The sequence below is a fragment of the Amycolatopsis sp. NPDC049252 genome (assembly GCF_043197175.1).
Taxonomy (GTDB): domain Bacteria; phylum Actinomycetota; class Actinomycetes; order Mycobacteriales; family Pseudonocardiaceae; genus Amycolatopsis.
This window is the reverse complement of sequence record NZ_JBICSQ010000014.1, coordinates 1-56,666: the sequence shown is the minus strand read 5'-3', so window position 1 is coordinate 56,666 and position 56,666 is coordinate 1. Positions and strand designations below refer to the sequence as shown.

General features: G+C 72.3%; 52 protein-coding genes (1 of these 52 running past the window's edge). 24 read left to right on the top strand and 28 right to left on the bottom strand.

All coding sequences use genetic code 11. The features are described 5' to 3' along the window. Positions 1–949, bottom strand: the 5' portion of a protein-coding gene (locus tag ACGFMK_RS18525; RefSeq protein ID WP_392764286.1) for an MFS transporter. It extends 230 nt beyond the left edge of the window; 949 of the gene's 1,179 nt are visible here — the first part of the coding sequence; it begins with the start codon at positions 947–949; its stop codon lies beyond the left edge, outside the window. A gap of 109 nt (positions 950–1,058) precedes the next feature. Between ACGFMK_RS18525 and ACGFMK_RS18520 the strand changes: the two genes are divergently transcribed. Both ACGFMK_RS18520 and ACGFMK_RS18515 read left to right on the top strand, forming a co-directional pair. Then, positions 1,059–1,382, top strand: a complete 324-nt coding sequence (locus ACGFMK_RS18520; protein ID WP_392764283.1) for an ArsR/SmtB family transcription factor — start codon at positions 1,059–1,061, stop codon at positions 1,380–1,382. A gap of 207 nt (positions 1,383–1,589) precedes the next feature. Next, positions 1,590–2,783, top strand: a complete 1,194-nt coding sequence (locus ACGFMK_RS18515; RefSeq protein ID WP_392764280.1) for an MFS transporter — start codon at positions 1,590–1,592, stop codon at positions 2,781–2,783. Positions 2,784–2,788: 5 nt separating this feature from the next. Here ACGFMK_RS18515 and ACGFMK_RS18510 read toward each other — a convergent pair whose 3' ends face one another. Then, entirely contained in the window at positions 2,789–3,112 is a 324-nt protein-coding gene (locus ACGFMK_RS18510; RefSeq protein ID WP_392764277.1) for a DUF3017 domain-containing protein, read from the bottom strand. Beyond that, positions 3,112–3,984, bottom strand: coding sequence for a bifunctional methylenetetrahydrofolate dehydrogenase/methenyltetrahydrofolate cyclohydrolase (locus ACGFMK_RS18505; RefSeq protein ID WP_392764274.1), 873 nt, complete (start codon positions 3,982–3,984; stop codon positions 3,112–3,114). Before ACGFMK_RS18505 ends, ACGFMK_RS18510 begins: the two co-directional genes overlap by 1 nt. 187 nt (positions 3,985–4,171) lie before the next feature. Here ACGFMK_RS18505 and ACGFMK_RS18500 point away from each other — a divergent pair, with 187 nt between their 5' ends. After that, positions 4,172–6,991, top strand: a complete 2,820-nt coding sequence (locus ACGFMK_RS18500; protein WP_392764273.1) for a glycohydrolase toxin TNT-related protein — start codon at positions 4,172–4,174, stop codon at positions 6,989–6,991. Between the two features lie 50 nt (positions 6,992–7,041). On the opposite strand, the gene ACGFMK_RS18495 is transcribed toward ACGFMK_RS18500, so the two are convergent. Together ACGFMK_RS18495 and ACGFMK_RS18490 are read right to left on the bottom strand one after the other, a co-directional pair. Further along, positions 7,042–7,629, bottom strand: a complete 588-nt coding sequence (locus ACGFMK_RS18495) for a pentapeptide repeat-containing protein (protein WP_392764269.1) — start codon at positions 7,627–7,629, stop codon at positions 7,042–7,044. Between the two features lie 44 nt (positions 7,630–7,673). Further along, entirely contained in the window at positions 7,674–8,156 is a 483-nt protein-coding gene (locus ACGFMK_RS18490) for a VOC family protein (protein WP_392764267.1), read from the bottom strand. 76 nt (positions 8,157–8,232) lie between these two features. Here ACGFMK_RS18490 and ACGFMK_RS18485 point away from each other — a divergent pair, with 76 nt between their 5' ends. The 3 genes from ACGFMK_RS18485 to ACGFMK_RS18475 are packed head-to-tail and all read left to right on the top strand — an operon-like array spanning position 8,233 to position 10,220. Continuing rightward, positions 8,233–9,072, top strand: a complete 840-nt coding sequence (locus ACGFMK_RS18485) for a helix-turn-helix domain-containing protein (RefSeq protein WP_392764264.1) — start codon at positions 8,233–8,235, stop codon at positions 9,070–9,072. Continuing rightward, entirely contained in the window at positions 9,038–9,466 is a 429-nt protein-coding gene (locus tag ACGFMK_RS18480) for an acyl-CoA thioesterase (protein ID WP_392764261.1), read from the top strand. Before ACGFMK_RS18485 ends, ACGFMK_RS18480 begins: the two co-directional genes overlap by 35 nt. Positions 9,467–9,497: 31 nt before the next feature. Then, entirely contained in the window at positions 9,498–10,220 is a 723-nt protein-coding gene (locus ACGFMK_RS18475; RefSeq protein WP_392764258.1) for a class I SAM-dependent methyltransferase, read from the top strand. A 1-nt stretch (position 10,221) separates the two neighbouring features. On the opposite strand, the gene ACGFMK_RS18470 is transcribed toward ACGFMK_RS18475, so the two are convergent. The 5 genes from ACGFMK_RS18470 to ACGFMK_RS18450 form a co-directional block, all read right to left on the bottom strand. Next, positions 10,222–13,548, bottom strand: a complete 3,327-nt coding sequence (locus tag ACGFMK_RS18470) for an error-prone DNA polymerase (protein WP_392764255.1) — start codon at positions 13,546–13,548, stop codon at positions 10,222–10,224. Then, positions 13,549–14,529: a hypothetical protein gene (locus ACGFMK_RS18465; RefSeq protein WP_392764252.1), complete on the bottom strand. Its 981-nt coding sequence runs from the start codon at positions 14,527–14,529 to the stop codon at positions 13,549–13,551. It abuts the gene before it with no gap. A gap of 2 nt (positions 14,530–14,531) precedes the next feature. After that, complete coding sequence (locus ACGFMK_RS18460) at positions 14,532–16,088, bottom strand: DNA polymerase Y family protein (RefSeq protein WP_392764548.1); 1,557 nt, start codon at positions 16,086–16,088, stop codon at positions 14,532–14,534. Between the two features lie 466 nt (positions 16,089–16,554). Beyond that, positions 16,555–17,262, bottom strand: coding sequence for a hypothetical protein (locus tag ACGFMK_RS18455; RefSeq protein ID WP_392764249.1), 708 nt, complete (start codon positions 17,260–17,262; stop codon positions 16,555–16,557). Positions 17,263–17,416: 154 nt separating this feature from the next. After that, entirely contained in the window at positions 17,417–17,980 is a 564-nt protein-coding gene (locus tag ACGFMK_RS18450; protein WP_392764246.1) for an HD domain-containing protein, read from the bottom strand. Positions 17,981–18,035: 55 nt separating this feature from the next. On the opposite strand from ACGFMK_RS18450, the gene ACGFMK_RS18445 reads away from it, so the two are divergent. Genes ACGFMK_RS18445 through ACGFMK_RS18435 form a run of 3 tightly spaced genes read left to right on the top strand, consistent with a single transcriptional unit; the run spans position 18,036 to position 19,834 of the window. Continuing rightward, a complete protein-coding gene (locus ACGFMK_RS18445) occupies positions 18,036–18,524 on the top strand; it encodes a GNAT family N-acetyltransferase (RefSeq protein WP_392764244.1) in 489 nt (162 codons plus the stop codon). 45 nt (positions 18,525–18,569) lie between these two features. Next, on the top strand, positions 18,570–19,331 hold the full coding sequence (locus ACGFMK_RS18440) for a hypothetical protein (RefSeq protein ID WP_392764242.1): 762 nt from the start codon (positions 18,570–18,572) through the stop codon (positions 19,329–19,331). Beyond that, complete coding sequence (locus tag ACGFMK_RS18435; protein ID WP_392764240.1) at positions 19,328–19,834, top strand: GNAT family N-acetyltransferase; 507 nt, start codon at positions 19,328–19,330, stop codon at positions 19,832–19,834. Before ACGFMK_RS18440 ends, ACGFMK_RS18435 begins: the two co-directional genes overlap by 4 nt. 3 nt (positions 19,835–19,837) lie before the next feature. Here ACGFMK_RS18435 and ACGFMK_RS18430 read toward each other — a convergent pair whose 3' ends face one another. From ACGFMK_RS18430 to ACGFMK_RS18390, 9 genes are all read right to left on the bottom strand, one after another. Continuing rightward, positions 19,838–20,569: a hypothetical protein gene (locus ACGFMK_RS18430; RefSeq protein ID WP_392764238.1), complete on the bottom strand. Its 732-nt coding sequence runs from the start codon at positions 20,567–20,569 to the stop codon at positions 19,838–19,840. 29 nt (positions 20,570–20,598) lie between these two features. Beyond that, complete coding sequence (gene purH / locus ACGFMK_RS18425; RefSeq protein ID WP_392764235.1) at positions 20,599–22,161, bottom strand: bifunctional phosphoribosylaminoimidazolecarboxamide formyltransferase/IMP cyclohydrolase; 1,563 nt, start codon at positions 22,159–22,161, stop codon at positions 20,599–20,601. Further along, entirely contained in the window at positions 22,151–22,768 is a 618-nt protein-coding gene (gene purN / locus ACGFMK_RS18420) for a phosphoribosylglycinamide formyltransferase (RefSeq protein WP_392764233.1), read from the bottom strand. The genes purH and purN overlap by 11 nt, the downstream gene beginning before the upstream one ends. 79 nt (positions 22,769–22,847) lie before the next feature. Continuing rightward, a complete protein-coding gene (locus ACGFMK_RS18415) occupies positions 22,848–24,341 on the bottom strand; it encodes a DUF6350 family protein (protein ID WP_392764230.1) in 1,494 nt (497 codons plus the stop codon). Between the two features lie 147 nt (positions 24,342–24,488). Beyond that, complete coding sequence (locus ACGFMK_RS18410) at positions 24,489–25,268, bottom strand: DUF5336 domain-containing protein (protein WP_392764227.1); 780 nt, start codon at positions 25,266–25,268, stop codon at positions 24,489–24,491. A 207-nt stretch (positions 25,269–25,475) separates the two neighbouring features. Then, entirely contained in the window at positions 25,476–26,366 is an 891-nt protein-coding gene (sucD, locus tag ACGFMK_RS18405; RefSeq protein WP_323329617.1) for a succinate--CoA ligase subunit alpha, read from the bottom strand. Between the two features lie 2 nt (positions 26,367–26,368). Then, positions 26,369–27,538: an ADP-forming succinate--CoA ligase subunit beta gene (gene sucC / locus ACGFMK_RS18400; RefSeq protein WP_392764224.1), complete on the bottom strand. Its 1,170-nt coding sequence runs from the start codon at positions 27,536–27,538 to the stop codon at positions 26,369–26,371. 118 nt (positions 27,539–27,656) lie between these two features. Beyond that, complete coding sequence (locus ACGFMK_RS18395) at positions 27,657–27,989, bottom strand: hypothetical protein (protein WP_392764222.1); 333 nt, start codon at positions 27,987–27,989, stop codon at positions 27,657–27,659. Between the two features lie 8 nt (positions 27,990–27,997). Further along, complete coding sequence (locus ACGFMK_RS18390) at positions 27,998–29,635, bottom strand: hypothetical protein (protein WP_392764219.1); 1,638 nt, start codon at positions 29,633–29,635, stop codon at positions 27,998–28,000. A gap of 1,524 nt (positions 29,636–31,159) precedes the next feature. Here ACGFMK_RS18390 and ACGFMK_RS18385 point away from each other — a divergent pair. Continuing rightward, complete coding sequence (locus ACGFMK_RS18385; protein WP_392764217.1) at positions 31,160–31,840, top strand: M23 family metallopeptidase; 681 nt, start codon at positions 31,160–31,162, stop codon at positions 31,838–31,840. Positions 31,841–32,532: 692 nt separating this feature from the next. Here the strand turns inward: ACGFMK_RS18385 and pcrA are convergent. After that, on the bottom strand, positions 32,533–34,950 hold the full coding sequence (gene pcrA, locus ACGFMK_RS18380) for a DNA helicase PcrA (RefSeq protein ID WP_392764215.1): 2,418 nt from the start codon (positions 34,948–34,950) through the stop codon (positions 32,533–32,535). 107 nt (positions 34,951–35,057) lie between these two features. On the opposite strand from pcrA, the gene ACGFMK_RS18375 reads away from it, so the two are divergent. The 7 genes from ACGFMK_RS18375 to ACGFMK_RS18345 all read left to right on the top strand — a co-directional run bounded on the left by ACGFMK_RS18375 (position 35,058) and on the right by ACGFMK_RS18345 (position 41,985). Further along, on the top strand, positions 35,058–35,483 hold the full coding sequence (locus ACGFMK_RS18375) for a DUF1707 domain-containing protein (RefSeq protein ID WP_392764212.1): 426 nt from the start codon (positions 35,058–35,060) through the stop codon (positions 35,481–35,483). Positions 35,484–35,645: 162 nt separating this feature from the next. Next, positions 35,646–35,942 carry a chorismate mutase gene (locus tag ACGFMK_RS18370; protein ID WP_392764209.1) on the top strand — a complete coding sequence of 99 codons (297 nt, stop codon included), beginning with the start codon at positions 35,646–35,648 and terminating at the stop codon, positions 35,940–35,942. A gap of 64 nt (positions 35,943–36,006) precedes the next feature. Further along, entirely contained in the window at positions 36,007–36,321 is a 315-nt protein-coding gene (locus ACGFMK_RS18365) for a hypothetical protein (protein WP_392764207.1), read from the top strand. A gap of 334 nt (positions 36,322–36,655) precedes the next feature. Next, the gene (locus ACGFMK_RS18360) at positions 36,656–37,873 is read left to right on the top strand and encodes a hypothetical protein (RefSeq protein ID WP_392764204.1); all 1,218 of its coding nucleotides are present in this window, start codon (positions 36,656–36,658) and stop codon (positions 37,871–37,873) included. Positions 37,874–38,133: 260 nt separating this feature from the next. After that, positions 38,134–39,000 carry a hypothetical protein gene (locus ACGFMK_RS18355; protein WP_392764201.1) on the top strand — a complete coding sequence of 289 codons (867 nt, stop codon included), beginning with the start codon at positions 38,134–38,136 and terminating at the stop codon, positions 38,998–39,000. Between the two features lie 215 nt (positions 39,001–39,215). Next, entirely contained in the window at positions 39,216–40,850 is a 1,635-nt protein-coding gene (locus ACGFMK_RS18350; RefSeq protein ID WP_392764198.1) for a protein kinase, read from the top strand. Positions 40,851–40,863: 13 nt separating this feature from the next. Further along, complete coding sequence (locus ACGFMK_RS18345; RefSeq protein ID WP_392764195.1) at positions 40,864–41,985, top strand: serine/threonine-protein kinase; 1,122 nt, start codon at positions 40,864–40,866, stop codon at positions 41,983–41,985. Here ACGFMK_RS18345 and ACGFMK_RS18340 read toward each other — a convergent pair. Beyond that, positions 41,982–42,884: a LysR family transcriptional regulator gene (locus tag ACGFMK_RS18340; RefSeq protein ID WP_392764192.1), complete on the bottom strand. Its 903-nt coding sequence runs from the start codon at positions 42,882–42,884 to the stop codon at positions 41,982–41,984. The genes ACGFMK_RS18345 and ACGFMK_RS18340 overlap by 4 nt on opposite strands. 103 nt (positions 42,885–42,987) lie before the next feature. Here ACGFMK_RS18340 and ACGFMK_RS18335 point away from each other — a divergent pair, with 103 nt between their 5' ends. After that, complete coding sequence (locus ACGFMK_RS18335) at positions 42,988–43,956, top strand: DMT family transporter (protein WP_392764189.1); 969 nt, start codon at positions 42,988–42,990, stop codon at positions 43,954–43,956. Positions 43,957–43,971: 15 nt separating this feature from the next. Here ACGFMK_RS18335 and ACGFMK_RS18330 read toward each other — a convergent pair whose 3' ends face one another. The 3 genes from ACGFMK_RS18330 to ACGFMK_RS18320 form a co-directional block, all read right to left on the bottom strand. After that, positions 43,972–44,652 carry a response regulator gene (locus tag ACGFMK_RS18330; protein ID WP_392764187.1) on the bottom strand — a complete coding sequence of 227 codons (681 nt, stop codon included), beginning with the start codon at positions 44,650–44,652 and terminating at the stop codon, positions 43,972–43,974. A 7-nt stretch (positions 44,653–44,659) separates the two neighbouring features. Further along, positions 44,660–45,976 (bottom strand): PspC domain-containing protein, encoded by a 1,317-nt coding sequence (locus tag ACGFMK_RS18325; protein WP_392764546.1) that lies wholly within the window; start codon positions 45,974–45,976, stop codon positions 44,660–44,662. Positions 45,977–46,047: 71 nt separating this feature from the next. Next, positions 46,048–46,470 (bottom strand): restriction endonuclease, encoded by a 423-nt coding sequence (locus ACGFMK_RS18320; protein ID WP_392764185.1) that lies wholly within the window; start codon positions 46,468–46,470, stop codon positions 46,048–46,050. A gap of 145 nt (positions 46,471–46,615) precedes the next feature. Here ACGFMK_RS18320 and ACGFMK_RS18315 point away from each other — a divergent pair, with 145 nt between their 5' ends. Next, positions 46,616–47,914, top strand: coding sequence for a PspC domain-containing protein (locus ACGFMK_RS18315; RefSeq protein ID WP_392764182.1), 1,299 nt, complete (start codon positions 46,616–46,618; stop codon positions 47,912–47,914). Next, entirely contained in the window at positions 47,907–48,146 is a 240-nt protein-coding gene (locus ACGFMK_RS18310; protein ID WP_326946076.1) for a hypothetical protein, read from the top strand. The genes ACGFMK_RS18315 and ACGFMK_RS18310 overlap by 8 nt, the downstream gene beginning before the upstream one ends. Positions 48,147–48,210: 64 nt before the next feature. Here the strand turns inward: ACGFMK_RS18310 and guaA are convergent, their stop codons facing one another. After that, entirely contained in the window at positions 48,211–49,767 is a 1,557-nt protein-coding gene (guaA, locus tag ACGFMK_RS18305; protein ID WP_392764180.1) for a glutamine-hydrolyzing GMP synthase, read from the bottom strand. 108 nt (positions 49,768–49,875) lie between these two features. Here guaA and ACGFMK_RS18300 point away from each other — a divergent pair, with 108 nt between their 5' ends. After that, complete coding sequence (locus ACGFMK_RS18300) at positions 49,876–50,427, top strand: DinB family protein (RefSeq protein WP_392764177.1); 552 nt, start codon at positions 49,876–49,878, stop codon at positions 50,425–50,427. Positions 50,428–50,499: 72 nt separating this feature from the next. Beyond that, on the top strand, positions 50,500–50,943 hold the full coding sequence (locus ACGFMK_RS18295) for a hypothetical protein (protein WP_392764174.1): 444 nt from the start codon (positions 50,500–50,502) through the stop codon (positions 50,941–50,943). Here ACGFMK_RS18295 and ACGFMK_RS18290 read toward each other — a convergent pair. Further along, positions 50,930–51,586, bottom strand: coding sequence for a rhomboid family intramembrane serine protease (locus tag ACGFMK_RS18290; RefSeq protein ID WP_392764171.1), 657 nt, complete (start codon positions 51,584–51,586; stop codon positions 50,930–50,932). The two genes, ACGFMK_RS18295 and ACGFMK_RS18290, sit on opposite strands and share 14 nt — an antisense overlap. Before the next feature lie 65 nt (positions 51,587–51,651). Here ACGFMK_RS18290 and ACGFMK_RS18285 point away from each other — a divergent pair, with 65 nt between their 5' ends. Together ACGFMK_RS18285 and ACGFMK_RS18280 are read left to right on the top strand one after the other, a co-directional pair. Then, a complete protein-coding gene (locus ACGFMK_RS18285; protein WP_392764169.1) occupies positions 51,652–52,686 on the top strand; it encodes a zinc-dependent alcohol dehydrogenase family protein in 1,035 nt (344 codons plus the stop codon). 55 nt (positions 52,687–52,741) lie between these two features. Beyond that, complete coding sequence (locus ACGFMK_RS18280) at positions 52,742–54,187, top strand: aldehyde dehydrogenase family protein (RefSeq protein WP_392764167.1); 1,446 nt, start codon at positions 52,742–52,744, stop codon at positions 54,185–54,187. Here the strand turns inward: ACGFMK_RS18280 and ACGFMK_RS18275 are convergent. Together ACGFMK_RS18275 and ACGFMK_RS18270 are read right to left on the bottom strand one after the other, a co-directional pair. Beyond that, a complete protein-coding gene (locus tag ACGFMK_RS18275; protein WP_392764544.1) occupies positions 54,184–55,662 on the bottom strand; it encodes an FAD-dependent oxidoreductase in 1,479 nt (492 codons plus the stop codon). The genes ACGFMK_RS18280 and ACGFMK_RS18275 overlap by 4 nt on opposite strands. 169 nt (positions 55,663–55,831) lie before the next feature. Further along, a complete protein-coding gene (locus tag ACGFMK_RS18270) occupies positions 55,832–56,539 on the bottom strand; it encodes a maleylpyruvate isomerase N-terminal domain-containing protein (protein ID WP_392764164.1) in 708 nt (235 codons plus the stop codon). Between the last annotated feature and the right edge of the window lie 127 nt (positions 56,540–56,666).

Here is a 56,666-nt window from a genome sequence, read left to right as displayed (position 1 = left end):
GGTGCTGCACCGGCGGGCTGAACGACCACGTCGCCACGCCCCACACGAACAGCGTGACGCCGGCCGCGATCGGCGTCGTCGTCGCGATCGGCAGCAGCGCCAGCACGACGGTGATCCCGGCCGTCACGACGAGCAGCGGCGCGCGTGAACCCCAGCGGTCGGCCGCCCGGCCACCGGCGAAGTTGCCGACCGCCCCGCCGACGCCGTAGCAGAAGAGCAGCACCGTGACCGCCGTGCCGTGGACACCCGCGGTCGCGGCCAGCAGCGGGGACACGAACGTGTAGACCATGAACGCGGCGAGGCACCCGAGGACCGTCACGGCCAGCATGACGAGCACGCGCGGGTCGCGGCCGGCGGCGAACCGCTCGGCCAGGCTGACCCGCGGCGGCGCGGCGACCGGCGGCAGCGCCAGCCGCACGGCCAGCGCACTCGCCAGGGAGAACACCGCGACCAGCGCGAACGCCGTCCGGTAGCCGAGGTGCTGCGAGATGAGGCTGCCCAGCGGCACGCCGAAGATGAGCGCGACGGTCAGGCCGCCGAACACCAGCGCGATCGCGCGGCCCCGGCGTTCGGGGCTGGTCAGCTGGGCCGCGACGGCGCTCGCCGCCGGGGTGAACACCGCGGCACCGATCGCGGTCACCACCCGGGCGACCAGGAGCGTGCCGTAGCCGGGCGCGAGCGCGGCGAACAGGTTGCCGGCCGCGGTGACGACGAGCGCGGCGACCAGCAGCGTGCGGCGTTCCCAGGTGCCGGTGACGGCGGCGAACAGCGGCGAGCCGATCGCGTACGCGATGGCGAAGGCGGTCACGAGCTGCGCCGCGGCGGTGGCCGAGACGTGCAGCTCACCGGTCAGCGCGGGCAGCAGCCCGGCGACGATGTAACCGCTGGTCCCGACGCCGAACGCGCCGAAGGCGAGTACCGAGATCCTCGAGGACGAGGGTGCGGACATGGGTGTTGCCCCCAAAACGAGCGGGTGATTGGTTCGACGAACGTCGTAGTTCGATGGCTACCGTACTACGGAGGGGCGACAATTTCGACCGGCGTCGTACTATGGACCCATGGCCAAGTCCGTCACCCTGCTGCCGCTCGTCCACCCGGAGCGGGACGAGATCACCGTCGAGGGCGTGCTCCGCGCCCTCGCCGACCCCGTCCGCCTGGCGATCGTCCGGCAGCTGGCAGCGTCGGATCGCGAGCTCTCGTGCGGCGCGCTGACCGTCTCGGTGACCAAGTCCACAATCACCCACCACCTGGGCATCCTGCGGCAGGCCGGCGTCGTCGCGGGCCGCCAGGAGGGCACCACCCGGTTCAACTCGTTGCGCCGCAAGGATCTTGACGCCCTGTTCCCGGGCCTGCTGGACGGCGTTCTCGCGGCGCCTCGCTGACCCACGCGCCGCGGGTGTGGATCGTCACCCGATATCGGGATGACAACGACCCCCTCCGTCGGTTGGACTGTGGGCAGGGCAGCTCACGGCGCTGGGGCCGGATGGCTGTCTTCCTTTTTGACCACACACTGAACCGATCCAGAAATCAACTCCGGACCGGCCAAGTAATCGATTTCTCACTGAGATTCTGACCCTGAAAGGAGTGCCGTGCCCGTCGCGCTGCTCGCGCTCGCCATCGGAGCCTTCGGCATCGGGACCACCGAGTTCGTCATGATGGGCGTGCTGCCCCAGACGGCCGCCGACTTCGGCGTCGACATCCCGACCGCCGGCTACCTCATCTCCGGATACGCCCTCGGCGTAGTCGTCGGCGCCCCGCTGCTCACGGCAGCCGCCGTCCGGCTGCCGCGCAAGACCATGCTGCTGGCCATGATGGGCCTGTTCACGCTGGGGAACGCCCTCTTCGCGCTCTCTCCGAACCAGGAGTTCGGCGTCGCGTTCCGGTTCCTCGCCGGGCTGCCCCACGGCGCGTTCTTCGGCGCCGGCGCGGTCGTCGCGTCCGGCCTCGTCGGCCCCGGCCAGCGCGCCAAGGCCGTGTCGATGATGTTCCTCGGCCTGACCCTGGCGAACGTCATCGGCGTGCCGCTGGGCACGCTGCTCGGCCAGCAGGTCGGCTGGCGCGCCACCTTCGGCGTCGTCGCCGTGATCGGGCTGGTCGCCGCGGCCGCCATCGCGAAGCTGGTGCCGCACCAGGGCAAGCCCGCCGAAGCGTCGCTGCGCACCGAACTCGGCGCGTTCAAGCGGCCGCAGGTGCACCTGGCGCTGGCGATCGTCACGTTCGGGCTGGGCGGCGTGTTCGCCTGCCTGAGCTACATCACCCCGATGCTGACCGACGTCGCCGGCTACTCGCCCTCGAACGTCACGCTGCTGCTGTCCCTGGCCGGCGTCGGCATGACGATCGGCAACCTGCTCGGCGGCCGGCTGGCCGACAAGGCCCTGATGCCGGGCCTGTACGCGGCGCTGCTCGCGCTGGCGTGCGTGCTGGGCGTGTTCACCATCACCGCGCAGGGCAAGGTCGGCGCCGCGATCACGATCTTCTTCGTCGGCGTCGCGGGCTTCATGATCGGCCCGATGATGCAGGCGCGGATCATGGAGAAGGCCGGCGGCACCCCGTCGCTGGTCTCGGCGGCGGTGCAGTCGGCGTTCAACATCGCCAATTCGATCGGCGCCTACCTGGGCGGCCTGGTCATCGCCGGCGGCCTCGGCCTGCTCGCCCCCAACTGGGTCGGCGCGCTCCTGGCCGTCTTCGGACTGTCGCTGGCGATCGTGTCGGGCACTTTGGACCGTCGCGAAGCCAAGGCCGAGCGCCACGAACGCGAACGCGAACTCGCGATGGCGTCCTAAGCGGACTAGGACGAGCTGAACGGGCCGCCGGTGATCGTCAGGGCCACGAAGAGGATCAAGGCGGCCAGGCCCACGTAGGTGATGATGTCGACGACCTTGCCGCGGATCGCCAGCAGCCCGGCCCTCTCCGTCGACAGCACCGCCCGCAGCACCGCGGCGACGAGGAGCGCGGCGCCGATCAGCGCCGCGCCCTCGCGCCAGTGGTACTGGAAGATCCGCAGGGCGGCGACCGCCGCCACCACCAGGACCGCCGCGAACGGCAGCTGGGTGAACCTCGCCTGCCGTGGCCGGCGGTCCCGCTGGTCCCGCCGGTCTTCGGTCATCGTCATCAGCCCTGAGCGCCTTGAACGCCGCGGATCGAGCGCTCCGCCGCTTCGACGACGTTGCTCACCAGCATCGCCCGGGTCATCGGGCCGACACCGCCGGGGTTCGGCGAGATCCAGCCCGCCACCTCCGCCACGTCCGGGTGAACATCGCCGGTGAGCTTGCCGTCCACGTGGGACACACCGACGTCGAGCACCGCGGCGCCCGGGGCGACCATGTCCGGCGTGATGATCCCCGGCACCCCGGCCGCGGCGACCACGATGTCCGCGCGGCGGACTTCGGCGGCGAGGTCGCGGGTGCCCGTGTGGCACAAGGTGACGGTGGCGTTCTCGCTGCGGCGGGTCAGCAGCAGGCCCAGCGTGCGGCCGACGGTGATGCCGCGGCCGACGACGGTGACGCGCGCGCCGTTCAGCTCGACGCCGTGGCGCTTGAGCAGCTCGACGATCCCGTACGGCGTGCACGGCAGCGCGCCGGGCTCGCCCAGCACGAGCCGGCCGAGGCTGACCGGCGCGAGGCCGTCGGCGTCCTTGTCCGGGTTGACGCGCTCCAGCACGCGGTTCGCGTCGAGGTGCTTCGGCAGCGGCAGCTGGACGAGGTAGCCGTGACAGGCCGGGTCGGCGTTGAGGTCGTCGATGACGGCTTCGAGCTTCTCCTGGGTGATGTCGGCCGGCAGGTCGCGGCGGATCGAGTTGATCCCGATCTTCCCGCTGTCCGCGTGCTTCATCCGCACGTACGAGTGCGAGCCCGGGTCGTCTCCAACCAGGACAGTGCCCAGGCCCGGCGTCACCCCCTTCGCGGCCAGCGCCGCGACGCGCGGCTCGAGCTCCGCGAAAATGGCGTTCTTGGTGGCCTTGCCGTCGAGAATCTTCGCCGTCACGGGGTCCATTCTGGCAAAGGGGCCCCCGCGCGTCGCTTCCAGGCGTACGCGGTCGCAACGCGTAGAGTGATCGCTACTCCCGAGCGGTCCCCGGTGATCTTGCCCGCGATCAAGCTGTGATCTATGGCACGTCGCATCTCCCGAGGTCAGACCGTGTGCCGCCGGGCGGCGGAGCGGCAAAACCCACATGCGGGGTGCACTCGCGCGCGCGAACAGTCAAAATGTCCCCGTGGCACAACCGACGACGCAGTTGAACGCGACGGAGCAGGACACCCTGGTCAAGCAGATCGGGCTGGCTTTGCTGCGCGCCGCCCCCCGCGACTGGCGCAAGGTCAGCGCGGAGTACCGAGCCGTCGGGAGGTACCACGAGCTGACCGGCGAGATCGTCACCGAAGACGGCACGGTGCACGAATGGCTCGCCACCCACGACATCGCGACCCTCTTCGGGCGGTTGCGCGGTGGCATGTACCGCGACGGCCGAGGCACCTGGTTCAACGCGCGGTACCAGCTGGACCACCCGTCCAGCTACAACCTCGAGTACAACCGCGACGAACCCGTGTGGAACCTCGCGCCGCCCCCACAGGCCTATTCGGACGAACTGCGCATGTTCCCCCGCACGGAGGAGAACGTGCCCGAGTGGCTGATCCGGCGGATGTCCGGGCTCGGCCCGGAGCAGCCCGGCCCGCACTTCCGGATCGCCCGGATCTTCGACACGATCGGCCCGGCGGGCCGTCCGGTGATCAACCGGCCGGAGCTCGAGGTCGACGAGCAGGACCGCCTGCTGGAGTACCTGAACCGCGCGCCGCTGGTCGTCACCGAACGCGGTTACGACATCGACCGGCTGGCGCAGGCTCCCGAGGCCACCGTCCCGGTCGCGTTCCACAGCGACGGCCAGTGGATCTGGCCCGCCGCCGTCAACTTCTACCTCGACAAGTACGGCGTCTCGCCGGAGCCGGACCTGGTCGAGCACGTCCGCGCGGTCGGCTTCAAGCTGCCGCCGGTCGACGAGCCGACGCTGCAGGCCGCCGGGGCGTACCTGACCCGGGGCAACCAGCAGCCGCCGCAGCAGCGCCCGGCCGGGCCGCCGCCGCAGGGACCCCCGCCGGGCCCGCCGCCGCAGCAGCAGATGCCGCAGCAGCAGGCACCGCCGCCGGCCCCCGCGGGCCCGCCGCCGGCCGCGATGGCCGCCGCCGCAGCGGCGGCACCGTCCGCCGCGCCGCCGCAGCAGCAGGAGCCGCCGGCGCAGGTCGAGCCGCCGTTGCTGACGCACGGGGCCGAGCCCGAGGCCCCGGCCGAGGAGCACTACGAGGACGAGGCGCACGACGGGCAGCAGGAGTACGCCGAGGACGGCTACGACGACCAGGAGTTCGAGGACCGCTTCGCCGAGGACGACCAGTACCCCGAAGACGGCCACTACGAGCAGGCCGGATCGAACGGCACCGCACCGGAACCCGGCCGGGTGCCGGACCTCGACGAGACCGCGGAGTACGTGCCCGATCAGCCGATCGGGGACGAGCCGGGCCGCGGGGCCTTCCAGCCGCCGCACGACGGCGTGGCGTTCGACGGCGGTCAGCCGGAGCAGGACGACGAGCCGTCGCACGCCGCCTTCCCGCAGGGCCGGCACGAGGACGACGCCGCGTTCCAGCCGGACGAGGAACCAGCCCACGCCGCCTTCGAGCCCACCCAGGACCCCGCCGGGCGGACCGTGTTCCAGCCCGCCGGTCCGCAGCACGACGACGAGCCGTCGCACGCGGCGTTCCAGCCGGACCAGGAGGACGAGCCGGCGCACGCCGCCGCGTTCGACCCGGGCCCGCCGACCATGATCACCCAGCCCGAGGTGCCCGGCGTGCTGCCGGTGCCGGAGCCGCCGGCCGCGCAGGCCGAGCCTGCCCCGCAGGCGGCCCCGCGATCCGGCCGCCGGGCGCTGCGCCGCGAGACCCCCGACCACCCCGTGCTGGCCGGGCTGCAGACCAAGCTGGACGAGCTCGACGTCCCGGAAAGCGGCTACAAGCTGGGCGAACCCGCCGAGCACGGCTGGAGCGTCGAGCAGGTCGAGGACGGCTGGCGCGTCGGCTGGTACGACGGCAAGCTCAGCAACCCCGCGGTCTTCGGCGACGCCGAGGACGCGGCCGCGTTCATGCTCGGCAAGCTGCTGCTCCACCCGGAGGGCCACGTGCCCGCCGAGGAGCCGCCCGCGCCGGAGCCCGAACCGGAACCGGAACCCGAGCCCGAACCGGAACCGGCGCCGCAGCGGGTCGTCGCGACGCTGTCGCCGGAGATCGCGACCGGCTCCTACCCGGTCCGCAAGCCCGAGCCGGTGCCCCCGCAGGAGCAGACGGCGTTCACCAGCGCCGACGAGCTGTTCGGGGACCTCGAAGACGACGAGCCGCCGACCCCGCCCCGGCCGTCCGGCCCGCCCGCACCCGCGCCGGTGCCCGCCGGGCCGCCGCCGGTGGCCCAGCAGCTCGCGCAGCAGCAGGCCGGACCGCCGCCCGCGGCTCCGGCACCGCCGCGACGTGAGCCGCCGCAGGCCGCGCCGACGGTCCTGGCCCCGGTGCCCCAGGGCGCCCCGATGATCCCGCCGGGGACGTCGCCGCAGCGTCCGGAGCCGGCCCGCCCGGCCGTCAACGGCGGCGGTGGTGGCGGCAACCAGCAGTGGCCGATCGGGCCGATGTCCGGTGAGCCGCCGCTGACGCTGTTCCGCGGCAAGGAGCTGCGCGAGCTGCCCGCGGGCAGCGAGCTGGACCGCTTCGGCGGCCCGAACGGCAACCTGACGTACGCCGCGGGCACGCCGTTCGCGGAGCGGTCGCTGGTGCCGGAGTGGATCAACCGGCCGTACCACGTGTACCGCGTGCAGCGGCCGCTGGAGACGCTCGCCGGCGTCGCGATCCCGTGGTTCAACCAGCCCGGCGGCGGGTCGGCGTACCTGCTCCCGGCGTCGATCGAGGAACTGGTCGCCGACGGCGCCCTGCTCGAGCTCGACCCGGGTGAACCGCCGATCGACTGAGACTGTGAAAACCGGCGGCGAGCTGTGTGCTCGCCGCCGGTTTTCTTTGTCTAGCGGACGATCAGGCCGTGCGCGGCGGCGAAGGCGATCGCGGTCTCCATGTCGATCTGCGCGCCCCGGAGGTCGGCCTGCACCAGGGCGTTCGCGTCGAGCCGCGCGCCGCGCAGGTCCGCGCCGTCGAGCTTCGCGGCCTGCAGGCGGGCGCCCGTCAGGTCGCTGCCCCGCAGGTCCGCGCCGGTCAGGTCGGCCTCGGTCAGGTTGGCTTCGCGCAGCCGCAGCCCGGACAGCCCGAGCCGGCGTAGCCGCGCCTTCGCGAGCGACGCCAGCGAGAGGTCGCACTCGGTGAGCGCGATCCCGCCGAAACCGCTGTCGCCGAACGACGAACCCAGCAGCGAGCACGACGACCAGCGGCTGTCGACGAGCACCGTCCGGTCGAACGTGCACGAGCGGAACGCCGACGCCTCGTGCCGCGAGCGCGACAGGTCGGCGCGGCTGAAGTCGCAGTCGTCGAACGTGCAGCCGCGGGTCTGCAGCCCGCTCAGGTCCGCCCCGGTGAAGTCGCAGCCGGTGAACCGGCGCTTTTCCCACCACTGGCCGGACAACCCCGCTTCGCGGTAGTCCTCACCGGTTTCCAGCACGGCCCCAGGGTGTCACACCGCCGTGGCGACGCCGCAACCGTCCACTATGGACGGCGGTTGACCAGGTCCGCGCCCTGGACGTAGTTCATCGCCGCGACGTACTCGGGCAGCTGGGCGCGGCGCATCATCTCCGCTTCGTCCAGGTTCTCCAGCCGGGTCTGGATCCACCAGAGGTTGCCGAACGGGTCGCGCACCCGCCCGACGCGGTCGCCGAAGAACAGCTCCGTCTGCCGCGTCACCTCGATCGCGCCCGCCTCGATCGCCCGCCGCTGCGTCTCTTCGCTGTCCGGCACGTAAAGCCGCAGGTACGCCGGGGTGCCGGCCCAGCCGTCCGGGGAGTCGAAGGCCATCACGACCGCGTCGCCGACGCGGACCTCGGCGTGCCCGATCTTCCCGTCCGCGCCGACGACCCGGCCCAGCTCCTCGGCGTCGAAGGCGCGCTTCAGGAAGTCGAGCAGCCCGGCGGTGTCGTGGCCGATGATCCACGGGGTGACCGTCGTGTAGCCGTCGGGAACGGGGTTGACCATGGTTCCTCCTCTGTTGTCCGTGCGGGCAACGCTAAAGGCGAATTAGGACGGATCCTGACCGCTGCATACTGGCGTCATGGGAGTTCCGCTGCGGCCGCTGGCGGTCACCTCGCGCACGCGGTCGAGCTACCGCGAGTTCGCGCCGCCGCCCGCGCTGGCGGACGTGGTTGCCTGCGGCTGGCACGGGCGCACCGGCTGGGCGCGGCCGCTGCGTGTGCTCCCGGACGGCTGCGCGGACCTGGTCTGGGACGGCGACGCGCTCACGGTGGTCGTCACGGCCGGCGCGTCGCTGCGGCTGTGGGTGCCGGCCTCGGCGTCCCGCGTCGGCGTGCGGCTCCGGTGTGGCGCGGCGAGTGCGGTGCTCGGGACGCCGATGGCGGAGCTGCCCGCGGGCGCGACCCGGCTGAGCGACCTGTGGGGCGCCACCGCCCGACGCGCTTCGGACGTCCTGGCCGCCACCGAGGATCCCTTGGTGCAGCGGGAAGTCCTCGAAGGACTGGTCGCCGCGCGCGGCGCGGCTCCCGACCGGCGGGTGCTGGCCGCGGTCCACGCGCTGGGCGGGCCCGGGACGCGGACGGCCGACGTCGCGGGCGAGCTGGGTGTCAGCGACCGCGCGTTGCGGCGAAACCTGGCGCACGCGGTCGGCGCCGGGCCGAAGCAGGTGCACCGGATCCGGCGGTTCCAGCGGTTCCTGCGGCGGTTGGAGCCCTTGGCTGCCGGGCGGACGTCACTGGCGGCCGTCGCCGCGGACCTCGGGTACGCCGACCAGTCGCACCTCGGGCGCGACTGCCGCCGGCTGTCCGGCTCCTCCCCCGCCGCGCTCGTCCGCGTGGCCGAAAAGTTCCAGACGCCGCCCGCCGCGCGCCGCGAAGATCCGGGGCATGACCTTTCGCGTGACGATCGCGGTGCGCGCTGACGACCTCGACGTCAACGGCCACGTCCGCGGCCCGGCCTACCTCGCCTACGCCGACCACGCGCGCTGGTCGTGCGTCCAGGCCGCCGGGATCGACCCGGCCGAGCTGACCGCGCGCCGGATCGGGCCGGTCAACCTCGAGACGTCCGTGCGGTTCCGCCGTGAACTCCGCGGTGGTGCGGTCGAGGTCGGCTGCGAGTTCCACTGGGGCACGGGGAAGACGTCGCGGGTGACGCAGGAGTTCCGCACCTCCGACGGCACGCTCGTCGCCGAGGTCGAGAGCGTCTCGGGGCTGCTGGACCTGGACCGGCGGCGGCTGGTCGCCGACCCCGGCTCGTACTGGCGTGAGCTGGCCGCGCGTCCGGAGCTGCTCGGCCTGGCACCGAAAACGGGATGAGTTCTTCCGTGGCGGTCACTACGTTGGCGATGTGCCTGATCACGCCTTTGACGACGCCGGCCTCGCCGCGCTGTACGACGCCCTCAACCCGCGGGAGAGCTCCGGCGACTTCGAGTTCTACCTGCCGATGATCATGGCCGCGGAGTCGGTGCTGGACGTCGGCTGCGGCACCGGATCGCTGCTGCACTGGGCACGCGAGTCCGGCCACACCGGACGCTTGGTCGGGCTCGACCCGGCTCCCGGGATGCTCGCGCAGGCCCGCCGTCGTGACGACGTCGAATGGGTGCTCGGCGATTTGTCGACCGCGCGCTGGGACTGCGAGTTCGACTTCGCGGTGATGACCGGGCACGCTTTCCAAGTGCTGCTGACCGACGACGAGCTGCGGACGACGTTCGCGGCGATCCGGCGCGCGCTGAAGCCCGGCGGCCGCTTCGGGTTCGACACGCGCAACCCCGCGCGTCGCGCCTGGGAACGCTGGACGCCGGATCACGTGTGGCAAGTGGGCACGGTGCGTTCGTGGAACGACGCCGGGCCGTTCGAAGACGGCCTTGTCACCTTCAAAACGACCTTCGAGAGCCCGGACTGGGACGCGCCGCAGCACAGCGAGTCCACGCTGCGTTTCCTCGACGTGCCCTCGCTTTCCGCCTTCGTTGAAGAAGCCGGCCTGGTCGTCGACGAGCAGTACGGCTACTGGGACCGCACGCCGGTGACCGAGGCGAGCCCGGAGATCGTCACGATCGTCCGCCGCCCCTGAGTCACTGGAAGTCGCGTGACTTCGCCTTGATCCGCATCGGCAGCGCCTCGACGCGGTCGGCGAGGACGCTGACCACGCCGTCCGCCTTCTCGACCACGCCCCGGATCAGCAACGCCGGGCTGCTGCGCGCGACGCGGTGGTAGCGCTGCCACAGGCCGAGCGTGCAGATCACGTTGACCATCCCCGTTTCGTCCTCGATGTTGAGGAAGGTGATCCCGCCCGCCGTCGCCGGCCGTTGCCGGTGGGTGACCGCGCCGCCGATCAGCACACGCGCGCCGTCGTCGTGGTCGGCCAGGCGGTCGGCCGGCACGACACCGAGCGCGTCGAGGCGCTCGCGGATGAACTCCGTCGGGTAGCTGCCCGGGGACACGCCCGTCGCCCAGACGTCCGCCGCCGCGAGGTCGAGGCCGTCCATCCCGGGCAGCACCGGCGCCTGCGCGCTGATCAGGCCCGGGAGTTTCTCCGCGCGTTCACCGGCGACCGCGCCCGCGGTCCACAGTGCCTGACGGCGGTCGCCGCCGAAACTCTCGAACGCCCCCGCCGTGGCCAGCGCCTCGATCTGGGGTGTGGTCAGCCGGACGCGGCGGGCGACGTCGGCCATGTCGGTGAAGTCGCCCTTCGCCCGTTCGTCGACGATCTTCGTCGCCAGCTCCTCGCCGATCAGCCGGACGGTGCTCAGCCCGGTGCGCACGGCGTGCAGCTTTCCCTTGTCCGGCAACGCTTCGAGCGTCGCGTGCGGCAAGCTGCGGTTGATGTCCGGGCCGTGCACGGTGACACCGTGGCGGCGCGCGTCGGCGACCAGCGACTGCGGTGAGTAGAAGCCCATCGGCTGCGCGCGCAGCAGGCCGGCCAGGAACGCGTCCGGGTGGTAGAGCTTGAAGTAGGCGCTGGAGAACACCAGGTGCGCGAAGCTCAGCGCGTGGCTCTCGGGGAAGCCGAAGTTCGCGAACGCCTTGAGCTTCAAGAAGATCTTCTTCGCGAGCTCTTCCTCGACGCCGTTCACTGCAGCGCCTTCGAGGAACCGCTGCCGCAGCCGGTCCATCTTCTTCTCCGACCGCTTCGACCCCATCGCGTGCCGCAGCTGGTCGGCCTCCGCCGCGGTGAAGTTCGCGACGTCCAGCGCGATCTGCATCATCTGCTCCTGGAACAGCGGCACGCCCTTGGTCTTGCGCAGCGCCTTTTCCAGCAGCGGGTGGTCGTAGGTCCAGGTCTCCTTCTTCTGCTTGCGGCGGATGTACGGGTGCACCGAGCCGCCCTGGATCGGGCCGGGCCGGATCAGCGCCACCTCGACGGCGAGGTCGTAGAACTCGTCGGGTTTCAGCCGCGGCAGCGTCGCGAGCTGCGCGCGGCTCTCCACCTGGAAGACGCCGATCGCGTCGGCGCGGCCCAGCATCTCGTAGATCTTCTGGTCGGTGAGGTCGAGCTCGGCGAGATCGATCTTTTCGCCCTTGTAGTCCTCGACGAGGTCGAGCATGTAGTGCAGCGCCGAGAGCATGCCCAGGCCGAGCAGGTCGAACTTGACGAGGCCGGCGGCGGCGCAGTCCTCCTTCTCCCACTGGATCACGCTGCGGTTCGCCATCCGTGCCCACTCGACCGGCACGACCTGGCTCACCGGCTCCTGGCACATGACCATCCCGCCGGAGTGGATGCCGAGGTGGCGCGGGAAGTCCTCGAGCGCGAACGCGAGCTGCACGACCTCCTCCGGGATGTCGTGGTCGTGGTCCTTTTCCGTGGTGCGCAACGATCCCCAGCGGTCGATCTGCTTGCTCCAGGCGTCCTGCTGCCCGGGTGAGTACCCCAGCGCCCGCGCGGCGTCCCGGACCGCGGAGCGCGCGCGGTAGGTGATCACGTTCGCGACCTGCGCGGTTCTCAGGCGGCCGTGCTTCTCGAAGACGTACTGGATGGCCTCCTCGCGCCGGTCGGACTCGATGTCGAGGTCGATGTCCGGGTAGCCGTCGCGGTCCGGGGCGAGGAAGCGTTCGAAGAGCAGCTCGTGGGCGACGGAGTCGACCTTGGTGATGCCCAGGGCGTAACAGACGGCCGAGTTCGCGGCCGAACCGCGGCCCTGGCAGAGGATCTTGTTCTCGTTGCAGAACCGCACGATGTCCCAGACGATCAGGAAGTACCCGGGGAAGCCGAGGTCTTCGATGATGGCCAGCTCGTGCTCGATCTGTTTTCTCGCTCTTGCTTCGTGGTCCTTGCCGTCGAAGCGTTCTTTCGCGCCCTGTTCGGTGAGTTCGCGCAGGTAGGTCGTCTCGGTGTGGCCCTCGGGGACGTCGAAGGGCGGCAGCTTCGGCGCGATCAGCTTGAGCGGGAACGCGCATTCGATGCCCAGCAACGCCGAGCGCCGCACCGCACCGGGGTAGCGCCGGAACATGACGTCCATTTCGGCGCCCGAGCGGAGGAACGCGGCGCCGTCCGCGGGCAGCCAGCCCTCGAGCTCGTCGATCCCCCGCCGGGCCCGGATCGCGGCGAGCGCGTCGGCCAGCCGGGCCCGCTCGGGCCGGGCGTAGTGCGCGGCGGTGGTGGCGACGGTCGGCAGCCCGAACTCCTTCGCCAGCTCGGCCAGGAGGTCGTTGTGCGTGCTGTCGAGCGGCTGGCGGTGGTCGGTCAGCTCGACGTAGACGTTGTCGTGCCCGAATCTCTCGACGAGGTTCTTGAGGCTTTCCGCGGCGGCCGCCGCGCCGTGCGTGACGAGGGCCGAGCGCACCGCGCCCTTGCGGCAGCCCGTCAGCACCACGCACTGCCCGGCGACCTCCTCGGCGACCGCGCCGAGGTCGTAGACGGGCCGTCCCTTTTCGGCCTTGGGACTCTGGTTGTCGAAGCCGGACAGCTGCCCGGCGGTGATGGCGCGGCAGAGGGCCCGGTAGCCCTGGTCGCCGCGCGCCAGCAGCAGGAGATGCTCGCCTTCGGGGTCGGCGACGCCGTTCTGCGGGTTGCTCAGCCCGAAGCTGAGCTCGGTGCCGAAGACGGTGTTCACGCCGAGTTCCCGTGCGGCTTCGGCAAAGCGCACGACGCCGTACATGCCGTCGTGGTCGGTGAGGGCGATGGCGTCGAGGTTCAGCCGAGCGGCCTCCTCGACGAGTTCTTCGGGGTGGCTGGCGCCGTCGAGGAAGCTGAAGTTGGAGTGGCAGTGCAGCTCGGCGTAGGGCACCCGGACGGCCTCCCCGCCGTCGTCGCTGCCCCGTCCGGGCAGGTCACCGGGCCGCCGGTAGCCCTCGCGGTGACGGCCCCAGGCGGGACTGTCCCCGTGATCCCCGGGCGGCAGGTCCCCGTTCAGCCGCTGGGCGAGGTCCTTCCACGGGACGGGCGGGTTGTTCCACCCCATCTAGTGGCTCCGGTCCTCGTTGTTCTTGGCGGCCTCAAGCGCTTGGCGGCGGCTTCGCTCGATGGCGTCGTCGAGTTCCCGCCACGGGCGCTGCTCGTCGAGGGGGCTCCACCGGGTCGGCTGTTCGTCAGGGTCGTGCGGAGGCCAGCGCGGCTCTTCGGGTTCGGCCACGCGGTCGCGGATCTCGGCACGTGCGGCTTTCCGCCGGTGCCAGTTGGAGGGATGGTTCCAGCGACTCCGCTCCTCGGCCGCACTCCGGCTTTCCGCCTCCCGCGGCTGTACTGGGCTCCAGCTCTCGACCTCGCGCTGGATCTCCGGATCACCCAGCTGCCCCGGCCCGCCCGCCGCCATCCGGCCCTCCGGATCACCCAGCAGCTCCGGGCCACGACCTTCGGCCTCGGTCCGGCTCTCCGGATCAGCAAGCCGGTCTGGCCCGCCAACCGCAGTCCGGCCCTCCGGACCACCCCGCAACTCCGAGCCACAACCTTCGGCCTCGGTCCGGCCTTCCGGATCAGCAAGCCAGTCCAGCCCGCCAACCGCAGCCCGGCCCTCCGAATCACCCCGCAACTCCGAGCCACAACCTTCGGCCTCGGTCCGGCCTTCCGGATCAGCAAGCCGATCCGGCCCATCAACCGCAATCCGGCCCTCCGGATCACCGAGCCGGTCCGGCCCGTCGACCGCAGTCCGGCCCTTCGGATCACCCCGCAGTTCTGGGCCACAATCTTCGACCTCGGTTCGGCCTTCCGGATCAGCGAGCTGCCCCGGTCCATCGACCGCCGTCCGGCCCTCCACCTCGGTCCGGCTCTCCGGGTCGCGCGGCCACCCCAAGCCCCTTCGACCTCTCGTCGCGTTCTGGCGGCGGTTCTCCTCGGACAGGCGGGGCAGCGGGATCACCACGTCGTCGGATTCCGGGCGGGGCCGCGGTGTCCCCGGGTCGGCCAGCAACCAGTCGCGCAGCAGGCGTGCGTAGTCCTCGTCCATGCTCAGTCGTACACTCCCTCAACCGTCCACAAAGGATTTTCGGTGCCGGCGCAGCGCACCAGCACCGCTTCGGGTGGCTCGTCCGGTCCGCCGTCGCTCGCCAGCAGCAGCTGGAGCCGCGCGCGCTGCGGGCCCGGCCGCCGCCGGTCGCCCGCGAGCGGCCACGGACCTGCCCAGCCCACGACGTCCCGCTGCGTCCCACCGGCGACACTCAGCCGCCGCGGAGCCGCGGTCACCCACTCGCGGGCGGTGATCCCGACGGCGCGGCCGTCGGCGTCGAAGACCTGGGCGGGCACCGGCCGGTCGAGGACCGTCGCCGGCGACGGCGCCGGCAGACGTCCCGGCCAGGTGGCGTCGGCCGGCGTCACACCCTCGCGCGGGTCGCCCCACGGCACCAGCCGGATCCGGGCGGCCGGGTCGCGGCCGCCGTCGAGCAGCGGGGTGAGCACGCCTTCGGGCCCGAGCAGGCCCTGGACCCGCACGAACGCCCGCGCGGCGCGTTCGTTGTCCTCCTCCAGGCTCCCTTCGCCGCCCAGTTCGAGCTGCAGCGACCGGCCTTCGACGGTCTCCTCCGGCTCCAGCCGCAGCCGCATCACCCCGGACTTCGGCCGTCGGCCGGGCGCGGCCCGCAGCCAGCCCTCGAACTGCCAGCGGACGCGGTCGGCGACCCCGGCGGGCGTCAGCGGTTCCGCGCACCGCCAGACCCGGCCGAGCTGTTCGCCGTCCTCGGTGACGGCGTAGATGCCGAGCCGGGTGCAGGCCAGGCCGTGGCCGGCGAGGCCGGCGCAGAAGCGCGTGGCGAGGCCTTGGGCGAGGAACGTCGCGACGTCCACCCGCTCGATGACGGGGTCGAACTCCTCGGTGAGCGTCAGCTCCGGCGGCGGGCGGCGGCGCAGCGGCGGACGCTCGGAGCGTCCTCGCGCCAGCCGGTGCGCGAGCAGCCCGTCCGCACCGAACCGGTTGACGACGTCACGTTCCGGCAGCGCGGCGAAGGCGCCGAGGGTGCGCAACCCCAGGCGTCGCAGCAGATCGACCAGCTCCGCACGGTCGTCAAGCTCGGTGATGGGCAGCGGCGCGAGAAACTCGGCAACCCGCCCCGGCTCGACGAACTCACCCCGCCGAGCAGCGAGCGTCGCGGCGAAAAGCCCTTCGGCGACACCGACCTGGCACTCGACCCCCGCGGCGGCCGAAACCTCGTCGACAAGCCGTTCGACGAGAGCGTGTTCCCCACCGAAGTAGGAGGCGGCCCCGGCCACCGGAACGGCGACGAGACCCGGCCGCACAACCTCAACCCCGACAACCAGCGCCTCGACGGCTCGCGCGACGGCCTCGAACAACCGCGCATCACGACCGTCGTCGGCTCCGAAGACGGCCAGCTCCGGACACAGCGACTGGGCCTCGCGCCGCCGCATCCCCCGCCGCACGCCGTCCCGCCGCGCAACGGCATTGCAGGCGACAACCCGGTTGGCACTGAAAACGGCGGCGGCCCGGGTGACGGCAACACCACCGACAGCCGCGGCCGCGACGGCAGGCCAGTCGGGGCACCACAGGACAAGCATCCGGGTGGGGAGGTCGGAGGAGCGGCGTTGGCTGGGGACGGTCATGCGCCCTCCCCCGGCTGAGTCCGGATGGCGCCGATTTGTGGTGTTCCGGCGGCTGACACCACCGGCAGCTGGGCTCGCCCGCCCGCGGTGTGATCAGCGGGTCGACTCGCGTAATTGGAGAGCCGACACACGTGATTAGCGGGTCGACTCGCGTGACTGGGGAGCCGACACACGTGATTAGCGGGTCGACTCGCCGACTTGAACGGGCGGCTCCCGCACCCGGGCAGCGGGTTCGTGTGCTCGGGCGGGCAGCTCGCGTACCTGGACGGACAACTCGCGTACCCAGCCGGACGACACACGCACCTGGACGGACAACTCGCGTATCCAGCCGGACGACACGCGTACCTGGATGGACGACACACGTACCTGGAGAGTCGGACCGTGCACCCAGACGGTCGGGGCGGGGGCGTCCGGGGTGGGGTCATGCCGTCTCCTCGCGGAGCGAGGGTGCCGGGGCGAGGTGAGCGGCGGCGGAGCGGAGCGAGCCGTCGCGAGACGGGAGCCAGAGGTGCGCCGAGACCGGGCGGGCCGCCGCGCCGCGGCCTCGCGCCCGGACCAGCGCCCGGCGTTGGCGGAGGTGGCCGTAGCCGTCCTCCGGGCCTGACCAGGGTTCGAGGCGGCAGGACAGCTCGACGTCCGCGCCCGGCCAGGCGCCGAACGCCAGCAGGACCGCGCCTCGGTGGCGGGCCCGGGCCGACAGGCGGCGGGCTACCGCCGGCTGGATCGTCGACGTCGAGGCGACCACCAGGTCCACTCCGTCGAGCAGTGCCGCGAGCACCGCCGGGAGGTCCGCGCCCGGGCGTGGGACCAGGGCGAGCCGGGTGAGGTCCACGCCGTACTCGGCCGCGGCCGCCAGACCCAGTGAGGGCAGGCCGACCACCGCCGCCCACGACCCGGCGGCGGTGGCTTCGGCCAGCAGGGCGAGCAGCAGGGAACTCGCCCCGTGGACCGCCACCGTGGTTCCGCGCCGGAGCCCGGCAGCGGGCAGCAGCCCGGCCAGCGCCGGGGCGACCGGGAGCACCCTTCCCGTCACCCGCGCCTGGTCCGCCTGGGCCGCGACCCGGCTCGCCGTGCTGACCCCGGGCAGGGCCGCCAGCCGGGCCACCGGCGGCTCCACCACAGCGGTCACCGCACGCACCTCCCCACCAACGAACCGGAGACGACGGCCGCGCCTCTCCCAAAACACGACCGGCAACTCTGGTACGCCGCGGGGAAGGCGGCGGATCCATGTCGAACACCTGTTCGACGTGTTCAGTCAACCGCGAACCGCGAACCCTGTCAAGTCACCCACAAGTGGGGTACGACGCCTGGAAAGCCAGCCGCGCGTCGGCGCCCGCGGCGATCCCGTCGAGCACGTCGTCCAGGGCCATGAAGACCTGCCAGACCGGCTCGCCGCCGACCGCCGCGAGGTGCTCGGTCACCCGTTGCTCCAGGTCCGGGACGCGCTTCGCTTTCCACACCTTGTCCGCCAGGCTGACGAGCAGGTCCTCGAGGGTCACGTCGTCGGCGCCCCAGGAGCCGTGCGTCCGCGCGAACCGCGCCGACGCCTCCTCGACCCCTTGCGACAGCAGCAGTTCGTAGCCGGCCCGCTCGTGCGCCGAGCCCGGTCCGGACAGCTCCTCCGGGTGCCGGATCTTGCCGATGTCGTGCGTGGCCGCGCCGAACAGCACGGCCGGGCGATCGAACTCCGCCCGCGATCCGGCCCAGCCGGTCAGGGTGACGGCGACGTCGTGCACCGCCCGCAGGTGCGCGGCCAGGCGTGGCGGCGCGCCCAGCGACTCCAGCAGCGCCCGGGCCCGCGGCGGGAGCGGGGCCAGGCCGGGGACGTCGAGCGGGCCGGAAGTCACCCCGCCACCTTAATGAAGTTGCCCGCGCACAGTGGACCTCATTACACAGACACCCGTGGAGATCGAAGCAGCACGGCCCGAAGACTGTCCCGAACTGCTGGTCCTGCAGCGCTGCTGCTGGGTGCAGGAGGCGATCCTCAACGACACCCTCGACATCCCCGCGCTGCACGAGACCCTCGCGGACCTGCGGGACTGGACGAAGACGTGGTCGGTCTGGACGCTGCGGGACGGGCACCGGCTGATCGGCGCCGTCCGCGCCCGGCTCGACGGCGACCGCTGGGAGCTCGGCCGGCTGATGGTCGCGCCCGACTTCGCCGGCCGCGGGCTGGGCCGCCGGCTGCTCGCCCACGCCGAGGCGCAGGCGCCCGCCGAGGCGCGCCGGTTCGTCCTGTTCACCGGCGCCCGCAGCACCCGCAACATCACGATGTACCAGCGCGCGGGTTACCGGCTCACCGACCTCCCGGACGCGCCGGGGCACATCCGGGGCGCCGTCCACCTCGAGAAGGACGTCACACAGCGCGAAATCTCCGGTCCGCCCGCCTGACGCTGCGGGGTCGGCTAGATTCCCCGGTGACTTCTGGGGGTGACGATGACGAACGGACGCGGACGGCCGATCCTGTGGGCCGCCGGAGTGCTGGTCGTGGCGGGCGCGGTGCTCGCCGTCGTGCTCGCGAGCGGGAGCGGCGGGCTGCCCGGCGCGAAGGCCGCGGCCCCGGGTCCGACGACCGTGGGCGCGGAGTGGCGCACCTTCCGCGCCGAGGTCACCGGCATCCGCCCCGGCCCCGACAAGTTCAGCCTGTTCGTGCAGGTCGCGCTGCCCGGCAAGGACCCCGGCTGCGTCCGCGAGCCGCGGATCGAGCAGGTCGTCGAGGCGAAGACCGACATCCGCGCCGACGTCATCTACTCGACGCGGCCCGCGGCGGGCGGCTGCGAGGCCAAGGTCCCCGCCGAACTGCGGCTGAGCACGTCCGACCCGATCGCGGACCGGACGGTGATCCTCAACGCCGACAACGGCAACTCCTGGCACAAGCTCGGCGCGGGCTGGGGCCACTGCGCGCCGCAGGGCACCTGCGCGCCGCCCGCCGACCACTGCGACCCCGCCTGGATCGGCGCGGCGGCGTCCGCGGCCGGGGCCGCGAGCAGCGGCACGACCCGCGTCTGCGACGCGAACTGGCTGGTCCTCGACCTGCTGGTGCACCAGACCGAGCCGCCGTCCCGCACGGCCTTCCGCTGGAGCGACGCCGGGTGGACGTCGTTCGCGCAGGCCAAGAGCGCGGGCTGCACGGAGATCCGGGCGGCCGACCCGAAGTTCCCGACGGCGCTGTGCAAGGCCCTGCCGGCCCCCGCGTGATCGACGTCGTGCTGCGGCCCTTCCGCGAGGAGGACCTGCCCGTCCTGGACCGGTTCGCGACCGAGCCGGCGGTGCTCGGCGAGCACCAGTGGTCGGGTTTCACCGATCCGCGTGCCCGCCGCCGCCGCTGGGCCGAGGACGGTTTCCTCGGCGCCCGGGACACCGCGCCGGCCGTGGTGGCGGACGACGCCGTCGCGGGCATGGCGAGCTGTGAGGCGGCCGACCGCGGCGGGCCCGCGGGCGGCTGTTTCGAGATCGGGCTGACGCTCCTGCCGGAGCACCGCGGCCGCGGCACCGGGCTCGCCGCGCACCGGCTGCTCGTCGCGCACCTGTTCGCCGTCACCCGCGCGCACCGGCTCGAAGCGTTCACCGACGGCGAGAACGTCGCCGAGCAGAAGACGCTGGAACGGGCCGGGTTCCACCGCGAAGGCGTGATGCGCCAGGTCACCTGGCGCAACGGGAGCTGGCGCGACGAGGTGATCTACGCGCTCTTCCGCCCCTAGACGCTAACGCGGCAGCCGCTTGACGATCTCGGCGCCGACAGCCTTCACGGCGTCGTCCGCCTCCTGCTGGGGAATCGGCGAGTTCGAGAAGAACCCCTTGTCCCAGCCGGAAATCTCGACGGTGAAGACGTTCGTGCCCTTGAGCACGTGCAGTTCGGCGCCGCTGAACGCGCTCCGGGTGACCAGGCGGACGAGCGCCGCCTTGTCACCGAGGCCGCGCACCTCGGTCGGCGCCACCTCCGGCTTGGTCGGCATGAAGCCGTTCTTCGCCTGCTGCGCGGCGCCTTCGCCGGAGTACTCGACGACCCGGATGTTCATGGCGGCGTCGCGGACGTTCTCGTCCGGTCCCGGCTTGAACCCGCAGCCGATCTGCTTCAGGCCCGGCACGGACGCGGCACCCCCGGCGTTGGTGCCGGCGAAGCTCGGGAACCCGGCCTTCTCCAGCACCGGCGCCGGGATCTGGCATTCGCCGGGCACCGGCGACGACGACGGGGCCGCGCCGGTGCTCGTGTAGTAGTCACTCGCGAAGATGCCGAGCGGGATGCCGGCGCCGAGCAGCACCACGACCCCGCCGGCGATGCCGAGGATCAGCCCGGTCTTCTTTTTCCCGGGCGGCGGCACCGGACCGCCGAACCCGGGAGGCGGATAACCCTGCTGGGGTGGGTACCCGGGCTGCTGCTGCGGATAGCCCGGGTACCCCTGCTGACCTCGACCGTACTGCGGTGGTTGCTGCATCGAGCCCTCCCTCTCGAAGCGCGCGCGGGTCAGTGCGCGAAGTGCCGCGTGCCGGTGAGGTACATGGTGACGCCCGCCTTCTCCGCGGCCGCGATGACCTCGGGGTCGCGGACCGAGCCGCCGGGCTGCACGACCGCACGGACGCCCGCCTCGACCAGCACTTCCAGGCCGTCCGGGAACGGGAAGAACGCGTCGGACGCGCCGACCGAGCCCTTGGCCCGGTCACCCGCGCGGGAAACCGCGAGCCGCGACGAATCGACCCGGTTGACCTGGCCCATGCCGACACCGACGGTCGCGCCGTCGGCGGCCAGCAGGATCGCGTTCGACTTCACCGAGCGCAGCGAGCGCCACGCGAACTCGAGGTCACGCAGGGTCTGCTCGTCGGCCGGGGTGCCGGTGGCCAACGTCCACGACGCCGGGTCGTCGCCCGGCGCGTCGATCGCGTCGACGGTCTGCACGAGCACACCACCGGAGATCTGGCGGAACTCGATCGGGGCCGGGTGCGCGATCTCCGGCAGCTTGAGCAGCCGGATGTTCTTCTTGCGCTGCAGGATCTCCAGCGCCTCGGTGTCGAAGTCCGGCGCGAGCACGACCTCGGTGAAGACCTCGGCGATCTGCTCCGCGGCCTCGCGGCTGACCGGCCGGTTCGTCGCGATGACGCCGCCGTAGGCCGAAACCGGGTCGCACGCGTGCGCCTTGCGGTGCGCCTCGGCGACGTCGGTGCCGACCGCGATGCCGCACGGGTTGGCGTGCTTGATGATCGCGACGGCCGGCTCGGCGAAGTCGAACGCGGCCCGGCGCGCGGCGTCGGTGTCGACGTAGTTGTTGTAGGACATGGCCTTGCCGTGCAGCTGCTCGGCGTGGGCCAGGCCGGCCCGGTGTCCCTGGTACAGCGCGGCCTTCTGGTGCGGGTTCTCGCCGTAGCGCAGCACCTCGCCGCGTTCCCAGCTGATGCCGGAGAACTCGGGGAAGCCGGAGTCGTCGGCGGGCGCGTAGACGTTGGCGAACCAGGACGCGACGGCGATGTCGTAGGACGCCGTGTGCGCGTACGCCTGGGCCGCGAGGCGCTTGCGGTCGTCGAGGTCGAAGCCGCCGTCGGCGACGCGCTCCAGGACCCAGCCGTAGCGGGCCGGGTCGACGACGACCGCGACGCTGCCGTGGTTCTTCGCCGCGCCGCGGACCATGGCCGGGCCGCCGATGTCGATGTTCTCGACGCAGTCCTCGGGGCTCGCGCCGGAGGCGACGGTCTGCGTGAACGGGTAGAGGTTCACGACCAGCAGGTCGAACGCCGCGATGTCCAGCGTGCGCAGCTGCTCGACGTGGTCGGGGTTGCCCTGGTCGGCGAGCAGCCCGGCGTGCACCCGCGGGTGCAGCGTCTTGACCCGGCCGTCCAGCGACTCCGGGAACCCGGTGACCTGTTCGACCGGCGTGACCGGGACACCCGCGTCGGCGATGACCTTCGCCGTGCCGCCGGTGGACACGATCTCGACGCCGGCCGCGTGCAGGCCCGTCGCCAGGTCCAGGAGGCCCGCCTTGTCCGAGACGCCGATCAGCGCCCGGCGGACCGGGCGCCGTCCCAGGTCAGTGCTCACGAAATGTCACCTTTCGTCCGTCCACGGTGCAGCCACCGCGGCCGAGTCGCTCGATCGTTTCCACCAGCAGCCTGCGTTCGACGGCCTTGATCCGTTCGTGCAGGACGTCTTCGGTGTCGTCGTACTCCACGACGACGGCCTCCTGGGCGATGATCGGCCCGGTGTCGACCCCGGCGTCCGCGAAGTGCACGGTCGAGCCGGAGACCTTCACGCCGGCTTCCAGCGCGTCGCGGACCGCGTGCATCCCGGGGAACGACGGGAGCAGCGCCGGGTGCGTGTTGACCACCGTGAACCGGCCGAGGAACTCGCTCCCGAGGATCTTCATGAACCCGGCCGAGACGACCAGGTCGGGCTGGTAGGCGCCGACGGCCTCGGCCAGCGCCTTGTCCCAGGCGGCGCGGTCGGGGTGGTCGGCGACGCGGACCGTGAACGACGGGATGCTCAGCCGTTCGGCGCGGGTCAGCGCCTCGATGCCGGTGCGGTCGGCGCCGACGGCGACGACCTTGGCCGGGAAGCCGGACCGCCCGGTGGCGTCCAGCAACGCCTGCAGGAGGGTGCCGGAGCCCGACGCGAGCACGACGAGCTTCACCGGAGTGGGCAGCTCCAACCGTTGAGACAGAGCAGGCTCCTTAGCCGCCGGCGGTGCGCAGCCAGGGCGCACGGCGCTTCACCAGGTCACGTCAACCCTAACGGTCGGCCTCGCCCGGCTCGACGTCGCCGCAGGTCTCGGTGCCTCCGGTCACAGCCTCGTCGGGCTCCGGAGCGCCTTCCGGGTCTTCTTCCGGGCCGTCTTCCGGCTCGTCTTCGGCCGGGTCTTCGAGGCCGAGCTCGGCGTCCGCCTCGGCTTCGAACTCGGCGTCTTCGTCGACGACAGCGTCTTCATCGTCTTCGTCCTCTTCGGACTCTTCGAAGTCCTCGAGCGCTTCGGCTGCTTCGTCGGGGTCGACGTCTTCGGCGTCCTCGAAGGCTTCGTTGTCTTCAAGCGCTTCGGGCGGCGCGGGCGGCTCGTGCTCACCCGCGAAGAACGCCGTGAACGCGCCCGGGATGACGATCCAGCAGAACCCGACCACCGAGGCGACCCCGACGGGCACGCTCACCGGGTCGAACGGGCCGTCGCCGAGCCGTCCGCCGGACAGCGTCCCCAGCACGACGCAGCCGAGCGCGACCACCGTGCCGGCCACCGCGACCGTGCGGATGCGCTGGGCCGGGTCGGCGTCGACCTTGCGCAGCGACCACCCGACCAGCACGCCGGTCGCGGCCGGCAGCACCAGCAGGGCCGGCCACCAGGCGCTCGCGTGCTCGGGCAGCCCGCCGAGGATCGGGACGCCGGGGACGGTGCCGCCGTGGTAACCGAACATCCCGACGGTCAGGGGGCCGATCGAGAACCCGGGACCGGTGACGAACGACAGCGACGCCGTCACCGCGTTCGGCAGGTACATCAGGGACAGCAGGAAGAGCCCGAAACTGCTGCCGAACCCGGGCTCGTAGATGTCGGCCACGGTCGGCCAGGACACCGCGGTCGCCACGGTGAACACGGCGGCACCGCAGGCCACCAGCAGCGCGAGCCCCAGCCCGCCCGCCCGGATCCCGCGCAGGGCCAGCGGGTCGAGCCGCTCGGCGACGACGTCCGGCAGGCCGCAGGACCGCACGATGCCCACGGCCGCGGCGACGGCGGCGAGCAGCCCGGGCACCACACAGGCGAGCAGCGGGTTCGCGGTCACCGGCGAGCCCTGCGCGCAGAGCGCGATGACGAGCCCGAACGCCGCGTGCGCGGCGGTGGTCGCCACGAACACCGGCAGCGCCTCGCGCGCCGACCGGCAGCCGAGCCGCTGGGCGGCGCCGGACGCCGTCCGCGCGACCAGCGCGACCGCGCCCAGCGTCGGCAGCAGCGGCAGCAGGCCGAGCGGGTGCCCGCCGATTCCGAGGCGCACCTGGTGCGCGGCGAGCCAGCCCGGCCCCGCGGCCAGGAGCACGCCGAAGCCGGAGAAGACGGTGCGTTCGGCGGTGAGCGTGACCAGGGTCAGCACGGTGGCGACGACGGCGTAGCCGGTGACCAGCGGGCCGAGCGCCGCCGCGAGCAGCACCCGCAGCCGCGCCGCGCCGGTCGGTCCGACGTCGGGTTCGAGGTCGCTCACCGGCTCTTCGCGGGGGTCGCTGGTGAGCAGGTCCATGATCCGCACCCTGACATCCGGGCTGGTCCGTACGGGTGAGCCACGCCGCCTCCGGCCTGCGTGGGGAAGCTAACCCACCCGGTCGGGTAACCCCCGGAGTGCAAAACACCCGCTGTGACACGGAGGGTCACAGCGGGTGTTTCCGAGCAGCTGATGTCAGCTCGACTTGCCGAAGCCACCGGGCGGCGTGCCCGGGTTGTCCGACGGCGGCTGCTGGAAGAACTGGCCCTGCATCGGGGCGTACGTCGTGGCCTGCGGCCCCGGCGGCGGGTTGGTCGACGGCGGGTTCGGCGAGCCGTACTGGCCCGGCTGCGAGAACGGCGCCGGCGGCTCACCCGGCGCGCCGGCCTGCCCCGGCTGCTGCTGGCCGAACTGCGGCCCGCCCTGCTGGCCGTACTGCTGCTGGCCGGGCTGGCCGTACTGGCCGCCGTAGGACGGCGCGGCGGCCTTCGGCGCCGGCGGCTTGACGACGTCGTACTCGATGAGCAGCGCGCCGACCGCGACCAGCATCTGCAGGATGCCGAGGATCAGAATGACGGTGACGATGCCCGGGGTGGTGGGCAGCGAGACCAGCGAATCGAGCGCTTCGAGGGCGCCGAGCACGCTGAAGAGCGCGGCGAACGGCAGCGTCTTCGGGCCCTTCGGCAGCACGTGCAGCCCGGCGAGCAGGGCAGCGACCAGGAAGAAGGTCGTGGCCGAGCCGACGGCGGCGTTGTCGGAGAAGCCGAGGAAGTACTGCACGAGGCCGAAGACCGCGACGACCAGCGTGAGCAGCAGCGGCAGGTTCTGCGTCAGGTTCGCGGGGCCCGAAGGCGCCTGGTGCGAGTGCGGCGGCTGGTGCTGCTGCTGCGGGAAACCGCCGGAGGGCGGGGGTCCGGGGGGCTGCTGGCCGCCACCCTGCTGGGGGTAGCCGGGCCCGCCGCTGGGGAAGGTCATCGGGAAGCACTCCTGTCGGTTCGACCGGCACTCCGGGGCACGAGGGCACCCGGGGAAGACGAGGCGGCTTGCGTGCGCAGAACGCTAGCGCACTGAACGGCCGCCAGCCCATCAGACGCGTGAATACCTCGACAGGTTTCGTCCCGAAACGCGGAAGAGCCGGGCACCTCGTGGGTGCCCGGCTCGACCAGCGGTTACTTACCGAGATCAGCCGAGGCTGTTGTACAGCTCACGCGCCAGGACGGCGGTCTCGCTCGGGGTCTTCCCGACCTTGACGCCGGCGGCCTCGAGGGCCTCCTTCTTGGCGGCGGCCGTGCCGGAGGAACCGGAGACGATGGCGCCCGCGTGGCCCATGGTCTTGCCCTCGGGCGCGGTGAAGCCCGCGACGTAACCGACGACCGGCTTCGTCACGTTCTCCTTGATGTAGGCCGCGGCGCGCTCTTCGGCGTCGCCACCGATCTCGCCGATCATCACGATGACCTTGGTCTCGGGGTCCGCCTCGAACGCCTCGAGGGCGTCGATGTGCGTGGTGCCGATGATGGGGTCACCGCCGATGCCGACCGCGGTGGAGAAGCCGATGTCCCGCAGCTCGTACATCATCTGGTAGGTCAGCGTGCCGGACTTCGACACGAGGCCGATCTGGCCCGGGCCGGAGATGTCGGCCGGGATGATGCCGGCGTTCGACTTGCCGGGGCTGATCACGCCGGGGCAGTTCGGCCCGATGATCCGGGTCGTGCCGCCCTTCGCGACCGCGTGCGCCCAGAAGTAGGCCGAGTCGTGCACCGGGATGCCCTCGGTGATGACGACGGCCAGCGGGATCTCGGCGTCGATCGCCTCGACGACCGCGTCCTTCGCGAACTTCGGCGGCACGAAGATGACCGACACGTCGGCGCCGGTCTCCTTGATGGCCTCTTCGACCGTGCCGAAGACCTTGAGGTCCTTGCCCTCGATGGTGACGGTCTGGCCGGCCTTGCGGGCGTTGACGCCACCCACGATGTTCGTGCCGGACTTCAGCATCTTGGTCGCGTGCTTCATGCCCTCGGAGCCGGTGAGCCCCTGCACGATGACCTTGCTGTTCTCGTTCAGGAAGATCGACATCTTCACGCACCTGCCGCGGCGAGCTCGGCAGCCTTGTCGGCCGCGTTGTCCATTGTGTCCACCACGGTGACCAGCGGGTGGTTCGCGTCGGCCAGGATCTGGCGACCCTCGACGACGTTGTTGCCGTCCAGGCGGACGACCAGCGGCTTGGCGGCCTCGTCGCCCAGGATCTTCAGGGCCTCGACGATGCCGTTCGCCACCGCGTCGCAGGCGGTGATGCCGCCGAAGACGTTGACGAAGACGCTCTTCACGTCGGTGTCGTTGAGGATGACGTCCAGACCGGCCGCCATGACCTCGGCCGACGCGCCGCCGCCGATGTCGAGGAAGTTCGCCGGCTTCACGCCGCCGTGCTTCTCGCCCGCGTACGCCACGACGTCCAAAGTGGACATGACGAGGCCCGCGCCGTTGCCGATGATGCCGACCTGGCCGTCGAGCTTGACGTAGTTGAGGTTCTTGGCCTTGGCCTTCGCCTCGAGCGGGTTCTCCGCGTCCTTGTCCACCAGGGCCTCGTGGCCCGGCTGGCGGAAGTCCGCGTTCTCGTCGAGGGTGACCTTGCCGTCGAGGGCGATGATCTTGTCCTGCGGGTCACGGACCAGCGGGTTGACCTCGACCAGCGTGGCGTCCTCGGAGACGAAGGTCTCCCAGAGCTTCACGACGACGTCGGCGGCCTCGTCGATGATGTCGGCCGGGAAGTTGCCGGCCTTCAGGATCTCGAGCGCCTTCGCCTTGTCCACGCCGGCGATCGAGTCGACGGGGATCTTCGCGAGCGCTTCGGGGCGCTCGACCGCGAGCTGCTCGATCTCCATGCCGCCTTCGGACGAGGCCATCGCCAGGAAGGTCCGGTTCGCCCGGTCCAGCAGGAAGGAGAAGTAGTACTCGGACGCGATGTCCGAGGCTTCGGCCACCAGCACGCGACGCGTGATGTGGCCCTTGATGTCGAGGCCGAGAATGGCTTCCGCCTTCTCCTTCGCCTCGTCGGGCGTCTGGGCCAGCTTGACGCCGCCCGCCTTCCCACGGCCGCCGACCTTCACCTGCGCCTTGACGACGACCTGGTTACCGATCTGCTCCGCGGCGGCCTTGGCTTCTTCGGGGGTGCTAGCCACCGAGCCCGGCAGAACCGGTACTCCGTGGGCGGCGAAGAGATCCCTCGCCTGGTACTCGTAGAGGTCCACTACTCCAGTCTCCTGACGACACGCCACTGCAGGTGGTCCGCGACCGGACCGCGCTGTCGGACCAGTCGAGGTTAGCGACCTGCGCGAACGGCGGGGACTCCGCACCTGGTGAAGTCGGTCACCGTACGCGGTCAGACGGTGTTCCCGAGGTGTGAGACCGCCCACCGGACAACCATTCCGCCACTTCGCCGGGGGTTTCGAAGACGCCGTTCGCCGGGTCCGCCGGTTCGCCGAGGCGGAAGACGCGAACATCTTTCAGGGTGGTTCGCAGCTCGCCGCCGAGCACCCCCACGGCGTCCGGGTCCTCCTGCTCGGCGATGCGGAGGACCTGCTCGTCGGTGTCCACGGGGCCGGCGTGGACGACCTCCATGCCTTCGTCGCGCAGCACCCGGCCCAGCGCGGCGGCCCGCGGGTCCGGCCCGCCGAGCTCGACGACGAGCACTCGCGGCATCGCCCGGCTCACGCCTTCCGCCGGGCACCCGCGGCCGACACGGCCGCCGCGACCAGCAGGGCGGCGGCCGCGGCGAGCGCGACCCAGAACCCGGTCGCCGGGCTCGCGTCCCCGAGCGAGCCACCGACGAGCGGCAGTTCGGCGGCGTGGAGCACGGCGAGCAGGGCGGCCCCGGCCAGCAGAGCCGCGGCCGGTTTGGGCCGCGACCGCACCGCGAGAACGGCCGCGCCGACGACCACCGCGGCCGCCGTCAGCAGCCCCCACGAAGGTGTGTCGAAGTTCGACCAGAGCCCGGGAGCGACGTAGCCGGGCACGGTGAAGACGGGCAGCCCGAACGCGGCGACGGCCAGCACGGCCCCGGCCACGACGGGCGTGAGCACGCCGCCGTTGGGCTGGGCGCCGTCCCCGGCGTCCTCCCGCTCGACGACCCCGGTGCCGACGGCGGCGAGCGCGGCCAGGACGGCCAGCACGAGCGCGGCGAACGTCCAGGCGGCGCCGGCGCCGAGGTCGTAGGTGAACGCGGGTGTGGCGCCGTTCGGGTCGGCGCCGCCGAACCCGGCGAGGTTGCCGGCCTGGGTGGCGGTCAGCGCGGTGTTCAGCACGGCCGTGCCGGCCAGCACGATCCCGGCCCAGGCGAGCCCGAGCAGCGACCGCGCCACCGGAGCCGTCCGCGTGACGAGCACGCCGAGGCTCAGGACGGCCACCACGATCGCGGCGGTGAGCAGGTACCAGCGGGCCGGGCTTTCGGCGGCCGCGCTGACGGGCGCGGCGGCGGCCGGGTTGAGCGCCGTGACGGCGACCTGGGGCGCGAGGGTGCCGATCACCGCGGCCAGCGCGGTGGCCAGCCCGAGCACGCCGGTCGTCAGCCGCCACCAGAACAGGCCGGGGAGTTTCGCGCCGCCGGCCAGGTTCTCGGCGTCCACATTCGAGGTTTCGGTCAGCCGGGTACCCGCGAGGCCGGCGACGGCCACCATCGCGAGGAGCACGAGGACCGGCCCCCAGGCGACGTGCAGGTCGTCCCGGGAGAGCCCGGCCACCACGGGTGGCAAGGCGATCCCGAAGCCGGTGGCGGCAAGCCCGCCGAGCGCCCCGCGAGCGACACGCTCGGCGGGAGCGGCGAGCGCGAGCACGGCGGTCAACGGCAGCGCCGCGGCGAGCAGCAGGTAGCCGCCGAGGGCGGGCCACGGCCCTTCGAAAGCGGCACGGGCGAGCAGGAAACCGTTGTCCGAGTGGACGGGAGCGGTCAGCAACCCGACCGAAGCGGCGACGGCGAGCAACGGCACGAGCAGACGCCACCGGCGTCGTTCGGGCTCTTCGTCGCGGGCCCGGACGGCCCGCCAGGCAAGCACCCCGGCGGCCACGGTGAGCACGTCCCCGGCGACGAGCAACCAGAACCCGGCGCCGACGGCCGAGCCGCCCAGGAACCGGTCGGGCAGGTAGAGCTCGGGCCGGATGGTGAGCGGCCCGTTGACGGCGAACTGCAGGTCGAGCACCAGCCGCCCGGGAGCCAGCGCGGCCAGCCCGAGCACCACGCCGGCGGCCACGCCGGGCTTGCCGCGCACGGCGACGGCGGCCACGACCGGCCCGAGCGCGAGGACGGCCAGCCAGGGCCAGCTGGTGAAGCCCGGGGCCGCGGCGGGCGACACGGGGACGAAGGCCGCGGCGGTCAGGGCGACGGCGCCGAGGGCGAGGAGTGCAAGGGCCGCGGTCAGCTGCGGGGTGCGGTGGTCCTCGTCGGCCCAGGGGGTGATGGGGGGTTCTTCCCGGGGAGGTTCGGCCGGCCGTTTGCCGGCAGACGCTTGCTTGGCCGCGGATTTCGACGCCGGCTTCGCCCGAGATGGCGCGGGCGGGGAATCTTCAGTGGACTCGATGGGCGCAGCATTTTCACCATAACTCGGCGCCGCGGTGGTCTCCTGGGCACGATCGGCCGACCCGGCGGATCCGCGGGTGGCGGCAAAGCCCAGGGCGGGGGTCTCCTCGGCATCGGCCGGCTCAGCGGACCCGCCGGCGGCACCGAAGCCCGAGACAGAAGTCTCCACCGAATCCGCCGCCGACGCGGAGGGGGACTGCTGCGCGGATGCCGCCGCGGAGTCGGAAGCCGGACGGCCCCGAGGGGCCTCAGTGGACTCCGGCGCCGTCGCTGGCTGCGCAGTGCCGGCCGGCTGCGCGGATGCCGCCGCGGAGCCGGAAGCCGGGCGACCCCGAGGTGCCTCAGTGGACTCCGGCGCCGTCGCTGGCTGCGCAGTGCCGGCTGACTGCGCAGTGCCGGCCGACTGTGCAGCGCCCGCTGGCTGTGCGGTGCCGGCCGACTGTGCGGTGCCGGCCGACTGTGCGGTGCCGGCCGACTGTGCAGCGCCGGCCGACTGTGCAGCGCCGGCCGACTGTGCAGCGCCAGCCGACTGTGCAGCGCCGGCCGACTGTGGGGGTCGGGTTGCTGCCGTGAAACCGAGTGCGGGGGTCTCTGCCGAGTCCGGCGTCGGCTGGGCGGCGGGGAAGCCCACCGTCGGCGGCTCCGGTGTGGCGGCCGGCGCGTCGGGGCGCGTTCGCTTGCCGGTGGGGGCCGGGGTTCGGGGGGTGCCCGGGGAGGCGGGGGCGCTCCCGGCTGGGGGCTCTGAGCGTGGGGGCATTGCCCGCGAACCTAGCAAGTCCGGACCGCTGCGGAGGCGTTGCCGGGGCTCGAGTCGTCGAGCGGCCCTCAACGCCGCCCCGCAAATCCTTATTCCGTGGGCGCCGGGGCCTCGGACGGCTCCGTGACCTCCGAACGGCCGGAAACGCTGTAAGCCAAGTCACACCGAACGCCGTAAACCCCCTCTAACTTTGCGTAATTCCCACAGGTGGACGCAAGATCGAGACCACCCGATCGGCCGACGGACGGGGCACATCTTGCTTACAGCGGTGCCCCTTCGTTACTGTCCCCCGGTCCCCATTACAGTCAGGTCACGAAGTAGGACACCGAGCAAACCACCCCCGAGGTTGGCTCACCGGGTTCCCCCGCCCGCGGTCCTAGGCCCGGCTCCCCGACGATGGAAGGCCCTGTCTTGGCTTCACACCGCTCCCCCGGCGGCCAAGCTCCTTCCCCGGCATTGAAGGACGCACTGCAAGGTGCGGTCGTTCGTGTCCGGGGTGCGCACCGCATCGCCCCGCCCTCCTCGGCCCTCCGTGGCCGTGTCGTGGTCGCCGCCGTGGCGGCTGGTGCGTTTGCGGCCGCCGCCGCGGGCTCGACCCTCAAGACGGTCACCGACTCGGACACCGCCGTGACGCCCCTGGCCAACAGCCAGGACGCCAGCGCGTCGCTCACCGCGGGAGGTGCGGGCTCCGGGGGCGCCCCCGAGCTCCTGCCCACCGGCCACACCGTCGACGCTTCCGCCGAAGCCGCGAAGCTCGCCGACAGCGCCTCGATCACGCAGGCCCGCGAGCAGCGCGAAGCCGACGCCGCCAAGAAGGCCGCCGAAGAAGCCTCTCGCCCCAAGACCTGCCTGCCCGCGCACGGCACCTTCACCTCGGGCTTCGGTGCCCGGTGGGGCACGAGCCACCTCGGCATCGACATCGCCAACGCGATCGGCACCCCGATCTACGCCGCCTCCGACGGCACCGTGATCGAGGCCGGCCCGGCCAGCGGTTTCGGCCTGTGGGTCCGGGTCCAGCTCCAGGACGGCACGATCCAGGTCTACGGCCACATGAACAGCTTCTCCGTCAAGGAGGGCCAGAAGGTCAAGTGCGGCGAGCAGATCGCCGAGATCGGCAACCGCGGCCAGAGCACCGGCCCGCACCTGCACTTCGAGGTCTGGCAGGACGGCACGAAGAAGATCGACCCCCGGCCCTGGCTGGCCGCGCGCGGCATCGTCATCTGAGTCGTCCGAATCGTCCGACCCGTTCACGGCCGCGCGAGAGCTGCCCGGCAGCCGCGCGGCCGAGGTCGTGAGAGGCACCGAAGCGAGCCTCGGCACGGACACCGCCTGAGGCCGCCCCGGGACGCGCGAGGTGGTCCGGACCACCCGCGGCGCTCCCCAGCCCGCCAGCACGCTTCTCAGCGCCCGGAAACGCCTACCGATGGCTTCCCGGCAGACGGCGGATGAAGTACGCCACCGCGACCTGCCAGACCGTGCAGAGCTCTGCCGGTCTTCGCACCGGCCACCAGCCCCACGCCACCGCGGTCTTCGCGGAGCGGACACGCGCGGCCCTCCGGGCCCTGGTCGTCCAGCGGCGTCCCCGGCCGCAGGTGACACAGTGCCCGTCCGCGCCCAGTTCGTGCTGCCTGAGCAGCGCTCGCCAGGCGGCGGCCAGCCGGCACGCCTCCGCTCCCGCACGCGAAGGAATTCCTGAAGCCCCCGAAGGCTCCCGACCCCGATCCGGAACCGTCGTCCCCAGGACTCCTCGCAAATAATTTTGTACCCCTTCGGCCAGCAGGCCAAACAGCACCGCGTCCACACCAGGCTCCCCCTCCGTCGAACTCGTGTTCGATTACGGGGTCAGTTCTACCGGTGGGGTACGACGATTCCGGCGGCGATCGCCGAGATCGCCGCCGGGATCACCCGTAAGAGTGTTAGAGCTTCACCATCGGGACGCTGCCGATGAGCATCAGCCGGACCTTGCCGGCCGCGCCGAAGTCGATCGTCGCCGTCGCGCGCGGGCCGACGCCGTCGCACGAGACGACCGTGCCCAGGCCGTACTTGTCGTGGCTGACGCGGTCGCCGACGTCCAGCTTCAGCGCCACCGTGTCCTTCCAGCCTTTGCCGAAGGAACTCACGCCAGGGGAGGAAGAGGGCGCCGACGAAGACCGGCCGCCCCAGGTGGTCGCCGCCCGCGGCGTGCCGCGCGAACCGCTGCCGAACGAGCCGAAGCCGCGGCTGGACGGCTCCAGTCGCCGCCAGTCGACGAGGTCCGGCGGCAGCTCGTCCAGGAACCGCGAAGCCGGGTTCATCGACGGCTGTCCCCACGCCGACCGCGTGATCGCGCGCGAGACGTACAACCGCTTGCGGGCCCGCGTGATCGCGACGTACGCGAGCCGCCGTTCCTCGGCGAGCTCGGTCGGGTCGCCCAGCGCACGCATGTGCGGGAAGACGCCGTCCTCCCAGCCGGTGCAGAACACGACCGGGTACTCCAGGCCCTTCGCGGTGTGCACGGTCATCAGCGTGACCACGCCCGCCCCGCCGTCGCCTTCCTCGCCACCGTCCGGAGAAGGCACCGAGTCGGCGTCCGCGACCAGCGACACGCGCTCCAGGAACGCGGGCAGCGAACCCGGCGCCGGGACACCCTCGTCCACGACCAGCTCGGCGTTCTCGTCCGCGACGATCTCGGCGGTGATCTCGGTGAACTCGCGGGCCACCGTGACGAGCTCGGTCAGGTTCTCCACGCGCGTCGCGTCCTGCGGGTCGTCCGACTCCTCGAGCTCGACGCGGTAGCCGGTCTTGTCCATCACGGCTTCGAGGACGTCGTGCACCTCGGCCCCGGAGGTGATCAGGTCGCCGAGCTCGTCCAGCAGCGCGACGAACCCGCCGATCGCCTTGACCGAGCGCGGGTTCAGCAGCGGCACCTTGTCCTCGGCGGCGTCCCGCAGCGCCTGGGCGAACGAGATCCGCTCGCGCTCGGCGTGCGTCGCCACGACGGCTTCGGCGCGGTCGCCGATGCCGCGCTTGGGCACGTTCAGCACGCGCCGCAGGCTGACCGTGTCCTCCGGGTTCGCCAGCACCCTGAGGTAGGCGACCATGTCGCGGACTTCGCGCCGCTCGTAGAACCGCACGCCGCCGACGACCTTGTACGGCAGGCCGAGCCGGATGAAGATCTCTTCGAAGACGCGGGACTGGTTGTTGGTGCGGTAGAAGACGGCGACGTCGGAGTAGTCGGCTTCGCCCTTCTCCGCCAGCGCGTCGATCTCGTTCGCGACGAACGCGGCCTCGTCGTGGTCGTTGTCCGAGACGTAGCCGACGATCTTCTCGCCGTCGCCCGAATCGGTCCACAGCCGCTTCGCCCGCCGGTTCGGGTTCCGCTCGATCACGGCGTTGGCCGCGGACAGGATCGTCTGCGTGGAGCGGTAGTTCTGCTCCAGCAGGATGGTGTGCGCGTTCGGGAAGTCCCGCTCGAACTCCTCGATGTTGCGGATCGTCGCGCCGCGGAAGGCGTAGATCGACTGGTCCGCGTCACCGACGACGACCAGCTCGGCCGGCTCGACGCCCGACTCGTTCGGCGCGGTCCCGGCCAGTTCGCGGACCAGGGTGTACTGCGCGTGGTTCGTGTCCTGGTACTCGTCGACCAGCACGTGCCGGAAGCGCCGCCGGTAGTACTCGGCGACGGCCGGGAACGCCTGCAGCAGCGAGACCGTGCGCATGATGAGGTCGTCGAAGTCGAAGGCGTTGGCCTGGTTCAGCCGCCGCTGGTACTCGGCGTAGACCTCGGCGACGCGGCGCTCGAGGTCGTTGCCCGCGTTGGCCGCCGCCTCTTCGGCGTCGACGAGTTCGTTCTTCAGGTTCGAGATGTGGATGGCGAGCGTGCGGGCGGCGTAGCGCTTCGGGTCGATGTCGAGGTCCCGCGCGACGAGCGTGATGAGCCGCTTGGTGTCGTCCGAGTCGTAGATGGAGAAGCTCGACGACATGTCCAGCGTCTTGGCTTCACGGCGCAGGATCCGCACGCACATCGAGTGGAAGGTCGACACCCACATGGCGTTCGCGCGGCGCCCGACGAGTGCGGCGACGCGGTCGCGCATCTCGGCGGCGGCCTTGTTGGTGAACGTGATCGCCATGATTTCGCCGGGGTGCACCCGGCGTTGCCCGAGCAGGTAGGCGATCCGGCGGGTCAGCACCCGGGTCTTGCCCGACCCCGCACCCGCGACCACCAGCAGCGGGCCACCGGCGTGGGTGACGGCTTCGCGCTGGGCGGGGTTGAGGTCCTCGAGCAGATCGGCCTGCCCGCCGGAAGCGGGCTTGCGCGCGGGGGTCTCGGCGGGGAGATCGAAGAGGGTGTCCATCGTCCGTCCACGCTACCCCGGGCGGGTGGGCTACCGCGTCAGGCGTAGCGGGAGATGTCGCCTGGCGCCCGACGCGCCGGGGGCCCGCCGCGCGGAGCATCGGCTGTATGGAAGACATCCACCCCGCCCGCCTCCGGGCCGCCGACGCCGATCGCGAGCGCGTCGCCACCGCTGTCCAGTCCGCCGGCACCGAAGGCCGGCTCACCCTCGACGAGGTCGAAGAGCGCCTCACCCACGTCTACGCCGCGAAGTTCACCGACGAGCTGACCGCGCTCACCGCCGACCTGCCGCGGCCGGTGCCGCAGTGGCCCGGTTTCCCGCTGTCCCGGGCGGCGCTGCGCCGTCACCCCGCGCTGCGGCTGCACCTCGCCGTGGTGGTCGCCATCGCGGTGGTGGCGATCGTCCGGTGGGCCGTGCTGGGCGCCGGCTTCTTCTGGCCGGCCTTCCCCATGTTCTGGCTCGCGGTGAGCCTCTTCGTTCATGCGGGGGTCCGCTCGGCCCGGGAACGCGCCCGGACGGCTGTGCCATACTGAAGTCATGCGGCGCTACGCAGAGCGATTTTTCTACGGGACCCGGACTCCGGCTCCCGTGATCGCGTAGTGCCCGAACCCGCCATCACGCCAGCCCCGGAGTCCACGGACCCGGGGCTGTCGCCGTCCCTGGGGCCGGATCCGGGCTTCAAGGAAGAGGTCCCGATGAACGCACAAGCGACGAACGCCGACGGCCAGCCCGCCGAGGACACCCCCGCCGGTGACGACATCGCGGCACTGCGGCAGGAGATCGACTGGCTCGACAAGGAGATCCTGCGGCTGGTGAAACGCCGGGTCGAGGTGTCGAAGACGATCGGCGCCGCGCGGATGGCCGCCGGCGGCACGCGCATCGTCTACAACCGCGAGATGGACGTCCTCGCGCGCTACCGCGAGCTGGGCCCCGACGGCCGTCAGCTGGCCATGGCGCTGCTGAACCTGGGCCGTGGGCGGCTCGGCCGGTAACGGTTGGCCGAATTCGGGGTCTTCCCCGAGGCACCGGCGGCCCCGGTGCGGGCAGACTGAGGTCATGGACTGGATCGTGAACCTCATCGCCGTCATCGTCGCTCTCGCGAGCGTGCTGGCCGCACTGGGCCATGTGGGTTATCTGGCCCTGCTCAACAACGCGGCGGGTAAGCGTGCCGGCGGCGCTCCGGTCGCGCAGTACGTCCGCAGCCGGTGGGCGATTGCCGGCGGTACCACTGCGGCGTCGTTGTTCGCCTGGTTGCTCACGGCCGGGGGACCGACGCTCGACATCGCCGCGATCGTCGTCGCTGCGGGTAGCGGCGTGGTGGCCACGAAGGCGCTGCAGTCGACCCGGGATCGCTACCGCACCGGCAGCTGAATGGCCTGAGCTGCGGTGATTGCGCTGCGTGAAAACGCGTAGGGTCAGCTTCCCCCTTTCGGTCGCGCCCGACCGAGTGAAACCTCTGCAACTTGCAGGTTTGGGGGCGACTTTCTACGCCGGATGCTCCTAATGTTGGGGCCGTGAGGACCCTTGCGCCTGGGTCGGGCGACGCCCGGAAGGCGCGCGGGGGCACTGGCCCCGCGCGTCCATTCTCGCATGCGCGTGCATCTGCGCAGGATTCCGAACAGGATTCCGCGCGTGAGGGTGCTCCGTTCGGGTTGACCGGGGGCGCCGCGGCGTCAGGACCGGACCGGCGGGTGGTCGAGTCCGCATGAGCAACGGCACGGAGTTCCACGGCCGCGGCACCGCCCCCGCGCACCCCGGACGGCACCGGCAGGGCGTCACCGACGGCTGGACGCCGCCGGCGCCGCCGTACCGTCCGGTGCGCCACTGCGCGGAGGAGACGGCGCCGATCGACGTGCCGATCTCCGGCTCGCTCCCGCTCCCCCAGCCGAGCCGGCCGCTGCTGCCCCAGCCGCGCGACCGGCGGCCCGCGCACTTCCCCGCCGCCCAGGGCCACCTGCCACTGGACGACGGCTTCGGCGAGCCGGGCCCGGTCTCGATGCCCGACACCGAGTCGCGCGCCGACCAGGCCGCCCGCCGCACGCGGGTCTCGCTCGCCAGCCCGAAACCGCGCCGCGTCGAACCCGACGATGACGACGTCCGCATCTACGCCGCCCCGCCGATCGACGCCATCGACGGGCTCGGCGGCTTCCCGATCGGCTCGGTGCCCGCGTCGGTGACCCCGCCGAAGACCTGGCGGAAGGCGGCGTGGTTCGCCACCGGCGCGTCCGGCGCCGTGGTCGTCGGGCTGCTGTTCGCCGGGTCCTTCCTGGTCGGCAAGCCGCCGATGGACCAGGCCGTGCAGGGCGCGTGGCCCGGGTACCAGGGCGCCCCGACGGTGGACGACCCCGCGAACGACGACCGGCACCAGCCGACCTCCCGGCCCGGCGGGTCCACGGCGGGCCCGGACAGCACGCGGCAGCCGGACGACGCGAGCGCGACGAACGGCACGACCGACGGCGGCGGCGGCGCCGGGCCGGTCGACGGCGCGTCCCCGCCGCCCCCGGGCAGCACGTCGGGGCCGACGGCCACCGACGACCCGCCCACGACCACCAGGGTGCCGCAGAAGCCGCCGGTCACCATGGCCGAGCGCGAGACGCAGGCGAAAGCGCCGTGGTGGTACTCCTTTCCGCCCGACGTCCAGACCCTGGGCGACAACTCGGAGAAGTTCTTCAACACGGTCACGACCGACCCCGGCACGGCCTCGTCGGTGACCACCGGCGAGCTGCACGACCAGGGGCCGCGGGCACTCGCCGAGCGGTACGCCGGCATCGCCTACTTCGAGGTCAAGAAGGTCAGCATCGACCAGCAGCGCGGCGTCACGGTGAACACCGTCGAGATCACGCACGATGACGGGACCAAGACGATCGAGCAGCGCACGCTGACGTTCGGAGACGGCGACAAGATCACCAGCGACGGACAGTGACCGAACCTGCACGTGCGGTTCGCCCGTTCCGATGCACGTGCGGTGCGCCGAGCGGTTAGGCCTGGTCCGGGTGGGTGACATAAGCTGCCGCTCGTCGTATCGCGGAGGCATTCCGGCGACAGAGCCTGGTGATTGCCTTCCGCGCAGGGTTACCTAACGACAGCAGGTCCGGAACCGGCCACGAGTCGTCCATCCGGACCAACGGGCACCCGGCCGAACGGCCGAGTGCCCGTCCCCGGAACCCCAGAGCGAGGACTTTCGTGCTTGATCGGCAGCGCACACGGCGTGAGGTACCCAACGCCGTCCGCGTCGAGGACGTGATCCCTGCCGAGATTCTCGACGGCGTCGGTGACGCCGACCGGGACTATCTCGAGCAGGTCTTCCGCGATCCGCAGAAGTTCCTGCCGCCGCGCCCGGAACCGGACCGCGAGGCCGAGCAGGCCGACGACCAGGGTGAACCGGAGAGCCGGTTCGTCCGGCGCGCCAAGCTGGCCGGGCTCCTCGCCGCCGGCGCGCTCGTCGCCGGTGCCGTGGTCGCCGCACCCATGCTGACCAGCGCGCACCGCGCCGCGTCCGCCGACGGCCAGTCCACGCCCGCCGGGTTCACCGGCGCCGCGGAGCTCGGCGGCCTCGCCGTCCCGCAGCGCCAGGCCGGCGGCGGCACGCCGGAGCAGCCCGGCCCGGCCACCCAGGGCACCACGCACTCCGGCGGTGCCCCGTCGGCCCAGGAGTCGACCTCCGGTGGCAGCCCGCAGCCGCAGGCGGCGCCCAAGACGGCGGACGCGGTGCCGGACGCGGCCGCGGACCCGCGCAGCGCGACCCGGAAGATCCAGGCCGTCAAGGACTTCTACGCCGCGATCGCCAAGAACTCGAACGGCGCGCTGGCCCTGCTCAGCCCGACGCTGGCCGACGGCGCCGCCGGTGAGCTGGTCCGCACGTGGAGCGCGATGGACGCGATCGACGTCCAGGAAGCGGACACCCAGATCAAGCCGGACGGCTCGATCCTGGCCGTCGCCACGCTCCACCGGCCGGACGGCGCGCTGGTGCGCGTGACCCAGCTGTTCCGGGTCGCGGACACCGGCGGATTGATCACCGAAGCCGAGCTCGTCTCCGCCCAGTACATGTAGCCCAGGGCGATCACTCCTTCACCCGTGGTTCAAGTGCCCCTACCGGATTCGTGTGCGCAGAGTGAGCGCCTAGCCTAGTCACGCGCCGGTCTCGGAAAAGCCGGCTCACAGCCCACGACATGTGCATACGCTCCAGCGAAGCGGCGTGCTCGTGGCCGCGTCACCAGGAACCAATCCTCACGCCCTGGTGAAGACGGAGCCCAAAGGGAGGTCGCGTGAGCGACGAGGGTCGTCTGGTCGCCGGTCGGTATCGCATCGTCGGCCGGATCGGCACGGGCGCGATGGGGGCCGTCTGGCAGGCGCACGACGAGATCCTGGGCCGCACCGTGGCCATCAAGCAGCTCCTGCTCCAGCCGCACCTGGACGAGCACGACGCCGAGGACGCCCGGCAGCGCACCATGCGCGAGGGCCGGATCGCGGCGCGGCTGCACCACCCGAACGCCATCTCCGTCTTCGACGTCGTCACCGACGACAACGGCCAGCCGTGCCTGATCATGGAGTACCTCAACTCCACCAGCCTGGCGGCCGTCCTGCAGGAACGCCGCACGCTGCCGCCGGTCGAGGTGGCGCGCATCGGCGCCCAGGTCGCCGCGGCGCTGCGCGAGGCCCACGCGGTCGGCATCGTGCACCGCGACATCAAGCCGGGCAACATCCTGCTCGGCGGCAACGGCACGGTGAAGATCACCGACTTCGGCATCTCCCGCGCCAAGGACGACGTCACGGTCACCAAGACCGGGATGATCGCCGGCACCCCCGCCTACCTGGCCCCCGAAGTCGCCATCGGCGGTGATCCCGGTCCGGAGTCCGACGTGTTCTCCCTCGGGTCCACGCTGTACGCCGCGTGCGAGGGCCAGCCGCCGTTCGGCCTGTCCGAGAACACGCTGAGCCTGCTGCACGCCGTCGCCGCCGGGCAGATCAACCCGCCGCGCCAGTCCGGGCCGCTGGCGAGCGTGCTGGCCGTGCTGCTGCACCCGGACACCGAGCACCGGCCGACCGCCGAGGAGTGCGAGGAGCTGCTCGCCGCCGTCGCGCGGGGCGAACTGCCGCTCGGCGGGCCGGCGGAGGAGACCATGCTGGCCCCCGCGGCCGGCGTGCTGGGCGCGGCCGCGCTGGCCGACCCCGGCGCGACCCAGATGTTCGACGAGATCCCCGCGGGTCACTCGGGCACGCTGCTGGGCGACGCGGCGCCGACGCAGGCCGTCCCGTACTACGACGAGGACGACTACGCCGAGGGCACGGGCTACCCCGAGAACGACTACGACCGCGGGTACACGCGCTACCCGGAGGACGATCACCCGTACGAGGCCGGAGGCGTGCCTCCCGGGCTCGCCGCGACCCGCGCGGTGCCGGTGCCCCCGCACGGCCAGCAGGACCCGTACGCGGACGACTACGAAGACTACGAAGACGAGCCGGCCCCGCCTCCCCCGCCGCGGCAGCGGCCGCAGGCGAGCCCGCCCCCGGACGACGACGAGAAACCCGGCGCCTGGAAGCGCCCGGCGATCATCGGCGGCATCGTGGTCATCGGCCTGGTCGCGCTGGGGGTCTGGCTGCTGAGCCCGAACAACCCCGAGAACCCGGCGACGCCGATCTCGAGCAACCGGCCGACCCCGGCCGCGACGTCGCAGTCGCTGCCGTCGACGACGGACGAGCTGCCGACCAGCACGGTCGACCTGCCGTCGAGCACGGAGGAGCCGACCACGTCGGCGAAGCGAACCACAACACGGCAGACTGAGCCGCAGCAAACGACTCCGAAGACCACGCCGAAGACCACAACCTCGGAGCCCACGACCACTCCGTCCACCAGCGAACCGCCGACCACATCGAGCTCGCAGCCTCCGGCTGGCGGATGATCAAGGATCAGTCTTGAGTTCTGAAGGCACCATCGTCGGCGGCCGGTTCCGGCTGGACCAGCCGATCGGCCGCGGCCGCGCCGGGATCGTGTGGCTGGCGTTCGATACGCGGCTGTTCCGCACCGTCGCGATGAAGCGGATGTACCTGCCCGTCGGCGCCGGTGACCGCGCCGAACAGGCGCGCGCGGCCGCCATGCAGGAGGGCAAGGACGCGGCCCGGATCGAGCACGCGTCCGCCATCAAGGTGTTCGACGTGCTGCCCGAGGGCCAGGACGTCTGGCTGGTGATGGAGTACATCCCGTCGCGCAGCATGGCGACGTTCCTCGCCGAGCACGGCCGGCTCACCCCGGACCAGGCGGCGGCGCTGGGGATCCAGCTCGGGAACGCGCTCACCGCGATCCACGCGGCCGGGTTCGTGCACCGCACGCTCGAGCCGGGCACCGTGCTGCTGGCCGACGACGGCGGGGTGAAGCTCACCGACATCGGCATCAGCGGCGGCGGGCCGAGCCCGGCGTACGTGGCGCCCGAGGTTGCGCGCGGCCTGCCGCCGTCACCGCCCGCGGACGTCTTCTCCCTCGGCGCGACGCTCTACACCTCGGTGGAGGGCGTGCCGCCGTTCGGCGAAGACGGGCAGTCTTCGGAGCGTCCGGCGCAGAACGCCGGGGTGCTCACCGCGGCGCTGCGCAAGATGCTGCGCACGGACCCGGCCACCCGGCCGACGATGGCGGACACGGTCCGGGCGCTGAGCGCGATCACCGAAGGCCGGGAGACGGCGTTCATCCCGCCGACCGCGCCCGGAATGCCACCGCCGCCGGCCCCGCCGGCGCCCCCGTTCAACCCGGCGCACACGCCCGCGGCACCGCCGCTGCCGCCGTCGGGACCGCAGTACCAGCAGCAGATCCCGCTCACCACGCCCGCACCCGGTTTCTCCTCGGCGGAGGAGACGCAGCGGATGCAGCCGGTGGCGGCGCCGGGTCAGCAGGCGACGCAGTACATTCCGCCGCCGGCTCCCCAGCCGCAGAAGGCCGCGGACGAGTGGAACCTGCCGGTGTCGAAGAAGACGCTGATCACCGTGGCCGCGATCCTCGCGGCCGTGCTGGTCGGCATCCTCGTGTCGGAACTGTTCTTCGTTTAAGCCACTTTCGCGGTCGCCGCGCGCATCGCTTCGAGCAGCGTGCGGACGGCCGGGTGCCCCCAGGCGCGCGTCGCGACGGCGGCGTGGATCGCCCGGATCGGCTCCGGGTGGCGGATCTTGCGGACGATCACGCCGGGGTGCTGCGAGCCGAGCCCGAGCTCCGGGATCAGCCCGACGCCGATGCCGGCCGCGATGAACCCCTGTGCCGTCTGGTAGTCCTCGGACTCGACGACGACGTTCGGCGCGAACCCGGCCTGCGCGCAGGCGCCGAGCAGGATGTCGCGGCAGACGCCGGGCATGCCGTCGACGCCGACCCACGGCTCCTCGGCGAACTCGGTCAGGTCGAGCACGCGCTTGCGGGCCAGCGGATGGGTTTTCGGCAGCACCGCGCGGTACGGGTCGTCGAGCAGGTGGACCAGCTCGACGCCCTTGCCGGGCGGGGTCTTGCGGGGGAAGACCGTGATCGCGACGTCGGCCTCGCCCGACTCGACGTCGGCCAGCGGGTCCAGGGGTTCGACGAGCTTGAGGTCGAGGCGCACGCCGGGGTGCTCGCGGCGAACCGCGGCGATGGCGGGCGGGACCAGGGACGCGCCGGCCGTCGCGAAGTAGCGGATGGTGATGCGGCCGATGCGACCCTCCTTGAGCTCGGTCAGCGCGGCCTCGGCCTTCGCGAGCTCGGTGCTCAGCGTCTCGGCGTGCTCGGACAGCAGTGAGCCCGCCGGCGTCGGCCGGACGCCGCGGCCGACGCGTTCGAGCAGTTCGGTGCCCGCCTCGCGTTCCAGCGCGGAGAGCTGCTGGCTGATCGCGGACGGCGTGTAGCCGAGGTTGCGGGCCGCGGCGGTGATCGACCCGCTGGTGATCACGGCGCGGAGGACCTGCATGCGGCGGACGTCGAGCATGGCCCGATCGTACAGCTCGGCTTAAGTGTTCCTACAGTTATTTGCGCTTGTCCTTACGTCTTGCCGCGACGAAGCTGGCGATGATCGTTGAAGGAGGACTGGGGTGGGCGAGACGAAGACCCTGCTCAGGATCGCCGCGCTGGCGCTGATGTGGGGCTCGAGTTTCTTCTGGATCAAGCTGGGGCTGGGGATGTTCTCGCCGGTGCAGCTGGTCCTGGCACGGCTGGTGCTGGGCGCGGCCATGCTTCTGCTGCTGTGCAAGCTGCAGCGGGCCCAGCTGCCGCGCGACCGGCGGATGTGGGGGCACCTGACCGTCGCGGCCTTCTTCCACAACGCGCTGCCGTTCCTGCTGTTCGCGATCGGCGAGACGACGGTCGACTCGGGGATCACCGGCGTGCTGAACTCGACGACGCCGCTGTGGGTGCTGCTCGCCGCGCCGATGATGGGGACGACGTCGCGAATGACCGGGACGCGGCTGGCGGGCCTGCTCGTCGGCCTCGGCGGGATCCTGCTGATCTTCGCGCCGTGGCAGGCGTCGGGCCTGCTGAGCTGGGGCGCGCTGGCCTGCCTCGCGGCGGCGGCGAGCTACGGCTTCGCGTTCGTCTACGAAGGCAAGTACCTGTCGGGGACGTCGACGTCGCCGTACGCGCTCTCGGCCAGCCAGATGCTGCTGGCGAGCGGCTTCCTGCTGCTGGCCCTGCCGGCGGGCGGGTTCACGCCGGTGCACTTCGGGGTGGGGCCCCTGCTCGCGATGCTGGTGCTCGGCATCGGTTCGACAGGAATCGCGTTCGCGTTGAACTACCAGCTGCTGGCGAGCGAAGGCGCGGTGGCGGCCTCGGTCGTCGGGTACCTGCTGCCGGTGGTCTCGGTGCTGCTGGGCGCGGTGTTCCTGGGCGAGCAGCTCAACCTGCGGGTGATCGCGGGCATGCTGGTCGTCCTCGGCGGGGTCGCGCTGACCCGCCTCCAGAAGCCGGAGCGAGGGGTCTTGGCGGAGCCTGGTGACCAAGCGGATGGGCTTGGTGACGACACCACCGGACGCGCGCCCAGACCCCTCGCTCCTCTGGCCGACTGAGGTCCGCGCGGCTGTTCAGACCAGGCGGCGGTCGGAGGCCCAGCGGGAGAGCTCGTAGCGGTTCGACAGCTGGGTCTTGCGCAGGACGCTCGACACGTGCGTCTCGACCGTCTTCACCGAGATGAACAGCTCCGACGCGATCTCCTTGTACGCGTACCCGCGGGCCAGCAGCCGCAGGACGTCGCGCTCTCGGGGCGTCAGCAGGTCCAGCTCGGGGTCGTTGATCGGGGCCGAACCCGGGCGGTCGGCAAAGGCGTCCAGGACAAAACCGGCCAGCCGCGGTGAGAACACCGCGTCGCCGTCCGAGACGCGGACCACCGCGCGGACCAGTTCCTTCGACGAGATCGTCTTCGTCACGTAGCCGCGGGCGCCGGCGCGGATGACCGCGATGACGTCCTCCGCGGCGTCCGACACCGAGAGCGCCAGGAACACGACGTCCGGCAGCTCCGGGCGGACGCGGCGCAGCACCTCGGCGCCGCCGCCGTCGGGCATGTGGACGTCGAGGAGCACGACCTGGGGCTTGGTCCGGGCGATCCCGGCCACCGCCTCGGCGACCGAGCCGGCCTCGCCGACCACGCGGACCTCGTCGGTGATCGAGTCGAGCTCGGTGCGCACGCCCGCGCGGAACAGCGCGTGGTCGTCGACGAGGAACACCTTCACCGGTTCGCGCTGGGTGTCAGTCACGGGTTCGAGCATAGCCGCCTCACGCCGCGCCCTTGCCCGCTTTGACCGGCATGGCGAGCTGGACCTCGGTGCCTTCACCCGGCGCGGTGCGCAGCTTGCACGTGCCACCGTGGCGGGTCATCCGGCCGCGGATCGAGTCGGCGAGGCCGTGGCGGTCGCCCGGGACGACCTCCGGGTCGAAGCCCTTGCCGCGGTCGCGGACGAACACCGTGACCGACGTCGGCTCGACCTCGGCGTAGACGCTCACCTCTTCGACCCCGGCGTGCTTCGCGGCGTTGACGATCGCCTCGCGCGCGGCCTGGACCAGCGCGACCAGCGCCTCGTCCAGCTCGGCGTCGCCGACCACGACCTGGCCGACGGAGATCGCGAAGGTGTCCTCGACCTCGCCGCACGCCGTCGCGAGCGCTTCCGAAAGCCGGCCGGTCGCCTGATCCTCTTCGGGCTGCTCGACGGGCTTGCCGTAGCCGTTCGGGCCGTAGAGCCAGCCGCGCAGTTCGCGTTCCTGGCTGCGGGCGAGGCGCGCGACCTCGCGCGGCTGCTCGCTCTGCTTCTGGATCAGCGCCAGCGTCTGCAGCACGGAGTCGTGCAGGTGGGCGGCGATCTCGGCGCGTTCGTCGGTGCGGATGCGGGCCTTGCGCTCGTCGGACAGGTCGCGGACCAAGCGCAGCCAGAACGGGATGGTCAGGACGGCGACGCCGATCAGCGTCGCGATGACGGCGATCAGGGCGAACTGGACCTGGTCGAGGCTGCCGCTGCGGAGCACGACGACGCCGATGCCGGTGATCACCAGCGCGACCCCGGCAACGATCCGGATCGCGGCCGACCAGCCGCCCCCGCCGAGGAACGCGCCCGCGAAGCCGTCCTTGGCGCCGACCCGCCAGCGGCGGCGCTGCGACTCGTCGGCCTCGCGCCAGACGACGGCGAGACCGATCATCGCGACGGCGAGCGGCACGGCGACCCAGCCGCTGATGAAGCCGGTGAGCGTCCCGCTGGCGACGGCGAGGCCGACCCCGAGCGCGATCAGGCCGAACGCCTGCTGGCGTTCCTTCGAGGTGGGGGCTTTCGCGGATTCTTCGGTCTGCTGCTGGACGAACACCCAGAGCAGGCCGTACGCGAGCAGGCCGGCGCCGTTGAGCGCGGCGAGCAGCGCGAACCCGGTCCGCACCCAGACGACGGGCACGCCGAGGTGGTCGGCAAGACCACCGGCGACGCCGGCGATCGCCCGCCCGGACCGGCGCCGGAACATCTTCGGCGAGGACGGGACGGTGACGGCCTGCGTCACCGTCTCGGGGACGACGACCTGGTCGAGGGACTCCTGCACGCCGTCCATGGTCACACGCACGGGCGTGGGGTTCCATCGGGGAAACCCCTGATCCGGTGGACCGGCACCCTTCCGGCCGTGGCTGTTCAGTGCCAGGGCGCCGGTCCGGTGCGGCTCGCCCACGCGGCGAGACCGCGCGCGTCGAACAACCGGATGCCGTGGTGCGCGGCGTACTCCCGGGCCTGTTTGGTGAACGTCGAGGTCGTGACCACGGCGGCGACGCGGGCCCCGTGCACGGTGTAACAAGTACCGCCGAAGCGCTGCAAGTCCGGGCCCGTGACGTTGTGCGTGACGGCGAACCGCTTGGCCTGCAGGACGATCTTGCGCCCGTCGGGCGCGAAGGCGACCACGTCCGCGCCCAGGTCGCCGGCGCGGCCGGTGACGATCGACGCCACCGGGTGCGCCGCCACCACACTCAGCAACCCGGCCGCCACCACCGCGACCACGAAGACGCCCAGCGCGGCCACTACGCAGCCGGCCTCGGTGACCGGGTTCTGTTTTCGGGGCACTGCTCTCCTCCACAGTCCGTCGTCCGGAACTGGGGTCGCGGCCGGACAGCCCGCGTTACGGACCAGGGCCCCCGAGACCCTCTCCGGGGAGAATCAGGGTCCTTCCCGGATGTCTCCGGGATCGGCGTCCCGCATGCTTTGGGCCATGAGTGGTGCGAGTGAGACACGGGCACCGAAGCCGGGTCCGTTGAACGGCTTCGAGGAGACCGTCAAGGACTTCTGGGGGAGCCGGCCCCGGCGGCCGCACGGGGGGCGGAAGGTCGCCGGGGTGGCCGCGGCCATCGGGAACCGGTACGGGCTCGATCCCGTCGTGGTGCGGGTGGCGCTGGTGGTCGCGACGATCTTCGGTGGTTTCGGGGTGACCTTCTACCTGCTGGGGTGGCTGTTCCTGCCCGGCGAGAGCGACGACGTCTCCGGCTTCGAGGGCCTGATCGGGCGAGGCCGCTCGTCGGTGTCGCCCGCGTTCGCCGTGGTGCTGTCGATCCTGACCGTCGTGAGCGTCGGGGGGAGCTTCAGCGGCTCCTGGTTCGACGGCGGCGGCCTGATCAGCTTCGCGCTGCTCGGCATCGCGCTCTACCTGCTGCACCGCAGCCGCGGTCACGAGAACCGGCCGGCCCCGGTCACCCCGCGGTCGCAGTACACGGCCTTCACCGGGAACGGAGCCTTCACCATGACCGACACCGCGACCGCCGAGGCGAAGTCGCCGGCGTCCCCGCGGGGCTGGGACCCCCTCGCCGCCGATCCGGCCGGCTGGGACCTGCCCGACGCACCGTCCTATCAGGACCCGCCGCCGCCCGCGCCGCCGAAGGCGTTCAAAGCGCCCGAACCCCGCCACCGCTCGAAGGTGGGCTCGGCGACGTTCGGCCTGGCCGTCGTCACCGCCGGGGCCGGCGTGCTCGCGAACCTCAACGGCGTGCCCTGGTTCTCCGCGCAGCACATCATCGGGCTGGTGCTCGGTGTGGTCGGGATCGGCCTGGTCACCGGCGCGTTCGTCCGCGGCGGGCGGGGCCTGATCGGGCTCGCGGTGCCGCTGGCGATCGCCGGGATGATCCTGACGACGGTGCCGTTCCAGAACTTCGACTTCCGCGGCGGCGCCGGCGACCTCAACGAGACGCCGCGCGTGGCGACCGACGTGAAGCCGCTCTACCAGCACGCGGCCGGTGACATCGACCTCGACCTGACCAAGCTGCCCGTCGGTTCACCGATCACCACGAACGTGGTCAACGGCGCCGGCAACTCGACGATCACCGTGCCGGACACGGCGGACGTCACCTTCGACTGCCGTACCGGCGCCGGTACGGCGGAGTGCTTCAACCGGTCGACGGACGGCATCAGCCAGGACTCGCTGACCGGGACGGACTACGGCACCGACGGCGTCGGCGGCCAGAAGATCACCCTGCACGTGTCGAACACGGTGGGCGACGTGGAGGTGCGCCGTGGCTGACCAGAACCCTTACGCCTACGACAATCCGGCCGAGGCGGCGCCCGCGCGGCGCGGCGTGGACTTCTTCACCCTGATCGTCGGGGTCGCGACGCTGCTGATCTCCGCCTACGTCCTCTCGGACGGCGCGAGCTGGCTGCCGCACTTCGACTTCCGCTGGGTGATCGCGGGCGGCGCGGTGTTCGTGGGGCTGATGCTCCTGGGCGCGTCGTTCGGCGGGAAACGCCGCCGCTGAACCGAAACACCACTCTCTCGAGGCCCTGGATCCCACGCCAGGGCCTCGAGTCCTGTCTGGGGACTTACTCCCACTCGATGGTGCCCGGCGGCTTGGACGTCACATCCAGCACGACCCGGTTCACCTCCGCCACCTCGTTGGTGATGCGGGTGGAGATGCGCTCCAGGACGTCGTAGGGCAGGCGCGTCCAGTCCGCCGTCATCGCGTCCTCGGACGACACCGGGCGCAGGACGATCGGGTGGCCGTACGTGCGGCCGTCACCCTGGACGCCGACGCTGCGGACGTCCGCCAGCAGCACCACCGGGCACTGCCAGATCTCGTGGTCCAGCCCGGCCGCCGTCAGCTCCTCGCGGGCGATCAGGTCGGCCGCGCGCAGGGTCTCCAGGCGCTCGGCGTCGACCGCGCCGATGATGCGGATGCCCAGGCCGGGGCCGGGGAACGGCTGGCGCTGCACGATCGTCTCGGGCAGGCCCAGCTCGGTGCCGACCTTGCGGACCTCGTCCTTGAACAGCAGCCGCAGCGGCTCGACCAGCTCGAACTGCAGGTCGTCCGGCAGGCCGCCGACGTTGTGGTGGCTCTTGATGTTGGCCGCGCCCTCGCCGCCGCCGGACTCGACGACGTCCGGGTAGAGCGTGCCCTGGACCAGGAAGCGGTAGTCGCCCTCGGCCTTGAGGTCGCGCTCGGCCTGCTCGAACACGCGGATGAACTCGCGGCCGATGATCTTGCGCTTCTGCTCCGGGTCGGTGACGCCGGCCAGCGCGTCGAGGAAGCGGTCGCGGGCGTCGACGGTGACGAGGTTGACGCCGGTGGCAGCGACGAAGTCGCGCTCCACCTGGGTGCGCTCCCCCGCCCGCAGCAGGCCGTGGTCGACGAACACGCAGGTCAGCCTGTCGCCGATGGCGCGCTGCACCAGCGCGGCCGCGACGGCGGAGTCGACGCCGCCGGACAGGCCGCAGATCGCGCGGCCGTCGCCCACCTGCTCGGTGATCCGCTGGACCTGCTCCTCGACGATCGACGACGTCGTCCACTGCGGCTTGATGCCGGCGATTTCGTGCAGGAAGCGGCGCAGCACCTCCTGGCCGTGCGGCGAGTGCGCGACCTCCGGGTGGTACTGGACGCCGGCGAAGCGGCGCTCGACGTCTTCGAAGCCGGCGACCACGGCGCCGTCGGAGGACGCGGTGACGACCGAGCCCTCCGGGGCCTTGGTGACGCTGTCGTTGTGGCTCATCCACGCGGGCTGGGTCGCGGGCAGGCCGGCGTGCAGGACACCGCCGTCGCCGGTGACGCGGACCTCGGTGCGGCCGAACTCGCGGACGCCGGTCGGCTCGACCACGCCGCCGAGCGCGCTGGCGAGCAGCTGGTGGCCGTAGCAGATGCCGAAGATCGGCACGCCCGCTTCGGTGAGCTTCGGGTCCATGCTCGGGGCACCTTCGGCGTACACGCTCGACGGGCCGCCGGAGAGGATGATCGCCGCGGGGTCCTTCGCGAGGATCTCGTCGACGGACGCGCTGTGCGGCACGACCTCCGAGTAGATCTGGGCCTCCCGGACGCGCCGGGCGATCAGCTGCGCGTACTGCGCCCCGAAGTCCACGACGAGAACCGGACCGGTGGGGTTGGGCACCTGACGACCTCCTGGCAGCGGCGGGATTCCCCTCTATCGTCCCAGGTGGGCTGGGTCACCCGGGATTCAGGGCCACGCCTGTCCTCGATCCGCCCTACGGTGCGCGGTATGGCTGTGAACTGGACGAAGGAACTGACCGACCAGCTCGACTTCCACTGGAAGGTGCACACGCGCCCGAAGCTCGAGGGGCTCACCGACGACGAGTACTTCTGGGAGCCGGTCGCGGGCTGCTGGACCGTGCGCCCGCGCAAGTCGGACGACGAGCCCGGCACCGGGCCGTTCACCATCGACTTCGCCTTCCCCGAGCCGACCCCGCCGCCGGTCACGACGATCGCCTGGCGCCTCAACCACGTCCTGGTCGGCGTCCTGGGCATGCGGATCGCCTCGCACTTCGACGGGCCGCCGATGACGTACGACGACTACCCGTACCCGGGCACGGCGGCCGAGGTGCTGAAGCAGCTGGACGAGTTCTACGCCCGGTGGATCGAGGGGGTGCGTTCCCTGGGCGACGACGGCCTGGCGCGGCCGTGCGGCCCGGCGGAGGGCCCGTACGCGAAGGAGTCGATGGCGACGCTGGTGCTGCACATCAGCCGGGAGATGATCCACCACTGCGCCGAGGTCCTGCTGCTGCGCGACCTCTACCGGAACCGGCCGCTGTAACGCGGAGTCACGATCGGCCCGACTCACCGGGTGTGGCCCGTCCGTGGCCACCTGCCGCCGAGGGGGACGCGCATGCTCTACCGACTCCGGCCGCCGGGCAGTCTGACCTGGTGTGACGTGCCCGGGTACGCGGTCTGCCGCGCCGACGACCAGCCACCGCCCGACTGGGAACGGCTGTCGTGGCTGCCCGCCGAAACGCGTGCGTTCAGCAACGACCTGCTGCGGATCGCCGTGCGCTACGGCGTGCGTTCGGGGCTCGGCATCGTCCTCGACGCACGGCACACCGTGGACCTGGGCCGGGCCGACGAGCTGCGCTGCGACCTGATCGCGGCCGCCCACACCCGGACGGGCCCCGGCGCGCGGGTGGCCGTCGAGGCCGACGTCCGGGCCTGGGAGCGGACCGAGGCGGCGGCTCGCGCGGCCGAGCAGGACCTCGCGGAGCTGCTGGCAGTGCCGGTGCAGGCACACCTCGTCGAGCACTGGCACCGGCTCGGCGGCCGCGTCACCCGCCTTTGACGCCACTTTCGCCGTGAAAGTGATCCGGTGTCACGACCTCCGGATGCGTGGCACGAGTGGGTGACGGGAGCAGCAGGTAGCCCAGCGCCATGCCCAGCAGGCAGGGCAGGCCGTGGTTGTCGTGGACCACCGTGTCGACCACCGCCAGGACCGGCGCCGCGAACGCCATCACGCGGAACTGCAGGGGCAGCTCGACGCCGTAGCGCCGCGACGCCACGATCACCAGCGTCGCCAGCGCGCCGATCAGGCCTGCCACGCACATCGAGTTGCCCGCGCCGACCGGGTTGAGCCACACGTAGCTCATGAACTGCCCGAACAGGCCGCAGCCGAAGTACAGGACCAGCCAGCGGCCGCGGCCGAAGACGCGCTCGGCGAGCGTGCCGAACACCGCCAGCCAGAGCAGGTTCGAGACGAGGCCAAACCCCCAGCCGTCCTGGAAGAACATGCCCGTCACCAGGCGGTACCACTGGCCGTCGTCGATGCGGGCCGCGTCGCGGACCACCGCGTCGTACAGCGGCGGGTGCACCAGCTGCGCGATGCCGCAAGCCAGCGTCACGAGGAACACCACGGCCGTGACGAGCGGGAACCGTGGTCCGGTCGCGAGGGCCTCGAACGGGTTGCGGGATGCGGTGCGCGTGGTCATGGACGAAAATCTAGGCGCGAGAACGCCGCCGCACCCCCGACGTTTGTCACGGAAAGGCCCCACGCATGCGAGCGACAGTGATCTACGGTGCCGGCGACGTCCGGGTCGAAACCGTGCCCGACCCGAAGCTCGTCGAACCGACGGACGTCGTCCTGCGGGTCGTGCGGTCCTGCATCTGCGGGAGCGACCTCTGGCCGTACGCCGACATGGAGCCGCGCGAGCACGGCCGCCGGATCGGGCACGAGTTCCTCGGGATCGTCGAGGAGACCGGCGCCGACGTGACGACCGTCAAGAACGGCGACCTCGCCGTCGCGCCGTTCGTCTGGTCCGACAACACCTGCGAGTTCTGCCGCGAAGGCCTCCAGACGTCCTGCCTGCACGGCGGCGGCTGGGGCGCGAAGGGCGTCGACGGCGGTCAGGGCGAGGCCGTGCGCGTGCCGCAGGCCGACGGCACCCTGGTCAAGCTGCCGCACACCGAGGACGAGGCGCTGCTCGCGTCGATGCTCACGCTGTCGGACGTCTTCTCCACCGGGCACCACGCGGCGGTGAAGGCCCGCGTGAGCGAGGGCCAGAACGTCACGGTCATCGGTGACGGCGCCGTCGGCCTCTCCGCCGTCCTCGCCGCGAAGCGCCTCGGCGCCGACCGGATCGTCCTCATGGGACGCCACCAGGCCCGCACCGACCTCGGCCGCGAGTTCGGCGCGACCGACGTCGTCGCCGAGCGCGGTGACGAAGGCGTCGAAAAGGTCCGCGAGCTGACCGGCGGGCGTGGGACCCACGCCGTGCTCGAGTGCGTCGGCACCAAGGGCGCCTTCGAGATGGGCGTCGGGGTCGTGCGCGCGGGTGGCGCGGTCAGCCGCGTCGGCCTGCCGCAGTACGAAGAGGGCCCGATCGGCGTCGGCGTGTTCCGCCGCAACGTCACCGTCACCGGCGGTGTCGCACCGGCCCGGCACTACATCCCCGAGCTGCTGCCGGACGTCCTCGAGGGCAAGTACCAGCCCGGCAAGGTCTTCGACCGGACCATCGACGTCGAAGGCGTGCCGGACGGCTACCGCGCGATGGCGCACCGCGAGGCGCTGAAGGTGCTCATCAAGCCGTGACCCGTCCGGGTGGGGGTCCCACGCCGGACTCCCCACCCGGATTACGTTGGTACGCATGGACATGATCACCCCCGAGCCGCGCCCCGCCTGGATCGCCGGACGCCCCGAGCAGGGCGCCACCACCCTCGTGGTGCACCACCCGTACGACGGCAGCGAGGTCGCCACGGTCGCGGTGCCCGGGCCGGAGCAGGTCGAACGCGCGGTCACCGCCGCCGTGTCCGTCGCCAAGGAGCTCCGCCGCACGCCCGCGCACGTCCGGGCCGGCGCGCTCGAGCACGTCTCGCGCGTGCTCGCCGCCCGCGCCGACGAGATCGCCGAGGTGATCACGGCGGAGAACGGCAAGCCGCTCAAGTGGGCCGAGGCCGAGGTCAGCCGCGCGGTGTCGGTGTTCCGCATCGCCGCCGAGGAGGCCCGCCGGTTCACCGGCGACGTCCAGCGCCTCGACACGGACCCCGCGGGCGAGGCGCGGCTGGCGCTGACCCGGCGTGTCCCGCGCGGGCCGGTGCTCGGCATCGCGCCGTTCAACTTCCCGCTCAACCTGGTAGCGCACAAGGTCGCGCCGTCGCTCGCGATCGGCGCGCCGATCATCGTCAAGCCCGCGCCGCGGACGCCGCTCTCGTCGCTGATCCTCGGGGAGATCCTGGCCGAGACGGACCTGCCCGAAGGCGCGTTTTCCGTGCTGCCACTGGGGAACGAACAGACACAGGCGCTCGTCGCCGACCCGCGGCTGCCGGTGGTGTCCTTCACCGGGTCCGGCCCGGTCGGCTGGTCGCTGAAGGACGCCGCGCCGCGCAAGCACGTCGTGCTGGAGCTCGGCGGCAACGCGGCGGCCGTCGTGCTGCGCGACTGGCCGGACCCCGAGGGCGCCGCACACCGCATCGCGACCTTCGGCAACTACCAGGCCGGGCAGTCCTGCATCGCCGTCCAGCGCGTGATCGTGGACGCCGCGATCGCCGGCGAGTTCGTCCCCGAGCTGCTGGAGGCCGTGCAGTCACAGCGGACCGGCGACCCGTACGACCGCCACACCGACGTCGGCCCGGTCGTCGACGAGGCCGCCGCCGAGCGGATCGTCGCGTGGGTCGACGAAGCCGTCGCGGCGGGCGCGAAGCTGCTCACCGGCGGCACGCGCGAGGGCGCAACGGTCGCGCCGACCCTGCTCACCGACGTCCCGCCGGACACCAAGGCGTGGTCGGAGGAGATCTTCGGCCCGGTACTCGCGGTGTCCGTTGTGGACGGTGTCGACGAGGCTTTCCGGTCGGTCAACGAATCCGCGTACGGGCTGCAGGCCGGCGTCTTCACCGCCGACGTCCAGCTGGCCTTCCACGCGTCGGCGGAGCTGGAGGTCGGCGGCGTGATCATCGGCGACGTCCCGTCCTACCGCGCCGACCAGATGCCCTACGGCGGGGTGAAGGGCTCCGGCGTCGGCCGCGAAGGTGTGCTCGCCGCGATGCACGACCTCACCGAGGAGCGCGTCACGGTGTTCACCGGCATCGACCTCTAGATCTGGACGCTCTGCCCGAACCGGAAGACGTTGAAGGGGTCGTACTTCTTCCCGACGTCCGCCAGGCGCTTGGCGTTGTCGCCGTAGTAGGCGGTCTTCCAGTCGGGCAGGACCGGGTCGATGTAGTTGACGTACCCGCCGCCCGCCCCGGCCGCGGCGAGGCCCGCGACGACTTCGCCCACGGACTGGCTCACCTTCGCCTGGTTCTTCGCCGTCGCTTGGGCGTAGACCTGCACGCTGGCCAGGGCGTCACGGTGCCAGAACGCCGTGGCGTCCTTGGCCGGCTCGCCGACCTTGCCGCCGAGGCCGTCGATGAGCAGGTCGGTGCCCGTGCGGCCCTCGGCGAGCGCGACGACCTTCGCCGCGTCGACCGGCGCCGTGATGATCCGCGACGACCCGAGGAACGACTGGCGGTCCGAACTGCCCTCGAAGTACTTCATGGCGCCGAGGTAGTCGAGGCTGCGCACCGTGCGCTGGGTCGGCCGCGCGCCGGCGTTGGTGGTCAGGTTGTTCAGCAGCGTGTTCAGCGCGGACGCGGTGCCGACGTAACAACCGCCGACCCGGCACTGCACCGGTGAGCCGCCCGAGAGGACCAGGTTCGCCCACAGCTCCGGTGGCATGGCGGGGATCCACTGCTGCCACGCGTTGAGCACGTTCGCCGCCGAGCCGGCCGGGAAGTGCAGGGAGAACACCGTCAGGTTCGGCGCCGGGTCGGTGTCGAAGGTGAACTCGGTGACGATGCCGAAGTTGCCGCCACCGCCGCCGCGCAGCGCCCAGAACAGGTCCGGCTCGGAGGTCGCGGACGCCGTCACCAGCTTGCCGTCGGCCGTGACGACCTGCGCGGAGCTCAGGTGGTCACAGGTCAGGCCGTACTTGCGGGCCAGCACGCCGATGCCGCCGCCGAGGGTGAGCCCGGCGATGCCGACGGTCGGGCAGGTGCCGGCGGGCAACGCGCGCCCGGCCGCCCCGAGCGCGGCGTAGACGTCCTTGAGCTTCGCGCCGGCGCCGATCACGGCCTTGGTGCCCTGGACGTCCACCTTCTTCAACGCGGACAGATCGATGACCACACCACCGTCGGGCACGGAGTACCCGGCGTAGCTGTGCCCGCCGCTGCGCGCGGCGAGGCTCAGGCGCCCGGCGATGCCCTGGACGCAGGCCTGCACGTCCTGGGGCGTCGCCGCTTGAGCGACGGCGACGGGGTTGCGGCTGTCGAAGAGCAGGTTGAACCCGCGCTTGGCGGCGTCGTAGGCGTCGTTGCCCGGCCGCAGCAGGCCGCCGGTCAGCCGGGTGCGCAGGTCGTCCCAGTTCGGCGGCCCGGTCGGCGGCCGGCTGGTCGGTACCTCGGACGTCGGCGCGGTGGACGGCGCGGTCGAGCTCACCGGCACCGGGCTGCCGTTGTTCGAGCAGGCGGCCGCGACGGCGCCCGCCGCCGACACACCCGCGATCCGGAGGAACGCCCTGCGGTCGAGGTCCATACGGGGGTGGACGTGCGGCCGTCCGGCGGGTTGCCCGGTCACCGGGCCGCCCTGCTCACGTTGTCCACATCGGACTCCTCGCTGCCGGGGACGCCCAGTCTAGGTCGGCGGGCCGACATCAACATCTCGGGCGCGCCCATGACCTACACGGCGGAGGGCGGCACGGCGTTCAAGACCAAGCGGGAATCCGTGGCACGGCACCGTCCAGGGCGGACCCGTCGGACCGGCCGCTGAGCCAGGCCAGCAGCTCACCGCAGGTGCCGGTGACGGTCGCGCCGGGCGCGGCACCCATCGTCCACTCGTACCCGCCGGCGGCCAGCCGCAGCGCGGGCAGGTGCGCGCCGCGGGAGGTGATCGCGTGCTGGACGACGTCCTCGGCGAGCGGGCCGAGCAGCCCGAGCACGTCGTCGAGGGAGTGCCCGAGGCCGAGATCGGCGAGGTGGATGGTCAGCTCGGACAGCCGCATCCGCGCGACGACGGTTCCCGTCACGGGCGCGCCCCGCCGGTCACGGGCCTCACGCGCCCAGGCTTCGTCCGGCATGGCGGCGGCGTACTGCTCGAACCGCCCGGCGGATGCGACGAAGTCGGCGAGAATCTCGGCGACCCCGCGCTGGGCACCGGCTTCGATGTCTTCGTCGCGCGCCTCGGCGCTGACGTACATCGGCGTCTCGACGCCGGTGTTCGCCCAGGTCAGCAGATTGCGCAGGCCATCGGCATTGCGCGCGATGTGCGCGAAGACGTGCGCCCGGCTCCAGCCGGGCAGCGCACTGGGCGCACGCAGCTCGGGTTCACCGAGCCCCCCGGCCACGCGGGCCCACTCGTCGTCGAGCTTCCGTACGCCGTCGAGCAGTGCGTGTGCCTTCTCGGATGCCGTCACGGCCCCGAGTCTAGGAGGTCCGCCCGCACGGCAGGAACGACTCGCGTACCGCTCCGGACGACACGCGTACCCAGCCGGACGACACGCGTACCCCGGGGGACGACACGACGGAACCCGGGTCAGGGTG

Excerpts from the sequence above, each read along its gene's own strand:
- ACGFMK_RS18340 (WP_392764192.1), bottom strand. The coding sequence starts at position 42,884 with ATGCTCGACGTCCGCCGCATGCAGGTCCTCCGCGCCGTGATCACCAGC.
- ACGFMK_RS18465 (WP_392764252.1), bottom strand. The coding sequence starts at position 14,529 with ATGGACGAGGACTACGCACGCCTGCTGCGCGACTGGTTGCTGGCCGAC.
- ACGFMK_RS18440 (WP_392764242.1), top strand. The coding sequence starts at position 18,570 with ATGACGAACGGACGCGGACGGCCGATCCTGTGGGCCGCCGGAGTGCTG.
- ACGFMK_RS18365 (WP_392764207.1), top strand. The coding sequence starts at position 36,007 with ATGGACTGGATCGTGAACCTCATCGCCGTCATCGTCGCTCTCGCGAGC.
- ACGFMK_RS18410 (WP_392764227.1), bottom strand. The coding sequence starts at position 25,268 with ATGACCTTCCCCAGCGGCGGGCCCGGCTACCCCCAGCAGGGTGGCGGC.
- ACGFMK_RS18280 (WP_392764167.1), top strand. The coding sequence starts at position 52,742 with ATGGACATGATCACCCCCGAGCCGCGCCCCGCCTGGATCGCCGGACGC.
- ACGFMK_RS18395 (WP_392764222.1), bottom strand. The coding sequence starts at position 27,989 with ATGCCGCGAGTGCTCGTCGTCGAGCTCGGCGGGCCGGACCCGCGGGCC.
- ACGFMK_RS18285 (WP_392764169.1), top strand. The coding sequence starts at position 51,652 with ATGCGAGCGACAGTGATCTACGGTGCCGGCGACGTCCGGGTCGAAACC.
- pcrA (WP_392764215.1), bottom strand. The coding sequence starts at position 34,950 with ATGGACACCCTCTTCGATCTCCCCGCCGAGACCCCCGCGCGCAAGCCC.
- ACGFMK_RS18490 (WP_392764267.1), bottom strand. The coding sequence starts at position 8,156 with ATGGTCAACCCCGTTCCCGACGGCTACACGACGGTCACCCCGTGGATC.
- ACGFMK_RS18500 (WP_392764273.1), top strand. The coding sequence starts at position 4,172 with ATGCGGGGTGCACTCGCGCGCGCGAACAGTCAAAATGTCCCCGTGGCA.
- ACGFMK_RS18300 (WP_392764177.1), top strand. The coding sequence starts at position 49,876 with ATGGCTGTGAACTGGACGAAGGAACTGACCGACCAGCTCGACTTCCAC.
- ACGFMK_RS18480 (WP_392764261.1), top strand. The coding sequence starts at position 9,038 with ATGACCTTTCGCGTGACGATCGCGGTGCGCGCTGACGACCTCGACGTC.
- ACGFMK_RS18430 (WP_392764238.1), bottom strand. The coding sequence starts at position 20,569 with ATGCAGCAACCACCGCAGTACGGTCGAGGTCAGCAGGGGTACCCGGGC.
- ACGFMK_RS18295 (WP_392764174.1), top strand. The coding sequence starts at position 50,500 with ATGCTCTACCGACTCCGGCCGCCGGGCAGTCTGACCTGGTGTGACGTG.
- ACGFMK_RS18460 (WP_392764548.1), bottom strand. The coding sequence starts at position 16,088 with ATGCTTGTCCTGTGGTGCCCCGACTGGCCTGCCGTCGCGGCCGCGGCT.
- ACGFMK_RS18520 (WP_392764283.1), top strand. The coding sequence starts at position 1,059 with ATGGCCAAGTCCGTCACCCTGCTGCCGCTCGTCCACCCGGAGCGGGAC.
- ACGFMK_RS18470 (WP_392764255.1), bottom strand. The coding sequence starts at position 13,548 with ATGGGGTGGAACAACCCGCCCGTCCCGTGGAAGGACCTCGCCCAGCGG.
- ACGFMK_RS18315 (WP_392764182.1), top strand. The coding sequence starts at position 46,616 with ATGAGTGGTGCGAGTGAGACACGGGCACCGAAGCCGGGTCCGTTGAAC.
- ACGFMK_RS18510 (WP_392764277.1), bottom strand. The coding sequence starts at position 3,112 with ATGACGATGACCGAAGACCGGCGGGACCAGCGGGACCGCCGGCCACGG.
- sucD (WP_323329617.1), bottom strand. The coding sequence starts at position 26,366 with ATGTCGATCTTCCTGAACGAGAACAGCAAGGTCATCGTGCAGGGGCTC.
- ACGFMK_RS18370 (WP_392764209.1), top strand. The coding sequence starts at position 35,646 with ATGAACGCACAAGCGACGAACGCCGACGGCCAGCCCGCCGAGGACACC.
- ACGFMK_RS18485 (WP_392764264.1), top strand. The coding sequence starts at position 8,233 with ATGGGAGTTCCGCTGCGGCCGCTGGCGGTCACCTCGCGCACGCGGTCG.
- ACGFMK_RS18375 (WP_392764212.1), top strand. The coding sequence starts at position 35,058 with ATGGAAGACATCCACCCCGCCCGCCTCCGGGCCGCCGACGCCGATCGC.
- ACGFMK_RS18275 (WP_392764544.1), bottom strand. The coding sequence starts at position 55,662 with ATGGACCTCGACCGCAGGGCGTTCCTCCGGATCGCGGGTGTGTCGGCG.
- ACGFMK_RS18290 (WP_392764171.1), bottom strand. The coding sequence starts at position 51,586 with ATGACCACGCGCACCGCATCCCGCAACCCGTTCGAGGCCCTCGCGACC.
- ACGFMK_RS18330 (WP_392764187.1), bottom strand. The coding sequence starts at position 44,652 with ATGCTCGAACCCGTGACTGACACCCAGCGCGAACCGGTGAAGGTGTTC.
- ACGFMK_RS18360 (WP_392764204.1), top strand. The coding sequence starts at position 36,656 with ATGAGCAACGGCACGGAGTTCCACGGCCGCGGCACCGCCCCCGCGCAC.